Origin of the sequence: Bacillus cereus group sp. BfR-BA-01522, from assembly GCF_022662635.1 — a bacterium.
Classification (GTDB): Bacteria; Bacillota; Bacilli; order Bacillales; family Bacillaceae_G; genus Bacillus_A; species Bacillus_A cytotoxicus.
Window position 1 is genome coordinate 1 of the sequence record NZ_JAKUDY010000020.1, and the last position, 54,440, is coordinate 54,440.

A 54,440-nucleotide genomic window follows, 5' to 3' on the forward strand; every position below is an offset into this window, starting at 1 on the left:
GCATGTATTAGGCACGCCGCCAGCGTTCATCCTGAGCCAGGATCAAACTCTCCAATAAAGTTTGTCTAGCATCATAAATAAAAATTGACGTTTCACGTTGTTTGTTTCGTTCAGTTTTCAAAGAACTCGTTTGTCGCTTCATTTGCGACTTCCTTATGTTAGCATCTCTTCTTTTTGATGTCAACTAAGTTTTTTATTTCTTTTCTTTTTTCGCTCTCTGCATATTTCGCATCAGCGACGTGTATTAATATATCATGCGTTTCTTATCCGGTCAACACTTTTTACGAAAAATTTCACATCCTATTATTTCTACTCAATAAAGCTAGGGAATAAATAAACAATATTGTTTCGATAAAAAATTCTAAATTTTATGTTATATTTATAATAGGAGTGTGATATGAGAATGGGGATTAAGTATTCAAACAAGATCAATAAAATTCGTACGTTTGCATTAAGTTTAGTCTTTATCGGACTATTGATCGCATACTTAGGGGTCTTTTTCCGAGAAAACATTATTATTATGACTACCTTTATGATGCTTGGTTTCTTAGCCGTTCTAGCTAGCACCTTTGTCTATTTTTGGATTGGAATGTTATCTACAAAAACTGTACAAATTGTTTGTCCTAGCTGTAACAAACCAACTAAAATGCTTGGGCGTGTAGATGTATGTATGCATTGTAATCAACCTTTAACTCTTGATCCAAACTTAGAAGGAAAAGAATTTGATGAGAAATATAATAAAAAACTATAAAGCACACAAATATTTAATAAATAAAGAAAGAGACTAACGTAATCGTTAGTCTCTTTCTTTATTTATTGCGCCTTATGACATTCTGGACATACACCATAAATCTCTAAGCGATGACTATTAATAACGAAGCCCGTTGTTTTTGCAGCTTCATCTTCAAGCTTTTCCAAACCTTCATAAGGAAAATCAACAATCTTACCACATTTCTCGCAAATCACATGATAATGTTGACTTGTAACATAATCAAATCTACTTGAAGCGTCTCCGTAAGTTAATTCCTTTACAAGTCCTACTTCTTTAAATACACGTAAATTATTATAAACAGTTGCAACACTCATATTTGGAAACTTACCTTCTAATGCTTTATAAATTTCATCCGCCGTTGGGTGTGTCATAGATTCCACAAGGTACTCTAAAATAGCATGACGCTGTGGAGTAATTCGTACACCCGTATTTTTTAGCATTTCTAGCGCTTCTTTTAATTCTTCTTTGACCACCGCCATGCACCCCGATTCTATACGGATTATTATTTTATAATTCTTATAAAGAGTGTACTCCTTTTCTTATCAATCGTCAATATTTCTACTATAACTAGATGTTTTTTTATTTTTCATCTATCCTTATTTTTATGTATGCTTGACCCTTTTTTATACATATTCCATCGCAACAAAAGTCATCTGTTTATTTCAAATATAACAAAGCATAGAAAAAAGTGCGATATAATCGCACTTGGAATACTATCATCTGAAGAGGTATGCCCTACCCTTTTAATGTATGAAGGATATTGAAAAATGTATAGACATATGCCGGATAGGAAGCACTTCTTTCTTATTTTACAAAGTTTCCTCCTAGATGCTAAATAGAAACAAGGTAAACAGCAGGAAATACAATTGCTAACAGGAAACGCTATCCCACTATACGTTTCTCGTATAGAAAAGATATATTTACGCCTGCTTTTTTATACTTTCTAATACTTCTTCGACATGTCCCTTTACTCTCACTTTACGCCATTCTTGTACAAGTTCACCATTTTTATTAATAAGGAAAGTCGAACGTTCAATTCCCATATACTCTTTACCAAAGTTTTTCTTTAATTTCCAAACCCCATATTGTTCTGCTATCTTATGATCTTCATCCACTAATAGTAAAAATGGTAATTCGTGTTTTTCAATAAATTTCACATGTCTATTAGCTGGATCCGGGCTTACTCCAAGAATGACAGTATCATTTTCTTGAAATACTCCATATGCATCTCGAAAATCACACGCTTCTGTTGTACACCCTGGTGTCATATCTTTTGGATAGAAATATAAAACAACATGTTTTCCTCTAAAATCAGATAACTTAATTTGTTCTCCATTGCTTGCTTCCAGAGTAAAGTCTGGTGCCATTTCTCCTACTGTGATCATACTTATCACTCCTTTTGCCTTCTACTATAACAAACATTTCCTTATTTTTCATTTTCTATTACAGTACGAACAACAAATGCAAAGGGTAATGTATATCCAATTAAAGCCTCTACAATCGCTATCCATCGTCCTATGCCAATCGGCGTAATATCTCCATAGCCAACCGACAATAAAGTTACTGCACTAAAATATAAACATGTTTCGACAAGCTGGAATGAATGAACAGTTAACTTTTCACCCTCTTCTCTTAGTACTGTAAACCCACTTTCTTCTAAAACAACATAACTTAATCCAAACGCAATAAGTACTGTTGTATAAATTAAAAATAATGAAGTTAAATTATACAAAGAAAAAAATCGTTTCGAATCAGCACATCTCCATACCAGTTGAATACTTCTTAAAACTGCAATTGCTGCAATTAAGAGAATAAGTCCCCATAACATGTCCTCCACCTCATTTTATATGTATGAGGACTGTATAGAATTTATCCGTCGAAACAAACAAGCCTTTCTAATTAATTTCCAGCTCCGCGATATCTTTTTACTCCTTGATTCCAAAGTGTTATTGCAATCGCAAAACAAACGATACCAACAATTGGTGTTGCAAATGCATAACTGTTCCACTCTGCTTTTTTAAGGAAATAGGCTGCCGGATAGACACCCACAAAAGCAAAAGGTAGTACGAACGTTAAAACAAAACGAATGACACGGTTATAAATATTTACAGGATATCTTCCATAATTTCCGATGTTATACATAAGTGGCATAATAGAACTTTTCGCATCTGACCAAAAACCAAGGCTTGCAAGGGTTACAAATATCCCTCCATATACAAGGGCACCACCTCCTACCATCAGAATGAAGAAAAAGAAGTCATACCAATGGAAAGAAAGTCGGAGTTCTGCTGCGGCATATCCCATCACAATCATTCCGGTCAGCGCTCCAATTAATGATTCCAATTCCATTCTTTCTAATATAACTTGAAATAAGCTATGAATTGGTCTCGTTAATACACGATCCATTTCTCCTTTAATAATATATCGTTCATTAAAATCCCATATATTAAAGAATGCGGAAAAAATGGCAAATGGAACTAAGAAAAATCCGTAAATAAAGATTACCTCTTCCCGACTCCACCCTTTTAATGCTTGCGTATGCCCGAAAACGACAAGGATGAAGATTAAATTAACAGCTTGTAATAACAAGTCCGAAAGTAATCCGACGATAAAGTCACCACGATACTCCAATTTTGTTTTTATATATTGGCTTGCATATTGTAAAAATAATCGCATATATAGCATCTCATCATCCCCCTTGTACAATTAGACGTTTTCTCGCCGTTTTCCACATCAGCACAATTGGAATAATAAGCATTACTGCCCAAATCATTTGAAAGAATAGCGCTTCATATAATTTATTTCCGCTTATTCCTTCAGAAAAAATCATACTTGGAATATAACTGATTGCTTGAAATGGTAAAAACACCATTGCCTTTTGGGCCCATAAAGGATAGAAACTAATCGGTAATAACAAACCAGAAAATAAATCAATCACAACTCGTTTCGCATACATAATTCCACTGTTATTAAACAAGAAAAAGGTAAGCATTCCCGTCATTAAGTTAATTTGTGTATTAATAATGAAACTAAATATTAAGGATAAAAAGAAATAGAACCACGTTTGAACATTCATTTTAATTTGTAATGAGAATAATAAAGTTACAATAATCATTCCTGGTATTGAAAAAAATGCAAAGCGAAATATCCCTTCTCCAAGCCCTTGCATGACTTTCATTCCTAAATAATTATATGGACGAATTAATTCTACTGCTACACGTCCTTCTTGAATTTCCATCGCAATTTCTCGATCGATATTATTAAAATAAAAAGCACGAGCCATCCAAGCAATCGCAATATAAGTCGTCATCTGCGAAATAGATAAACTTTCAATATTCTCTTTCCTACTATAAATAGCTTTCCATAAAAAGTAATACGCACCAATATTAATTGTATAAATTAAGATACCGCTATAATAATTTGTGCGATAAGCAAGCATCATTAAAAAACGAATGCGAATCATTTCCATGTACTTACCCATGAGTCATACCTTCTTCATAAATGTTACGAATCATTTCTTCTGTAGACACTTCATTAATTTTTAAATCTTTAATTTGAAAAGTTTGTACTACTTTTGAAATCAGCATAGAAATAATGACTTCTTCATTCGGTATTTTCGCAATCCATGTATGCTCATCTTTTGCTTTAGACCAAGCAACTTGACTGTCTGGCATAATCATTGCTAATTGTTGAGGTGAAACAGGAGAAACAAACTGAAAATGAATTTCCTTTTCTGCCCCCCATTGCGACCGTAAATTTTCTAAAGATCCATCATATATAATATTCCCTTCATCAAGCATAATAACGCGCTCACATAATGCCTCAATATCAGTAATATCATGCGTTGTTAATAAAATCGTTGTTTTGTAACGCTCATTCATCTCTTTTAAAAATTTGCGTATCTTCAATTTCACAAGAACATCTAAGCCAATTGTCGGTTCATCTAAAAATAATAACGGCGGATTATGAATTAAAGCTGCTGCTAATTCACAACGCATCCTTTGCCCAAGTGATAGTTTTCGCACTGGCTTATTTAATAACGGGCCAATATCTAATGTTTCAATCACATGTTCCATATGCTCTTTATACTGTGCATCTGATACACTATACACTTTTTTCAATAAGCGAAATGATTCTTGTACAGCGATATCCCACCAAAGCTGAGATCGTTGACCAAATACAACACCGATTGTTCTTACGAATTCCTCTCTCTGTTTGTGCGGATTCATTCCGTTTACTATAATTTCTCCAGATGTTGGAGTCAAAATTCCCGTTAACATTTTAATAGTCGTTGATTTACCAGCACCATTTTCACCAATATAACCAACCATTTCACCTCGCTTGACAGTAAACGAAACATCATTTACTGCTGGTACTATTTTATAATTACGATTTAATAAATCACGGAATGCACCTTTTAAGCCAGAACGACTGGAGTAAGCTGTAAATTCTTTTCGTAATCCTTTTACTTCAATTACTGATTTCATAATTAGCCCCCTTCCTAAATATCACAACGAATAGTTTACCCGAGCTAATATCCTTATCACAAATAATACGTCTTTCTAAAAAACATGTTAGAATAATACATAGATTTTTGTAAGGAGATGAATGATAGTGAATTTCACAAAATCAGAAGCATTACATAAGGAAGCTTTAGAACATATTGTTGGCGGTGTGAATAGTCCTTCTCGTTCTTTTAAAGCAGTTGGCGGTGGTTCTCCCGTTGCAATGGAACGTGGAAAAGGTGCTTACTTTTGGGATGTAGATGGCAATAAATACATCGATTATTTAGCAGCATACGGTCCCATTATTACAGGACATGCTCACCCACATGTAACAAAGGCAATTAAAACAGCTGCTGAAAATGGTGTTTTATACGGAACACCAACAGCATTAGAAGTAAAGTTTGCAAAAATGTTAAAAGAAGCAATGCCAGCTTTAGATAAAGTGCGTTTCGTAAACTCTGGTACAGAAGCTGTTATGACTACAATCCGTGTGGCTCGTGCTTATACTGGGCGCACAAAAATTATGAAATTCGCCGGTTGTTACCATGGGCATTCAGATTTAGTACTTGTTGCAGCTGGCTCTGGCCCTTCTACTCTTGGAACTCCTGATTCAGCTGGCGTGCCACAAAGTATTGCTGAAGAAGTGATTACCGTACCATTTAACAATGTCGAAACTTTAAAAGAAGCACTCGACAAATGGGGACATGAAGTTGCAGCGATTCTTGTTGAACCAATCGTTGGAAACTTTGGGATTGTAGAACCGAAACCTGGATTCCTTGAACAAGTAAACGAACTTGCTCATGCAGCTGGTGCCTTAGTAATCTATGATGAAGTTATCACCGCTTTCCGCTTTATGTACGGGGGGGCTCAAGACCTTCTTGGCGTAACACCAGACTTAACAGCTCTTGGTAAGATTATTGGTGGCGGACTACCAATTGGAGCATATGGCGGTAAAAAAGAAATTATGGAACAAGTCGCTCCGCTTGGCCCCGCTTATCAAGCAGGTACAATGGCAGGAAATCCAGCTTCTATGTCAGCAGGTATCGCATGCTTAGAAGTATTAAAGCAAGAAGGCGTATACGAAAAATTAGATAAGCTTGGAGCAATGCTTGAAAAAGGTATTTTAGAACAAGCGAAAAAACATAATATCAATATTACAGTAAACCGCTTAAAAGGAGCACTCACTGTTTACTTCACTACAAATACAATTGAAGATTATGATGGTGCGCAAAATACAGATGGAGAAATGTTCGGTAAATTCTTCAAACTTATGCTGAAAGAAGGAATTAATTTAGCTCCATCCAAATATGAAGCTTGGTTCTTAACAACAGAGCATACTGCAGAAGACATTGAATATACAATTGAAGCTGTCGGTAGAGCATTTGCTGCTTTAGCAAAATAATAAAGAAAAAGAAAAAAATAGAGACCTTTCTCTATTTTTTCTTTTTCCTATTTCATAAATCACACACAAATAGTATAATTATTCATAATTATCAGTTTTATTCCTTTTGCACATTCATTGTATACAAAGTCTTTTAATAATAATTAGTTAGATTACTTAGTTTTTTATAAAAAGAGGGGGGATTGACGGATGCTCAATACACAAAAGACATGGACACCGTCTTTATTTCGAGATTATAAAAACGCTGAACACGATGCGTGTGGAATCGTTTCCGTGATAGAAAAGCAAAGAATTCCTACAAAAGAAAACATCGACCTTTGTATACAATCACTTATTAAAATGAATCACCGTGCTGGTTTCATTAATGGTGAAGGAGATGGGATCGGCATTCACATTGATTTACCAAAAGAACTTTGGAAAGAAAAATTAAAAAATAGCGGATATAATCCAGCGATTGTGGAACATCCTCACTTTATCATTGGACATTTTTTTCTAGACAAAAAAGCAAATGTAAACCATTTAAAAAATGATGTACGTCAAAAATTAGAGCAAAACAATCTCACCATTATATTTGAGAATGATAATGCGGTAAACTCCGATGCACTCGGTCCTCTTGGGAAACAAGAAGAACCCGTATTTTGGCAAATTGCCATGATTGCAGAGAAAGACGCTATAAATATTGATCAAATGCTATTCTCTTTAACAATTGCGATTGAAGAGAAAAGGCAGGTTCACGTTTCCTCACTTAGTCAACATCATGTCGTTTATAAAGTGCTCGGAGCTGGTGATACACTTGTCGCTTACTATAATGACTTGCAACATCCGCTTATTGCATCAACAATGACATTAGGACATAACCGTTACTCCACGAATACATTATCTAATTTTTTTCGTGTACAACCGTTTAGTATTCTCGGACATAATGGTGAGATTAATACGATTGCTACACTACGTGATCAAGCCAAAATGATTGGTGTACCACTTACTGCTGGTGGCAGTGACTCTCAAGATTTAAACCGCACCTTAGAAACACTTCTCATTCATTACAACTACAGTTTATTCGAAGCAATGGACATCTTATTTCCACCGATTATAAATGAAATAAAATTATATGAAACACACTTACAAGATTTATATACGTATATACGTGAAGCGTGGGGACATTTTGCCCAAGGGCCAGCCGGTATCATTTCGCGTTATAAAGATGAAGCCGTCTTTAGTGTCGATTCCCTTGGTTTACGACCAGTTTGGAAAGTGGAAACGGAAACTTCTTTTATTTTTTCTTCAGAGCCAGGAATCATCTCACCAAATGAATATGTAGCAGAACCAAAACCTCTTGCACCTGGAGAAAAAATCGGATTACATTGGCAGGAAGACACCCTTGTTCTCTATGAATATGAAAAGTATCAAGAAGAAGTATTCAATCGTTTCAAACAGCGAATTGATGTGACAGACTACCATCTGAATGTAACCATTCCAGCTATAGAGAACATCAATGGACGATCTAATCGTAATCAAGTAGCAACCGAGGAATATGTTGCGTTTGGATGGAATCGTGAGCATATTCAGCTTCTTGAACAAATGGCTGCAAAAGGAGTTGAACCAATTCGCTCTCTCGGACACGATGCTCCTCTCGCTGCACTTGATACAGATAGACGTAACATCTCTGATTTTATAAAAGAAAGCGTAGCAGTTGTTACAAATCCAGCGATTGACCGCGATAGAGAGATTGAACATTTCTCTACACGTATCGTACTCGGAGAACGCCCAAGTTTATCACATACGTCTCATCATCCATTTGTGTTTGAACTTTTATCGCCAATTATATTAGAAGGGAATTTAGCTCAGTCTATAACGAATGATTTAGAAACTATCACATATGAGCAACTCCTTCAATTATTCGTCACTCATAGCACAATTTATAAACTGTCCATGACTTTTACATCATCAGAAACATTATACGATGCGCTGAATCGAATCAATGAAGAAGCAATTATGGCTGTCCGAAAAGGAGCTACTCTATTAATTTTAGATGATGCGAAAGCGCACAAAGATGGTCAACTATGGATGGATCCACATTTAATCACAGCTAGTATCCATCAGGCATTAATGGAAAAACAACTGAGAAGAAACTGCTCTCTTCTTGTTAGATCTGGTGCTCTTCGTTCCTTACACGATCTTGTGACGCTATATGGATTCGGTGCAGATGTTATTAATCCTTACTTCATGTTTGCAACTGTAAATGATGGTACAACATCACCGATTATTAATTTATATACAGCATTAAACAAAGGGATTGAAAAAGTAATTTCCACGATCGGGATTCATGAGCTACGAGGTTATGGTCGTCTCTTTTCTTCCATCGGATTACACGAAGAGATTGCAAATATACTGCAAATTACAAATTTCTTTGGGGCTAATCATTTAGCATTCTCCCTTACATCACTTGTAGAAGACGCGAAATCTAGAGCAATGGATTATAACAATCCAAAGGTAAAAATGCGAAAAACGTTCCATATATTCCCGCGCATTTGGAAAGCGATTGGCGATGTGGCAAAAGGAAACCAGTATGATGATTTTCGTGAAAAATTAACAGAGCTAGAAGAAAAAAATCCAATCGCAATCCGTCATCTTATTCAATTAAAAGAAGCAGAACAAGCCGTACCACCTGAACAAGTTTCTATTGCCATCAAAAATCATAACTTACCATTTATTATTAGCTCCATGTCTTTTGGATCTCAAAATGAAACTGCCTTCCGCGCTTATGCGGAAGCTGCCGAGCGTTTAAATATGATTAGCCTAAATGGTGAAGGCGGAGAAATTAAGGATATGATTGGTAAATATCCACATACACGCGGCCAACAAATTGCATCTGGACGTTTTGGTGTAAATGCCGAACTACTTAACTCATCCAATTTAATTGAAATCAAAATCGGGCAGGGAGCAAAACCTGGTGAAGGCGGGCATTTACCAGGTTCAAAAGTAACTTTAAAAATCGCTGAAGCACGAAACGCAACAATTGGCTCAGACCTTATTTCGCCTTCTAACAATCATGATATTTACTCCATTGAAGACTTAGCTCAAATGATTACTGAAATTAAAACAGCGAATCAATTTGCAAAAGTGGCTGTGAAAGTTCCTGTTGTTCCTAATATTGGAACGATTGCCGTTGGGATTGCCAAAGCCGGGGCTAATTTTATTAATATAAGTGGATTCGATGGCGGAACCGGAGCTGCACGTATTCATGCCCTGCAACATGTCGGCCTTCCTGTAGAAATCGGAGTAAAAGCTGCTCATAACGCCCTTCTTGAAGCAAATATGAGACATCAAGTAGAAATATGGGCAGATGGCGGTATTCGCAGTGTTAATGATGCGCTTAAAATTATGCTTTTAGGTGCCAATCGCATCGGTTTCGGTACTTTATCCATGATTGCAATTGGCTGCACAACTTGTCGCGGCTGTCATTTAGATACATGTCATGTAGGAATTGCAACACAAATTGAGTCAGAAGCACAAGCAAAAGAGCACGGTCTCCGCCGCTTTATCCCGCGTCAATTCGAACATGCTGTAGAAGGATTACTAAACTTATTTACTGCTTTTGGAGAGGAACTGAAACGATTAACAGGAATACTTGGTTATACGAATTTACAAGAAATTGTTGGACGTTCAGATTTATTAGAGCAAACTCGCGGTATAGATTTATTAGATTTACACAGTTTATTACACACATTAAATATCTCATCTTCCACTTCAATCCAGTCTATACAAAACGAACAACCTATTGTAATGAATGCGGTCCGTTCTAAAGAATTAGTGGGTGTTAGTGTGAATCAACGCGTAATGGGAGGCTTAGAATCCTGTTATCGCGTTCGTAGTAAGCTGTATGAAAATAATCCTCTTGAACCGCTCACTCTCAAGTATACAAATGGATCTATTCCAGGTAACGGCCTAGGAGCTTATAATAGTGAGAATTTATTTATTCACGTCAATGGTGGTGCTCAAGATGGTATTGGAAAAACATCATTTGGCGGTGGCATTTATATTACAAAATCAAAAGGAAAAGATGGTGTATATTACAACGGCTCTGTCGGAAAGTGCTTTGGATATGGTGCTCAAAAAGGGGCCTTATATGTCCAAGGGAATGCTGATGCACGTGCAGGAATTCGTCTTTCAGGAGCAGACATGGTTATTGGCGGCAGAATTACCAAACCACTTCGCTCGAAGGAAAACGGTAACTTAGGTTCCTATGCAAATATAAAAGGATTCGCCTTTGAATATATGACAAATGGTCGCGCTCTTGTTTTAGGAGATCCTGGTCCATGGATTTGTGCTGGCATGACAGGTGGAATTGTCTATTTACGTCATCAACCAGAATTCGGTTTAACAGAGCACGCTTTAAAAAGACGAATTCCCAAAGGGGCAAATGTCACATTACAACCGCTTAGCAATCATGGCAAATTAGACGTTACCCAATTATTAACAGACTATATTCGAGTATTAAATGAACATGAGCAATTTGAAGAAGTTGCTCTCTTAACACCGTTACTAGATGATATACAAAAACATTTTTATGAAATCATCCCGAAAAAAGAACAAGCAGATCCATCTGTTTCAACTGAATAATTTTATCCTTATAAGAATTGACTAAGTCAATCACGCATAGTAATCTATAATAACAAATTGAAACCTGCTGACATTCAGCGGGTTTTTTCACTAAGCATGATGGATTCAAAAAAAGAGAACAATGAAAAATCCTTCACTAGTCTTTTTACATGAATTTGATTTGAAATGTCACTAAAATATCACTTGCTAACATATTGTAATGAATGTATAGTATCATGTTGTACATTCACTATGACAAGAAGAAAGGATATCAATAAGGGTATGAAACTTGGTGCTCGCATTTTAAAAACGGGTATTGCCATTACATTAGCACTGTTTGCTAGTACTTTGCTCCATCTGCCAAGTCCAGTATTTGCAGGGATTTCAGCCATTTTTGCTGTACAACCATCTGTATACCGCTCATACTTGACAGCACTCGAGCAAATTCAAGCAAATATAATTGGTGCGGTCTTTGCCATCGCATTCGCTTTTGCTTTTGGAAATAATCCATTTATTATTGGATTAACTTGTATACTAGTTATCGCTCTTACATTACAATTACGTTTAGAAAAAACAATATCAATCGCTTTAGTTACAGTCATTGCTATTATGGAATATCAAGGGGAAAATTTCTTTGATTTTGCATTACTACGCTTTGCAACGATTATGACCGGAATTATTGCTGCTTCACTTGTGAATTTAATATTCATGCCGCCAAAATACGAAACGAAACTATATTATCGTATCGTTGATAATACAGAAGAAATTGTAAAATGGATTCGCATGAATAGTAGGCAAGCCTCAGATTTCACAACATTAAAAACTGATATTGATCGCATGAAAGAAAAGATGATTAAGCTCAATCATTATTACTTGCTTTATAAAGAAGAACGAAGCTATACAAAGAAAATACGATTTGCAAAAATTCGTAAGCTTGTTTTATTTAGACAAATGCTTGCAACGACGAGCCGTGCTTTAAGTACGTTAAAATCACTTCATCGCACTGAGAATGAGCTGCGCCATATGCCAGAGTCATTCCAAGAATCCATTCAAAATGAACTGGATTCCTTAACAAATTACCACGAGCAAGTTTTATTAAAATTTATCGGCAAAGCGAAAAAGCAACAATCGGTAGAAATGTTAGATGAAGTTGAAACAGGTAAACAAGAATTGATTGATATTTTTATGGATTATCAAAATAAAGATGATGAAGAATCTTATAAAATATGGCTGCATCTCTTTCCTCTTATTTCCTCCATTATTAATTATAGTGAGGAAGTGGAGCATTTGGACTTACTGGTAGACAGTTTTTACACCTATCACAAACCAGAAAATGAGTTACAAATTAGTGAAAAACAAGCCGATGAATAAGAAACAACCCCATTAGCGTAAAGGGGTTGTTTCTTCTATATGCTGAAGTTGATACAAATTATAATACAATCCACGCTTCTCCATGAGTTGCTCATGAGAACCTTTTTCCTTGATTTCTCCATTTTCAATATAAACGATTGTATCAACATGCGTAATTGTTGCGAGTCTATGAGCAATGATAATTGTTGTACGATCAGCAGCTAATGTTTGAAGAGCCTCTTGAATATATCTTTCATTTTCTAAATCCAAAGCTGAAGTTGCTTCATCTAATATAAGCAAGGATGGATTTTTTAAGAACACACGAGCAATCGCAATACGCTGCCTTTGTCCGCCAGATAATTTTACTCCTCGTTCCCCAACTATCGTATGATACCCATCTGGTAAAGCAAGAATAAAATCATGAATCTGCGCAGCTCTTGCAGCTGCAATTACCTCTTCATCCGTAGCATTTGGATTTCCATATAAAATATTTGCTCGAATTGTATCACTAAATAATAAATTATCTTGCAGTACAATCCCGATGTGGCTGCGTAAATTTCTCATTTCATACTCTTTTACGTTTACATCATCTATATAAACAGCACCGCTAGATACATCATAAAAACGCGGAATTAAACTCGCGATGGATGATTTTCCTCCTCCACTTGCTCCAACAAGCGCTACTTTTTCCCCAGGAGCAATGGTAAATGAAAGATGACGTAATACGTCTGCTTCTTTTTCATTATAACGAAACGAAACATCATCAAATACAACTTTTCCATCTAATTTTTTCGTTTGAATTGCATGATCGACATTTACAATATCATATTTTTCATCTAATAATTCGAAAACACGATCCATAGAAGCAAATGATTGTGTCAATGTTGTAGAAGAATTCACAAGACGTCGCAGCGGACTATATAAACTATCCATATAGCCAACAAAAGCAACCATCGTCCCGAGAGTGAGTTTCCCATGAATAACCTCATATGCTGCAAATACAATAACGAGCAATGGACCTAAATCTGTTAATGTATTCACCGCTGAGAATGTTTTAGCAGTCCAACTTGTATGATTCAATGCTTTTGTTAAAAAATTATTATTTCTTTTTTCAAACTGTCTCTGTTCATATTCTTCAAGCGCGAAACTACGTGTCACTTGCATACCTTGAATCCGCTCATGTAAATAACCTTGCATCGTTGCAAGTGCTTGCGAACGCACTCTCGTTAATTTCCGAAGACGACTGAAAAAATATTTTACTGCAACTGCATAGATTGGCAAAATAAATAACGCGACGAGCGTCAATTTTATATTCATAGAAAACATCACTACCACAGCAATTAAAATGGTAGCCATATCAAGCCAAACGTTCATCAATCCCGTAATAACAAAGTCTTTCGTCTGCTCTACATCATGAATTACACGTGAAATGACTTCACCTGTTTTCGTATTTGAATAATACCTTAAACTTAATCGTTGCAGATGATCAAAAATATGTTTCCGTAAATCATAAAGCACTGTATTACCAATACGTTGTGCAAAATATTGACGATAATATTCAATTGGCGGCCTTAACACTGCAAAAATGAAAAAAGTAATCCCAACTGCTGTTATTAATTGCGATGTTTTTTCTTGAAGTGATCCCCCGCCTTGAATAACATCATCAATAATATACTTTAATAACCATGGCATAATAAGCGGAATACCAAATTTAATTACGCCAATAATGATGGTAATTACAATAAGCCATCTATATGGTTTTACAAACTGTAAATACCTTTTTATTCCTTGCATATAACTTCCCCCTCAATAGGACAAACCTGCTAGGGTATTCCCTGCAGGTTTGTTTTAATCTCTATACATTAAATAGCGCTCATACCACATATCTACAAAGTCCGGTGCAAACGGTCCTTTTCGCTGATGAATCCACTTTCTTAAATATTCTACGTTCCTCTTTAAAATTGTATCAATGACAGGTGGATACTTCATCATTTTGCTATGTTTCTCATACTCATCCTCATCTAAAAGAGTATATGTCATATCTGGATATACTTTAATATCCAAATCATAATCAATATACTTTAACGCTTCAAGATCATATGCAAATGGGGAACTTAAATTACAATAGTAGTATACACCATCTTCTCGCAACATCCCAATTACATTAAACCAATAATTTGCATGAAAATAACAAATTGCTGGTTCACGAGTAATCCATGTTCGCCCATCTGATTCCGTAACAAGTGTCCGATCATTCGCACCAATCACTAAACTTTGTGTTCCTTTTAAAATGGTCGTCTCTTCCCACATTCTATGAATGGAGCCATTATGTTTATAACTATGTATTTGTACTTTTTCTCCTTCTTTGGGAAATCCCATGCGTGCTCCCTTCTTTCATTGCAAATGCCCCTCTTAAGTTGTTAAAACTTCTATTGAACCGCATTTACTTTTTTTCTATTATAACTTTTTTGTCGAAATTTTAAAACTAAGCCGTTAGCACTCGCCTAAAAAATCAGTCTCCTGCATAAGATACAAAAAAACCCTTCTTCAATTCATTACGGAAGGGCACGTAACTATATGATGAACATGTTTCTAATCCTTAATTAGAAATGATCCTTTCCCTTTTAAAAGAATGAATGACCTCATTTGTCTGCTTCTCAAATTTTTCATGTAACAACTTTAATGCTAACTCGGTTTTGGATATTTCTTGACGAATAAAATATAAGTCCTTTTGATCATACTTCTCTTGCTCATTCCTTTCAATTTGTTGGTATCTCTCTAAATGCGCTTGTAGTTTTAAAAGTTCGTCCATTATTTGCAACTGCTCTCCTACCAACTTATCAAATGAATTCATCAGCTACCCCCTTTATTTATGCATCCTAAATTTATACAAGATACATCGTCTACTACATATTTTTTCTCATTTGATGTATCGTTCTCCTTTGACTACATTTGTTGACTTATTAGAAGTTATGTCGCTATCTACTGTATGACTCATTCCTTTATTTCAGTACAAAGAAAACACTTCCCTTAAAAAGAGAAGTGTTTTTCCTTTGTTACTGATTTGTACTAGAAGATTGTGATTTTTTTGCAGCTGATTGTGCGTTTTGCTTTTTCACTGCTTGTACATCCGTTTCAGTTGCAAACTCTGTACCATAGCTTGCATTTGCACTTTGAGTACCAGAAGCTTGTGCCTTTTTCGCCTCTGATTGTGCGTTTTGCTTTTTCACTGCTTGCACATCTGTTTCAGTTGCAAACTCTGTACCATAACTAGCATTTGTGCTTTGAATGCTAGCGCCAGAAGTTGCTTTGTTATACCCTTGTTGTTTTTTGTTCATCTTTCTCACCTCCACAACTAATAATGTCCCCAATCATATAAAAGATATCCCCCTATTTATTTTTTCACGAGTGTATATATCTATTAACGATCATTCAAACTACCTATGATGGAGGTGTAAGTATGTACGTTGGACGTGATATGGCGGAACTAACAATGATTTCAAAAAAAGAATGGAAAGAAGAAGAATTAGCTTATTTTCACCATTCTTTACAACAAATCATGCCGTATTTAAATGTAGAAGGCCAAACAATATATAAAGAAATTATAAAAGAGATTGAAGCTCGCGGTGGTTTTCATAAAAGCGAGGCCGATGGGACTCATGGTACTCGTGTTTCTTATGACTAAAAAACGTGTTCCCTAACTTGGGAACACGTTCTACCTCCATCCTTTCTTACCAGTTGTAAAAGACCAAATTGGAGAAGTTACTCGTCCACCATATCGGTCTTCGACTTTGATATACCAATGATATGTTGTATTTTCCTCTAAGTCTTTCAGTGTCACTTTTGCATTACGCCAATTTGCCACAAAATTATCTTTGCCAATCACTTCATCTGTGTAGACGTTTGCTTCTACATAATCTGTTGCAACTTATTTAATCGCAGGTTTTAAATCCATATCTAATGTAAATTCATCTTTCCCCGGATATTCTTCGGGTTTGTAGAAATTATATTCATTTAAATATGGAGAATATGTTTTTACATACATTTTATTTGCAGTTGTATCAAACTGTAAAAGGCGCATATATCCTTGGCCACCTTCTGGTCCATCTTGATAATCTGCTAACATTTGATATACTTTACGATCTGCAATTCCATCCCCATCATCATCCATTTCATCAATTAATGTCTCGCTATCATGATAATGTCCACATACTACTGCTAACACATTTTTATTTGGCTTTACAACTTCATTAAAAATTTTCTCTCCAATGGGGCTACGATTACCGGATACAAATAAAAACTTGCTGTTCCTCTTCTTCAGCCAAAGAAACTTACAGCGGTGCAGTTAACGTTTGAATGAAAAAGGCCGCCACAATTGCCGAACAAATTGTTTTTTTAACATCGTCGATCTCCCTTTCCTTTGCACTACAAATTCTATTTTATTTGTCATTTGTTAAGACAATATGAAATATTTGTAATTTATTGTTATGTTTATGTTGAAAAAACTCCAACCATCAAGGTTGGAGTCTTTCCACGCATTCTTCATAAATGGTGCGATGTGCTTTTGAAAAAGGTAACTGTTCAAAGGCTTCTTTCGTTACAACCTTCAAAGTATCTGTTTCTACAATTTCTCCTGTTACTTTTCCATAAAATACAAATATATCCCATGTCCGATGTGTAAAGGTATGCTGCACATTCATCGCATATTCATTAACTGATACAGAAAGATTGAATTGTTCTTTCACATAATCAATAAGTTGTTGTTTTTGATTCCGAATCCCTGCACGAATTTCAACATTTGGAAATTCCCACATATTTGCAAGTAATCCTTCGCTTGGACGTTTATGAATCACATAGCGACCATCTTCTGTTTGAAGTACACCAGCAACAAGCGGTACCATTTTAGGAGCTTTCGCTTTACTTTTAACCGGTAAATCTTTTTGAACACCTTCAGCGTATCCACGGCAATGCTCTCGTACAGGACAAAGTAAACAAGCTGGGTTTTTCGGGATACAAATTAATGCTCCTAGCTCCATTAGCCCTTGATTAAAGTATGATGGGTTTTCTATCGAAATAATTTCACGTACAATATCTTCGAATATTTTTCTTGTTTTCGGCTTTGCAATATCTTCCCAAACGGATAAAATGCGAGATAATACACGCATAACGTTTCCATCAACTGCCGGTTCAGGTATTCCATATGCAATACTTAAAATAGCACCTTTTGTATACGGGCCAATCCCTTTTAATTTTTCAATTTTTTTCACATCACTTGGAACTTCCCCGCCGTATACTTCTTTAACTTCCTTTACAGCCGCGTGTAAATTTCTTGCTCGTGAGTAATACCCAAGGCCTTCCCACGCTTTTAACACTTCTTCATCTTCAGCATCTGCTAATGCTTCTAGCGTCGGGAACTTTCCCATGAATTTTGCGTAATATGGTTTTACAGCTTCCACTCGTGTTTGTTGTAACATAATTTCAGACACCCAAACACGATATGGATCTTTATTTTTGCGCCATGGTAAGTCCCTTTGCTCTTTTTCAAACCAATCAATTAAATCTTCTTGAAATTGCTTTATATTAAAATCATCTAATATTTCAAGTGTCAAACCGTGTCCCCCTTATTTTTTGCATATACGTACTATTATAAAGATTTTAGGAAAAAATTTAAGTAAGATAATGCAGGAAATAGAAGGCAAATGACTTGAGGTGTTGAATAAAAAGAGTTACATTAATAAAAAATGGAGGTGTGTGTTTATGGACACAGCCACTCATCTTGTTATGGGGGTCACATTAGGTGGTTTAGCAACTTTAGATCCAACTATAGCTCAAAGTGATTTTGGACCTCAAGCCGTGATGTTTGCAACAATTGCAGGTTCCAATATCCCTGATATAGATACTGTTTTAAAGCTACGTAATAATGCAAAATATATACGAAATCATCGCGGAATTACCCATTCCATTCCTGCCGTTATTCTTTGGTCATTTCTTATAAGTGGAATTTCCTTCGCCTTCTTTGCAGAAGTTCCCTATCTTCACCTGTTACTTTGGTCATTTATTGCTGTCTTTCTTCATGTATTTGTTGATATTTTTAACGCTTATGGTACCCAAGCATTACGCCCTTTCACCAAAAAATGGATCGCGCTTGGTGTCATTAATACATTTGATGCCATTATTTTCTTTATCCATATCTTAGCGATTGCCTGTATGCTTGTTGGTGCTCATAAAGGTTATACTGCTTTAGCTGCGTATTTATTAATGGCCGTCTATTATATAGGTCGAATTATCATGCGACAAAATGTGAAAAACGTTGTGTACAAACGTTTTAAAAATGTGGAAAAAGTGATTATCTCTCCTTCTTATCGTTTTTATCATTATCATTTAGCTGTTGTCACAACAGAGCATTACTATGTTGCTCGTTGGCACCGCGGCAATATTATGGTATATGATAAATTTGATCGAGTTCCATTTCCAGAAAATGATATTATGCATGCTGCGAAACAAGATGAGAATATTGCTGCTTTTTTATCTTTCTCTCCTGTCTATCGCTGGGATATTTTTGACTACAATAACTACTATGAAGTACGCTTTATTGATTTACGTTACAGAAGCAAAGATTACTATCCGTTTGTTGCAATCGTTCAATTAGATCACAATTTAAATATTATTCGTTCCTATACAGGGTGGATTTTCAGCGAGGAAAAACTTCGTAAAAAATTAGAATTACTTCCACATTAAAAGAAGTGACCAAGAGCGGTCGCTTCTTTTAATGCTTTATATGCTCTTCTTGATTAATGAAATGACTATATTTAGGATTATTTGTACGTATTTCATGAAGTCTTCCACCATGATTCTCAATCCATGCTCTCACCACTTGCTCCGTCATTTTTGCTCCTTGATAGCGACCAGATTTTGCATATGTTGCTTGAAAATCTTCCCATAATAGCTCAACCCATGCACGAGCTTGCGCATAAGATAAAAAATTATTTTTCGCTAGTAGTTCTTTTGTTAATGTTTCATAAATATCATTCATATTACATTCTCCTTTTATTTCTTTCCTCAATTTCTAGAGGATATTTTCTTCTACTTTGCACATTCTATTAATGATACTTCTTAACAAGTATCAAATGATAATGAGGGGGCGTTCTTCTTGGGTAGACAAGCCGAATTTTGGTCTGAGTCAAAAAACAACAGCAAAATAGATGGTCAACCGAAAGCAAAAGCACGTTTTGCTTCCAAAAGACCTAACGGCACAATTAACACGCACCCACAGGAACGTATGCGTGCTGCAAATCAGCAGGAAGAGGAATAGTGTACATGACATCCATTTAACTTCCTACACGAGGTGATAAAGATGAGCTACCGCGATCACTTAGATAGTCGTTCTGAATTATTTAACCATACGTGGACACGTCCAAAACATGCAAAAGCGCAAGTGAATGGACAAACGCAACAAACCCAGTCTCTCATTATATTGGCGAATGAATGTAAAAAACGTCAATTTTAAAATCTCCTATCTCCTTTAACGCCTACCAAAGATGAAAACCAGAGAGATTTTTTTCCTCTCTGGTTTTTATCTTACTATTGATAGACTGCATCCCACCATAAAAACAGTATGTTTTTTCTTCGAGACGTTTAAGTCTACACATTTTGATATCGTATATGCTTCACTCGCTCCTTTCATCATGCGGCTTCTGATTTGGCTGGTTCATTCTGTCTAATCAAATTAGCTTTTAACATTATGCGAAAAAAGCAGTTTCATTCTTGATACCTTTATTTCTTCTTCAGTAATGAAATAGGAATACCCATTTCTTCACTGTCATTTTGTTTATGCCCCCAAGCAAATACCCCATTGAAATACGTAATTGTAAAGAATACACCTGGTTCTTCTACTAATTCATACGTTTCGCCAATTTGAAACTTGCTCATATCTGTCATATAAGCACGAGCCATTGCTATTTTTCTCATTAACACGTCGAATTCATTTACAATACCAAGTTGCTCCGCCTTTACAGCCCGCTCTTTTAACATTCCAATTTCTTCTCTTAGTTCATGTGTTGTCATTTCACTGTATCTCTTAGGCATATTCATTCTATTCCCTCATCCCTCTTCACATTTCATTTGTAAAAATCCCTCTATTTCATCAATCGAAAATCCTTTTCGATATAATGCTTGCTTCATCTTATTTTCAAACGTCCAACCATCATATTTCTTATACTTCTCATAATATTTGTTCCCATGATAGTATAACGCTTCTTGTTGTTTGGAATCATCTTTTTCTTCTTTCAATTCTTCTAAACAAATTTGAATCACATCACGCGAAAATCCTTTACGAATGAGCATATCCTCTAACTTTTGTTTCATTTGTAAAAAGGAATGCTTTTGATAAGATCTTTTCTTTTTTTCTATCAACATAAATGCATTATCAACTTGCTTCTCTTTTGGGTATTCTTGTAAACTGTGGGTAATAATAACTTCTTGAACACCTTTTCTTAAAAGTTCTTTTCTTATAACAGACGGCCCCTTTTGGTTTACATTACTTTGCGTTCGCACATACAAAACAGCGTACTCTTTATCATTAATATAGCGATCATGTAATAATTTTGAAATCACTTCAGAGATGATGGCTTGTCCCACTTCTTTTTTTCGTAAATATTCTTCTACTTCCTGTTTCGTTCTCATTTGATAAGATAAATAAGAAATAGCTTGCAAATATGCTTTTTGCACTTCCTCATTGTATAAAATATTAGCAATTTCTACTTCATCAATTTCTAAACCTTTTTGCAACCCATGCTTAATTAAAACAGCTTGATTTACACTAAATCCGTATTCCTCGCCTTGTCCCTTATCAATATAAATATTAAATCTTTCTTTTGTTCTCTTTTGTACTTCTATTTTCGTAATGACAGCCATATTTTTCACCTCGCTACTATTTTAACATAGTTATGTCGCAATTTTATTCTTGATGAACATATATAAGAAAGGATTCCTTTTAAAATCATACTTCCTGAAAGTACTGGTTTTATTGGAATACAACTAGCACCCTTTTAAAATTCCAAAGACATACCGCTTATGTTCTCATGCTTAAAAAATAAAGAACCTTCATTCTGACATTCAATCCTATCGCATACAATATAGTACTTCTAACATAGTAAAGATAATGGAAATGAGGTCCCTATGAAAATACTATTCAAGCAAGCCATTGTATACCCAATTACATCTCCAAAGTTGCAAGGGGATGTATTAGTCGTAGAAGACAAAATCGGCGAAGTGAAACCATATATTGAGGCAACCGAAGATATGACCGTCATCGATGCAAGAGCACTTCACCTTTTACCCGGATTTATCGACGTTCATACTCATCTTGGATTATATGACGAAGGAACTGGTTGGGCTGGAAATGATGCCAATGAAACCTCCGAAGTATCAACTCCACATATCCGTTCTTTAGATGGCATACATCCCTTTGATATCGCATTTCACGATGCTGTAAAGGGCGGCATTACAACCGTTCATGTCATGCCTGGGAGTCAAAATATTATTGGTGGCACTACATGCGTGATTAAAACGGCTGGCACTTGCATTGATCATATGGTTATACAAGAGCCAGCAGGATTAAAAATTGCTTTTGGGGAAAATCCAAAGCGTATTCATAGTAATGGTACAAAAGAATCCATTACCCGCATGGGTATTATGGGATTGCTGCGCGAATCTTTCTATGAAGCACAACATTATGACAATGATGCTGATTTTCGGATGCTCCCTATTTTAAAAGCATTGCGCCGGGAAATCCCCGTACGCATTCATGCACATCGCGCGGATGATATTCGTTCTGCTCTTCGTTTTGCGAATGAATTTCACCTCGACTTGCGCATCGAACATTGCACAGAAGGACATTTCATTGCTAATGAACTTGGACAACATCATTTAAAAGTTTCTGTCGGCCCAACACTTACACGTCGTTCAAAAATTGAACTCAAAAATAAATCTTGGGACACATATCACATTCTCGCTCAAAAAGGAGTGGAGGTTTCCATCACAACTGATCACCCTTATACCCCCATTCAATATTTGAATATTTGCGCAGCCCTTGCTGTTAGAGAAGGATTAGATGAGAAAACAGCCTTAGAAGGCATCACGATTTTACCAGCACGAAACTTACGTTTAGAAAATAAAATTGGGAGCATTGAGTCTGGAAAAGATGCCGATCTTGTTTTATGGACACACCATCCATTTCATTATTTAGCTAAACCTGTTCTGACTATGATTGATGGGAAAATTATTTACAAAAAAAATAAAAAAAACTAGTTTCTTTTTTTGGCTAGATACAGTATGATACGAATATAAATTGAATGAAACCATAATCAATTTGTGTCGTGATTGTTTTTCAAATTGATGAATGGGGAAGGCAAATGGTGCGCCACCAGCATTATAGACTGGTTCTAGTGGGTTCGATTCCCACCCCGAAATTTTTTAAAGTTTGATATAAAAATTTCGAGGGTGGGATGTTTTTTTCGTCATGCTACCCTCGCGTGAGGAGGAATTAGTATGTTAAAAAAACGCGACTTACACGACAGCCACGTTCTATATGAATTAATGGTGGATCCAGCTGTCTTCCCTTTTGTGCGTCAAAAGGCTTCTTCATATGAAGAATTTCTATTTTTAACAAAGCAAACAATTGAAGCGGAAGAGCGTGGGGAATTAATTTCACGAACGATTTTAGATGAATGGGGAAATCCTATCGGTACAATTACTCTATTTGATATTCAAGAAAAAGCTGGATTTCTTGGTACTTGGCTCGGAAAGCCATATCATGGTAAAGGATATAACAAACTTGCTAAAGATGCATTTTTCAGCGAGCTCTTCTATGAACTGGATATTGAAACAATTTTTATGCGCATTCGCAAAGAAAATATTCGCTCTATTAAGGCAGCTGAAAAACTAGAATATGTGAGCTTAGCAAATGAAACAAGAAAAGCTGTTTATGATCAAATTAATACACAAGAGGAAGTATATAATTTATATGAAATCTCGAAAGATCAATATACATTATCTACAATGCGTGATGCTACATTCCAAGATGCACATCATTTAAAAGAAGCATAGATTCATACTCATTTATGATGTATATCACCTCTTATCATTGGAAACGATAGATAATAACTTTATGATACGAGGTGAATGATAATGGATAAGAAAAAGCGTGAAAAAGCAAGAAATACATTATCTAGTACACAAGAGGTTCTTTATCAAAGAGAATTTAAAAGAGCTGATCGTGTAGCCGGTTATCGTCCAAAAGGCGTTTAATAATAAGAAAAGTTTCCTGATTTAACAGGAAGCTTTTTTTGTGGAAAACTTTATCCACAGAATGAATAGAATTGTGAATAAAGCGAAACTTTAATCAATGGGGTTTTCTTCATCTTCCACTAATTATGAGCCCTCACCAATCAGGATGTTACGCGAGCAGTAAGACTCCCCCCTATCTTTCTTGCTTCTCTCTAAATCTTGAGGTGGGAGTTTTACTGCCCTAAAATAGCAGAATCAATTAAGCGGTGATGGAAGCAAATATAGAAATTACTCACACAGAAACCATTTAATTTGTGGATATTTTTTCTGAAAATTGTGGATCATGTGGATATCATTGTTAATATTCTGATTAAACTTGATATTGAAATCGCATTCTTTTTGTGGATAACATAATTAAGAACCCCTCTTTCAAATAGAAAAGAGGGGTTCTTATTACGTGAAAGACTGGGCTAGAGCTGGTGATTTCATTGGCACATGATTCGTCTGTGCATGATTCTCTTCTAAAATTACATCTACAATATGAGCAGCTGGTTCTGGACGATAAATGCTTCCCATTGCTTCTTTCATTTGTAAAAGCTTCCTATCATCCTCTAATAAAGCTTTTGTTTTCTCAAAAATCTCAGCATCTTCACGTATTACAACTGCAGCTCCCTTGCTCTCAAAGTAAATTGCATTTTCGTTTTCTTGCCCCGGTACAGGTTTGTATAAAATGACAGGTACTTGTAAAGCAGCCGCTTCACTTAATGTAATGCCTCCCGGCTTTGTAATCATACAAGAAGTAACACGGAATAATTCGTCAATATTCTCTATATAGCCAAATACTTTTAATGCTTCAGAATTTTGTTCCTGTAGCTTCAATAATTCTTGCTTTAGAGCATCATTTTTCCCACAAACAACAGCTACTTGTAGATTAGGAACAGACATAAATGACGCGCACAAATCTTTCACGTTCCCTAATACACCATGAGCTCCTGCTACAATAAGTAAAATCTTTTTCTCACGAGATAACTGATATTTATTATATATAAGTTCTGAATTCATGGTTAACTCGAAATTTTTACGAATCGGAATCCCAGTTTCTACAATGCGCTCTGCGGGTACACCGATTTCAATCATTACTTGTTTTACATGATCTGTTGCAACAAAATAACGATCTACTTCACGATGAATCCATATTTTATGCAAACAGAAGTCTGTTAATACATTATAAACAGGAATTGAAAAACCCGTTTGTTTTTTCAGCTCTGGCACAGCAATAATCGGAAACGTATTAATGACTATATCTGGTTTCTCTGTATGCAAAAGTGCTTTCAGACGCTTTCTCCCAAAATTGGCATACCACGATGCAATTTTTTTATCGTAAATTTTCTCTACACCATAATAAAACAAACGATATAACTCTTTACCTATCGTATAGCTTTTTAAATATAGATATTTTGTAATATCCGTTATAACTGGATGTGACTCTCCAAATAAATCACAAACAATCACATCTTCGATTCCTTTTTGACGAAATGCTTGTTCTAATGTTTTTGCTACTTGCACATGACCATTGCCATAATGTGCTGTTAATATTAAAACCTTGGGGTTTTTTATCAAACAAATCCACTCCTAGCTTTTTCGCTTCTCCGTATTGCATATACGACAATAGGAAAAACATTTTCCTAAAAAATTACATATTTGGACCCTAACACTTTCATGTTAGCTATGTACCTGTCGTGGATATGCAAGGCATATAAGATTGACCCCTTAATCCTATTTATGCTCATATCTTTACATTATACTTTCCTATAAGAGCTTTCGCAATAATTTGAAGGTGTTCTACATTCCATAATACGCGCCTTAATACATCTTAATTCTTTTTACTATTTAGATTTCCCTTTACAATTATGTAAATTTCTCTTCTAATCCCTTTACAAAAATATGGATATTCTACTTTCAGTATACTCCTTTATCTATATATACTCTAGCGTTTATTAGAGGAAAAAGAAAAGTCTAATCCAAACTATGGATTAGACCGCTTTTAAAATTTCTTTTGCATGTAAAACACTTTGTTCTGTTGGAGGTTCAACACCTTGAAGGGGATACTTATGTCCAAGTGTTTCCCACTTATATACACCAAGTTTGTGATATGGTAGCACTTCAATCTTTTGTACATTAGACAAACTTTGAATAAACTGAGATAATCTTTGTAAATCTTTCTCGCTATCTGTAACGCCAGGAACTAATACATGTCTTACCCAAATGGATTTCTTTTTATCTGATAAATAACGAGCAAATTGTAAAATATGTTCATTTGGTTTTCCTGTTAATTTTCGATGCTTTTTGGAATCAATATGTTTTAAGTCCAGTAAAACCAAATCTGTGTAATCCATTAAGAGATCTAATTTTCTTTGGAATTCTGGTTCTTCTGAGTAACACCCTCCCGAAGAATCGATTGTTGTATGAATTCCAACTTCCTTACATTTTTTGAATAATTCAATTAGGAAATCTAATTGTAATAATGGTTCTCCACCACTAACTGTAATACCGCCTTCTGAAGCCTCAATAAAGGGAAGGTAACATGTAACATCCTGCATAATTTCATCAACTGTTATTTCTTTTCCTTTACCAATCTCCCATGTATCAGCATTATGACAATATTGGCAACGTAATAAACACCCTTGTGTAAATATGACATAACGAATTCCTGGGCCATCAACAGTACCACAAGACTCTACAGAATGAATTCTTCCTTTTACCATGTTACTTCCTCCTTTATTGAAACAATTTCCCCCGTGCTCTTATTAAGAGATAGGGGGAAATTTTTCTTTACATGCTTTCATGCATTGTACGATTAATTACATCAATTTGTTGTTCACGAGTTAATTTAATAAAGTTAACAGCATAACCAGATACACGAATTGTTAATTGTGGATATTTTTCAGGATGTTCCATTGCATCCAATAATGTTTCACGATTAAATACGTTAATATTTAAGTGATGTCCTTCTTTTACTGCATATCCATCTAACATAGATACTAAGTTACTAACTTGTACCTCTTCTTCTTTACCAAGCGCTTTCGGAATGATGGAGAATGTATTAGAAATACCATCTTGCGCATCTTCGTATGGTAATTTCGCAACAGATAATAGCGATGCTAGTGCACCTTTTGTATCACGTCCATGCATTGGATTTGCCCCTGGTGCGAATGGTTCTCCAGCACGGCGTCCATCTGGAGTATTACCAGTTTTCTTACCATATACCACATTAGATGTAATTGTTAAGATTGACATTGTATGAACAGAATTACGGTATGTTTTATGTTTACGAAGTTTGTTCATAAATGTTTTCACAAGATTTACTGCAATTTCATCAACGCGGTCATCATTGTTACCATATTTCGGGAAGTCACCTTCAATTTCAAAGTCAACCGCGATACCATTTTCATCGCGAATTGGTTTTACTTTTGCATATTTAATTGCACTTAAAGAGTCAGCTACGACAGATAGACCAGCGATTCCTGTTGCCATTGTGCGAAGAACTTCTGTATCATGAAGTGCCATTTCGATACGTTCATAGCTATATTTGTCGTGCATGTAATGAATTACATTTAATGTATTTAAGTAAAGACCCGCTAACCATTCCATTGTCATATCAAATTTATGCATAACTTCATCATAATCTAGTACGTCGGAAGTAATTGGTGCAAATTCTGGCCCTACTTGCACTTTTGATTTTTCGTCTTTCCCACCATTAATAGCGTATAATAAAGCCTTCGCTAAGTTTGCACGAGCTCCGAAGAATTGCATTTGTTTACCAATTTTCATTGCGGATACACAGCAAGCAATACCATAGTCATCGCCATATTCTGGACGCATAATGTCGTCATTTTCATATTGGATTGCAGATGTTTTAATAGACATTTTTGCACAGTAGTTTTTAAATTTCTGTGGTAATTGCTTAGACCAAAGAACTGTTAAGTTTGGCTCTGGCGCAGGTCCTAAATTGTCCAATGTATGCAAGAAACGGAATGAGTTTTTTGTTACTAATGGACGACCGTCAAGTGCAATACCACCGATAGATTCAGTTACCCAAGTTGGATCACCAGAGAATAATTCATTATAATCAGGAGTTCTTGCAAATTTTACAAGACGTAACTTCATAATGAAATGGTCAACAATCTCTTGGGCTTCCTCTTCAGTTAAAGTGCCATTTTCTAAATCTCTTTCAACATAAATATCTAAGAATGTTGAAGTACGTCCAAGACTCATTGCAGCCCCGTTTTGTTCTTTAATTGCTGCAAGATAAGCAAAGTATAACCATTGGAATGCTTCTCGTGCATTTGTCGCTGGTTTTGAAATATCAAAACCGTGAGAAGCTGCCATTTCTTTTAATTCTTGAAGTGCACGAATTTGTTCAGATACTTCTTCACGTAAACGGATAACCTCTTCACTCATTACACTTCCTGTTAGGTTTAAATCCTCTTCTTTCGCTTCAATTAAACGATCTACCCCATATAGTGCTACACGGCGATAATCACCAATAATACGTCCGCGTCCATATGCGTCTGGAAGACCAGTAATAACACCTGATTTACGAGCTGCTCTCATTTCTGGAGTGTAAGCATCAAATACACCTTGGTTATGAGTTTTGCGCCAATCTCTAAAGATACGACTTAATTCCTCATCCACTTTAAATCCATATGCTTCACAAGATTGCTCTGCCATACGAATACCACCAAATGGTTGTAAAGAACGTTTAAATGGCTGATCTGTTTGAACACCTACTACTTTTTCAAGCTCCTTATTTAAATACCCTGGACCATGTGATGTAATAGAAGAAACAATTTTTGTGTCCATATCAAGAACGCCACCATTTTCACGTTCTTGTTTAGTTAGATCCATTACTTGATCCCAAAGTTTTTTTGTTGCTTCTGTTGCTCCTGCTAAGAAGGATTCGTCCCCGTTGTAAACGTTTACATTATTTAGAATGAAATCGCGAACATCAATCTCAACTTTCCATTTTTCACCTTTAAATTTTTCCCATGCATTTTTTACAGTTTCTAATACTTGAGTCATCCTAATCTCCTCCATTTTTGATTAGTACAGGACTAAGATTTTTTATATAACAGCTTACACATTTAGAATACTACTTTTTTTAAAAAACGAACGAGATAGTTGTGACACATTTGTGAAACGTTGAGCAAACAAATATATAGATAGTGTTAATATTAGTTTAATACTCTTTAAAATTGGCTCTTTCCTTAATTATATTTTTTAGTATCCTTATAAACGAATGCTATTTTGCAGTATAAAAAGTCATCCCCCCTTATAAACTGTAATACCCTTATCTCTTATTCTGTTATATTATTTTTATGACAGAATAGACGAAGTGTACCAAATCGGTACACTTCTTGTTTATAATTTTAAACTTTAGGTCTGATGACAAACAGATATCATCACGAATCATCTTTTAATCATTCTCTATTTCACGAAACCACTGAATCGTCTCTTTTAATCCTTGCTCCCATGAAACATTAGGATGGAATTGGCACATTTCTTTTAGCTTTGTAACATCAGGCTTTCGATTCGGAATTTCTTCAAACCCATGTGGATACACCTTTTCAAATGGCACATGAACAATTTTGGAAGATGAATGCGTCAATTGATGAATATCTTGCGCTACTTCTTGAATGCTTTTTTCGTCTTCAGATCCTATATTAATAATTTCTCCATTTACTTTTTCATCCATTGCGGCAATTGTCGCTTCTACCGCATCACTTACATACGTAAAACAACGCGTTTGCTTTCCATCTCCATATACAAGAAGATCATCACCTTGAAGTGCTGCACGAATAAATCGCGGAATCACCCCAGCATATGGACCATCTTTTGCTCTAGGGCCATAAATATTAAAATAACGGACAATTGTTACTGGTAATCCTTGTAGCGCATATCCTAAACACAATGTCTCTTCTAATGTTTTACAAATTGCATAACTCCAACGAATTTTAGATGTTGCCCCATATAACCGATCATCATCTTCCGAAAAGGGTGGCGTTCCTTTTCCATACACTTCAGAAGTGGAGGCAAAAATCACTTTCTTCTTCCCCTTTAATGCTGCTTGTAAAATATTTCTTGTTCCATCAAAATTCGTTTCAATTAATTCAATGCTTTTTTCCATTGTAGTCTTTACACCTAAAATAGCAGCTAAATGAAAGACAACATCATGCTGATTTACCAATTCATGCATTGAATTTTTATCAAGAATACTAATTGGAATAATCGGAATATTTCCTGTTAACTCTTCATGATATTTACTTTTTCCTTTATAAAAATTATCAACAATCGTAACTGGATGACCTCGTTTCACGAGTTCTTCCGCTAAATGTGATCCAATAAATCCTGCTCCACCTGTAATCAAACAACGTTTCTTCATGCACTCACCTTCTTTAGTACACCTCGTGTATCTATTACATGCTTCATTCCTTTACATATATTCCAATCTATATTGGAATGATCTGTTACAATTAGTATGCAATCTGCTTTTTCTAATGTTTTCTTCTTAAGTGGGATAGAATCATATATTTTATCTCCAATTTTCGCAGATGAAATATATGGATCGTGATATTGTACTTTATATCCCTCGTTTACTAACAGCTCGATAATTGGTAATGCTGGAGATTCTCGTAAATCATTTACATCTTTCTTATACGCAATACCAATCAGAAAGACAGTTCCTGGGGGAGCACTTAATTCTTTCACCTGCGTTACAATTTGTTGCGGCATCTTTTCATTAATCATATGAGCTACTTCGATTAATTGACTTGATTGCCCTAGCTGTCTTGCTTTCCACTGAAAATATAAAGGATCAACTGGAATACAATGTCCTCCTATTCCTGGTCCCGGCCAATATGGTGTAAAACCAAATGGTTTTGTCGCCGCAGCTTCAAGAGCCTCCCGAAAATCAATCCCCAACTTTTCACAAAGTATATTTAACTCATTTACTAAGGAAATATTAACTAAACGCTGAATATTTTCAAATAACTTACACATCTCTGCTACTTTTGGGGAACTAACTGGAACGACTGTGTCAAATATCGTGCTATACAATTTTTGGACTTGTTGCTTACATCTTTCTGTTTGACCACTAATGACTTTTGGAATGGTTTGTACTGTATATTGCTGATTCGCTGGATCAATTCGCTCTGGTGAGTATCCAATATAATAATCTTTTCCAACTTCTTTACCTGATTGAGCAATAATCGGAATGATGACCTCTTCCAATGTACCCGGATATGTGGAACTTTCAAAAATGAAGGTTTGTCCTGCTTGAAGGTTTTGTTTTATATAATGAGAGGCTGCAATAAGAGCACTTAAATCAGGTTCTTTTTGTTTATTAATTGGCGTTGGTACCGTAACAATCACATACTCACTATTTTGAAATTCTTCTATCCCTGTATGAGGCGTATAAACTACCAACTGTTTGTTTTGAACCAAATCTTTTAAAACATTCGAGGAAACATCTGGTATATAGCTATCTCCTTTTTCAATTCGTTCTATTTTTCGTTTATCTTTATCTAATCCGACTACGTTATATCCTCTTTCCGCAAAATGTATCGCTAAAGGAAGACCAACATAGCCCAATCCAATGACAGTTATCTTCCTACTATCATTCATTTTTTCTTCTCCTTTCTCTTTTTCCATATTTACCTCGCCATTTATGAAATGAGCGTCGCGAAGTTTTTAAAAATATTATTTAAAAAATAATTTAATGGTCTATTCAAACTGTTTACTAGTTTTCTTCAGTGTTTATTCAATAGACGCATCCTTAACTTTTTTCATTTATATAAAATAATATGGATAATACATCTGTACATCTTAATGTATACAAGTATTACTGATTTTGTGATAGGTAAGTCATACATTTCCGAAAAAATTAGTAGTTTCGTACATAAAGTGCAGCTTTAATCAGCGAAAACTTTCTTCATTCCCGACTGATGAGCTCTCACCAATCGGACTGCCCTAAAATAGAAGGATAAACTCATTACATAGAAAAAAGCAGGTGATGTCTCATCTGCTTTTTTTATTACTTTCATGATGCTTCTGAATCCCCATATCCATATAATCCTTCTGAATATACAAAGAAATACCTCTCTAAACAAACAGAGACTATCTCAAAGATAGTCTCTTACACTTCAATATGCTGCAGCATTGTATACATATCATTATTTACTTTGCCAAATGATTTAATATTATTTTGAATGTTTGATAATAAAACAACATGTATATTTCCGCTTTTGCTAAAGCCATTTAAGCAATTCCAGCCAGGCATAACACCGTGATTCGAATAACTGCCTGGATTCACATACCATCCAAATCCATAATTTTTTCTCACAGGTGTGAACATTTCATTATAACTCTCTTCTGAAATGAGTTTTCCAGAAAATAGTCCTTCATTAAATAAATATAAATCATACGCACTTGTATATATATCACCGCATCCATATAATTGTGACATACTTGGAATAGCAGGTGTTGTCATATTATTATTTACAATCTTATATCCGGTGGAAGGATATCTTGTTTGCTCTAACGCTCTTCCAAATCCTGAGTTTTTCATTCCAATTACATCGAAAATATGTTGCTTAATATATTCTTCTAACGGTTGTCCACTCACTTTTTCAACAATATAAGCAAGGATAGAATAATTAGAGTCAGAATACTCCCATTTCCCCCCCGGATTTGCTAAACGTTTTTGTTCTCCAATTCTTTTCAACAATTCCTCGTGAGAAATATCTTCGCTACCTGCCTCATATTCTGGAATTCCTGACGTATGCGTCAATAGATGTGATAGCTTCAGTCCCTCACCGTGTGGAAAACCAGGAATATATTTCGTGACTATATCTTCTGTTTGCAGTTTGTTTTGATCCTTTAACTGCATAATCGCCGTTGCTACAAATGCTTTTGAAATTGAACCAATATAAAATGTCGTTTCTGAATTATTTGGTATTTTTTTCTCTTGATTCGCTAGGCCATATCCTTTATTCAAAAGTACTTTGCCATTCTTTACAACGACTGCCGTTCCACTAAACCCTTTACTTTGCAAATACTGATCTAACTCAGCATTTTCGTTAATATCTTGCGGAGGCCCTTCAACAGGCTGTTCTGCCGCTTTCACTGTTTGTTCTGGTTGCTTTGGTTGTTGCTCCGTTTTCTTCGATGCTTCTTCTTTCTTGTTCACCTTCGTTGCAACTTTTAACATATTCTCTTTTTTACTATGTGACATTATTTTTGTATATCCAAAATATACAATTAAAAATACTAGACTGAGAATCACGATTCCTCTTATGTACACCATTGGTCTCCGAACTTTCGGATTCACACTATCCTTTTCCTGTTCCATAACTGCTGTTTTCCCCTCATTTTATTCATTTTTTGAAAAAATTAGTCCCATTTTTTCAAAAGGAATGGAAAATCCATTTCATACCATACTTACTGTATCATGCACTACGCTGATTACCAACTGATATGTACAAAAAAGAAAAAGAAATTTTTCAAAAGTAAGATTCACATATAAGAAAGAGGATATCCTCTAAAAGATGAATTTTATCCATCTTTTCGGATATCCTCTTTTCTCTTCAATTTATACGTGTTTTTTCATATCTTCAGCAACTGATTCAACGTTTGTTCCAACGATAACTTGCACACTTGTGTTACTTAATTTCATAACACCTCTCGCACCAGCACGTTTTAACGCTGATTCATTTACTAAGTTTGCATCTTTTACTTGTAGACGGAGACGAGTCGCACAGTTATCAATCACTGTTAAGTTGTCTTTTCCGCCGAGTGCAGTTACATATGCTTCTCCAATCGAACCTGCAACTGGCGCTTCATCATCTGTTGCTAATTCCTCATCATCTTCACGCCCTGGAGTTTTCAAGTTAAATTTCTTAATTAAGAAGTAGAATACAACAAAGTAAATAGCTGCATAAATTAAGCCAATTCCTGCTAATAATAATGGTTTTGTTGCAATACCAAAGTTTAAGAAATAATCAATGGCACCAGCACTAAATGAAAAACCATCATGAATGCCAAGTGATGTTGTTACAAATAGTGAAATACCTGTTAATACAGCATGGATACCATATAATACTGGAGATAAGAACATGAACGAGAATTCAATTGGTTCTGTAATACCAGTTAAAAATGAAGTTAGTGCAAGACCCGCTAACATTCCTGTAACCATTTTACGTTTTTCTGGTTTCGCAGCTGCAATCATTGCGAAACATGCTGCTGGTAAACCAAACATCATAACTGGGAAGAAACCAGTCATAAACATACCTGCTGATGGATCTTTCGCAAAGAAACGAGCAATATCACCATGAACAATATCGCCTGCTGCATTTGTAAAGTCACCAAGCACAAACCAGAAGTATGTGTTCATTACATGGTGCAAGCCAATTGGAATCAATAAACGGTTCAATAAACCGAATAAACCAGATCCAATTGCACCTAAGTTGACAATACCATGAGCTACTGCATCAATGCCACTTTGAATTGTTGGCCAAATTTGACCAAATACTAATCCTAAAAGAAGCATAACGACGGATGTAATAATTGGAACAAAGCGTTTTCCTGCAAAGAAACCTAACCATTCTGGCAATTTGATCTTATGGAATTTGTTATATAATAACCCAGCAACAATCCCGGCAATAATCCCACCAAGGATCGCCATATTTATTTTAGGTGTTAACGCTGCTGCTTTTGAAACTTTTGTCATTGTATCCGCTAACTTACTTGGATCAACTGACCCCAATAAGTCTTGAACACTTTTTAATTTATCATTTAGTTCTGCTGTCGAATAACTAACACTTAAAGTATTAGTTGTATTCTTCATAACTAGATAACCAATCGCACCTGCAAGACCTGCAGCACCACTACCATCAACTGACAAACCGATTGCAACGCCAATTGCAAAAATAAGTGCTAAGTTATCAAAAATAGCTGCACCGGCTTGTGCCATAACAGGTATATCAAATACATCTGGTTGCCCTAAACGAAGCAATAATCCTGCTGCTGGCAATACTGCAATTGGAAGCATTAATGCTTTACCAATACGTTGTAAAAACTGTAACATTATGATTCCCCCTATCCAATTTCTGAAATCGTTACCATTATATACATATTTAAGAAAACGCTTTATCTTTTGAAACCATCATAACATACAGTTGTATAGATGTGTAGCTTTATTTTGAAAATTTTATGGACATATTATATCTTCCAAATGATTCTATAAAAAGCAAGTTAAACCACCTAACTTTTACAAATATCCCTATTCTTAGCTTATTTCTTTACTTTAAAGCTGCACAATCCATAAATAGCAAGAGAAAAGATAACTGATTGTATGAAAGTTTTATTTTATCATTCCACCTTTTCATGGTATTATTTATTTCCCACCACACACGGGAATAGTAAACTTAGTTCATTCAAAATAGGAGCGTTGGTATTATGCAGTGTGTTGAAACAAACAACTTAAAACAGTTGTTAGAACAAGTCAAACCATATACAAAAAAAGGGAAACTTGCTACTTATATCCCCGAATTAGGAAATGCAAATCCAGACGATTTAGGAATTGCAATTTACCATAAAGAAACCGAGTATGTTCATGCTGGGAGCTCCCAAATGCTTTTTACCCTTCAAAGTATTTCAAAAGTAATTACACTTGCTCTTGCCCTGTTAGACCGCGGTGAAGAATATGTATTTTCTAAAGTTGGAATGGAGCCAACGGGGGATCCATTCAATTCCATTATTAAATTAGAAACAACAAGCCCTTCTAAACCCCTTAATCCAATGATTAATGCAGGTGCACTAGCAATCACAAGTATGCTGAAAGGAGCGAATAACGAAGAAAAAATAGAACGAATTCTCAATTTCGTACGTGAAATCACGGATAATCCTACTATTCATTATTCTGCAAAAGTTGCTACTTCCGAGCTAGAAACGGCTTATTTAAATCGTTCGCTCTGTTACTACATGAAGCAAAATGGTATTATCGATAACGATATTGAAGAACTAATGGATTTATATACACGCCAATGTGCAATTGAAGTGAATTGTATTGATTTAGCACGCATCGGTTTAATTTTTGCAATGGATGGCTATGATCCCTATAAACAAAAACAAATTATCCCAAAACATATTACGAAAATTTGTAAAACATTTATGGTAACTTGCGGTATGTATAATGAATCTGGAGAGTTTGCCATCCGTGTTGGAATCCCCGCAAAAAGCGGTGTTGCTGGTGGCATTTTCGGCTGTGTCAAAGGAGAAATGGGCATTGGCATTTTCGGGCCAGCATTAGATGAAAACGGAAATAGCATCGCTGGATTTAAAATATTAGAACTGCTATCAGCTCAAGAAGGCTGGAGTATTTTTTAATGACAATGTTCAAAAGAGGTACCTTATTTCTAGTAAAATAAGGTAACCTCTTTTTATTATGCATATTTCACTCACTTCTGAATAATATAGTACAACCTAGTGCTATACTTGGTGGAGGTGTAAAAATGAAATTGATATTCCAAATGGCTAAGCAGCCTGTTTTGGAAAAAACAATCCTTCTCTTTATACTTAGTATTGTAGAAAGCTTAAAGCTAAAAGTTGTTTCCCTAGATGAAGCACATCGATACATATTTAATTTAGACGTCCTCGAGTTATTAATGGATCGTAATATTGATGATCAAGTATTAGAACTCATTCATTTCGGAATGAGCCTTGAGGACATTCTTCATGTCCTTCCAGAAGAGCTTGAACAAAGTGTTGAAGAGTTGAAATGGCGCTGTATTCAAGTTCTTAGTGAATACGAAATGTATGAAGAATCCCAACAATTAATCGAAGATATCCGCTAAAAAAGCACCTATATAGGTGCTTTAATGTTTCTTTAAACTATTTTTATACGTTTCAATATTAACAGGTAATTCTTCCTCTTCTAACGTATGCTCATTTACATCCTTATGAATGAATGCTCCTTTAGGCGGCTGATGATCATGCCCTTTTTTCTTATGGTCAAATGCTTTGCCACGTCCCATATCCATCCCCCTTTCTAGTTATGAAATCAATATTAGTATGAAGAAAAAGGTGTCGATATATGCAGTACTTTGGTGTATTCCCACGGAAATACTCGAATTTTATTTTTCTGTATCCTGTTTACATTAATTGATCAATTCCGATTAAAATCAATAAAATCCCAGCAATGATTGTCGCCCATTTTCCTAAGTATTCTGCAAAAAATCTTTTTCCGATATAAGAAAAAGCGCTAATACAAATAAAACTAAATGCTCCTGAAATAATAGCCGTCCACCAAAGATTTAAATTAGTTACTCCCGCATCAAATCCTCCGGCAATATTATTAATTGACAATGCAACACCTAACACAAGTGCTTCAGAAAAACAAATCGTTTTTGAGCCATCAAAATCAGCATTCTCTGGATTACGTAATATGCCTATCATACTCCTCTCTTTCTCTAATCCTTCTGCTGATTTATTTAATAAGGGCTGGCATAAAACAAAGATTCCAATGCTTCCAAGAACAAGCGCTCCAATTAAATTTGCCATAAAATCTGAAATAAATAATGAAATCCAATTTCCAAATAAACCAGCTAACAAAGTAAAAAGAAATCCGAAAAAAGCGATAATGAAGTTGTTAAACCAAGAAATACGAATATTACGAATCCCGTATGCAATTCCTACACCCGCATTATCTAAATTAGAAGCAATCCCTATTAATAAAATAGAAAATAATCCTGCCGAACTCATCAACATTCACTCCTTCATTGCTATTTTCCATGCATATTATGCAAATATTGAGCAATTGTGCCTGTCAGGTTCATATACTGATAATAAAAACTCAACATTTGTTCAACACTTTCGAAACAAGAAGGAGTGCTAAACTATGTCTACGGAAAATCCGAATGATAAGCTTGGCGCATTACTAAGAAAATTATTAAAAGAACGTAATCTATCTATGCGTCAATTAGGAACACTCACAAATATTGATCCATCAACGATTTCACGAATTATAAGTGGTAAACAACAAGCAAAGCAAAAACACTTACAAAAGTTCGCTGAATGTTTAAAAGTCCCACCACAACTGTTATATGGTGCCCTGCATTCAGCTTCTTCCCCTATCAAAAAAGAAAAAATCGATATGTATAACTCCATTGATACGATTCAAGATACCCTACAGTCATCGAACCTTTTTGATTATGATTACACAACAATACGCGTCAAACAAGAATTGGAAAACTATGAACGGTATGCGCAAACGACAGAAGGACAAATGCGTATTCATGAAAGCTTCTCAACAAAATTAAAGCAAATTGATAGCACAGGTCCCTTTATTGAGCAACTAACAGAAATGTATCAACAATTTTGCAAAGATACGATTTCTGAAACAGAACGTGCTGTAATCGGAAGCGCTTTATTGTATTTTGTTTTATCAACAGACATTATCCCAGATTATATATTTCCTATTGGTTATTTAGATGATGCAATCGCAGTTGAATTAGTCAAAGAAAAGCTAGCTCATTTGCGGAAAGAGCTGTAGAGAATATAATGGAACCTGTGCCAAACTATCATAAAACATGACAGTTTGGAGACAGTTTTTCCATGCTATATCGACCAGACAACAAAATTCGTCACCTTACCTCTATAAACAAGCCTGCAAAAAAAGAGACTGTTTACAATTTTACAGTCTCTTTCACCATTTAAAAATCAACCTTTTCTAAATACAATCCATTCGCATCCGCAAGGCAATTAATCTGATTCCTTTGTTTTGCTTCTAAAATTTGCGGAATTGCTTCAGCATCAAGCTGTCCTAATCCGACTTCAATTAATGCTCCAACAATTTTTCTTACCATATTGTGAAGAAAACCATTTCCGCTCACTCGAATTTGAATAAACCCTTCGCTTTCAAAAACATCGAGCACGTATATTTCCCGAACCATTGATTTCTTTTTTGATTTCGCATTTGAAAAAGCAGTAAAATCATGTGAACCAATGAAATAGTGAGCTGCTTGTTTCATGTTTTCAACATTTAACTTTTTAGGAACATGCATACTGTATTTACGCATAAATGGATTCGTATGTTCCTCATTCCAAATTTTATATAAATATGTTTTTGTCTTTGAGTTGTAGCGAGCGTGAAAACGTTCAGGAACCTGCTCCACCTCCGTGATGCTAATATCGTTTGGTAAGTATTGATTTAAATATTTTTTCACTTTCGTTTCCACTAATTTTTCATCGACCTTAAAGTTCGCTACTTGGTTTAGAGCGTGTACCCCAGCATCTGTTCTGCTACAGCCGATAATTTCAATTTCTTGTCCAATCATTTCTGACAGTACACTTTCAATTTTTCCCTGGATTGTATTATCGTTATTACCAAGACGCTGCCAGCCTTTAAAGCGTCCGCCGTCATATTGAATTGTGAGTTTGTAGTTGTTCATTTTATTCTCCTTATTTTCTAACAAGCCTAACCACATTCTCCACATGTGTGGTCACTAGCAAGTGAACACATTTTACTATCCTCGTCACTTGCTTGTGAACACAAATCTGGATTCGTAATGTCTACGTCTTTTGACTTCTTCGTATTCTTTCTTTTGGGTTTAAACTTACCGCCATCTTGGCTGTCTGTCAACCCTGTCTTATAAATGAATACGAGCTTGTGGGGGTCAATCGTACCGTCTTCTTCGACACCACCCACAATTACTTTTTCTACAATACTTTCAAAAACATAGCGGTCAAATTCATCAAGAACTTGGTTGTTTTGCAACGTCTTTCTAAATTCAGCCCATCTACTACTACCACGCTTTGTCTTATATCCAAGATTTTCAAGCTCTCTACCAATGACACTTCCGCCTGCTCCCTCAATATATCTATTGAAAATATATTTTACGATTACAGCTTCTTCATTGACAGAGATACTTTTATCCTCTGGGTGATAATCATATCCAAGGCAACCTTGAAACCCAACCAGCTCTCCACGGCTCATCTTCATTTTTAAACCCTTTTTAACATTGGCAGATATATTTTCTACTTCTTGTTGTGCCACTGAACTTAGAACTACAAGTAACAATTCACCGTCCATAGTTAAGGTATTGATTTTTTCATCTTCAAAATAAACCGCAATATTCTTTTCTTTCAGCATACGAACGTATTTCAAAGTATCAAGCGTATTCCTAGCAAACCTTGAAATAGACTTGGTTATCACCATATCCAGTTCGCCATTCATACAATCGTTAATTAGCCGTTGAAAATCTGTCCGCTTATCAACTTGTGTTCCTGTGATAGCCTCATCAGCATAAATATCAGCAAATACCCAATCCTTATTCTTCTTGATTAGATTTATATAATAGGTAACTTGTGACTTATAACTGTTTAGCTGGTCTTCGGAATCGGTACTAACACGACAATACGCTCCTACTCTTAATGATTGAAGACTATGGGTTTTGTTTCTGTCTGTTATTGTACGATTCGCTTTAATAATTTCTATTTCTGTCATATACCATCACCTCTCTTTTGTATTCCTTTTATAGTGTTAATCATAATGCGAATAAAGATCCAATTAAAGCAGTAATATTTGCAACAATCCCATAGTCCTTTTTTAGTCGCTGTTCCATCTTCTGATATTCCTTATCGCTTATTAAACCTTTATTGTAAAGCTGTTTTAACATAGCTAATTGCATACTATATTCTAACAACTGCATTTTCATAAATCAGCTCCTTTCATTTCGGTAGTCTTCATACACAGCCAGATGGTCTAGGAAAACCCACAGGAATTTCACCTCTGCTCAAACTCGGAGTAGCTACCCAATGCGGTGAAGCGTTCAAGGTAGGAGTATCATTATGGCAATCTATAAATCATGGCTACTTCAATTTCCAAGATTGAAGATTGTAGGTCAAATAGGTATCGCTCGTTCAAATGAAGTCATGGCGTATTTGCTTACACAGCTTATTACAGATTGAATGTGTCTGGCTATGCTATTCAGTTGTCAAAGAACGAATCGGCGTTTATTTGCCTATCAAGGATCACAATGGCTTGGTGAACTTGATAGAGAAATAATTTTCAAGAGTTCCCCATGCACCAACGCATTTTCTCGATACATGGGTCGGGGATAATTATTAGATCAGCTCAAAATTGAGAATCGCCATAATCAGCTTTGTTTCTAATACTCATTTGATTTCTGGCTCTACATGAATGTAGGGATTGCCAAATTCATCAAACAACGTTTTCTGCGAGAGCTTAATCATGTAATGTTCAAAGTGCTTTAAAATCTGGTTCATAGCCATAACATCACCCTGAACCGCCAACACAATGATTGGGAATGGTAATACGTTCTGCTTATTCTTCATTTGTGTGTTCCTCCATAAATTTCCGTAATTCGTCCAGAGCATTTTCTTTGTGATAATGCACGGTACTTTGAGCAAGATTCATCATTGAATCAATGTCCATTTCTTTCATATCTAGAAAGTACGAAAGCAGGATAATGTCTTGCCGTCTTTTTGAAAGTGATTCAATTGCCTGTGCAATCAGAATATTTTCAATCGGTATCTCGTAATCAAACGCTGTAAAGAAGATACATTCGGCTTCGTAGTTATCGAAGCTACACAACTTCGCTAAATCGTCTGGTGTCAGTGCTTCTAAAGAAACGAAACGGTTTTGCCAGCGTCGATTATCTTCATAAATGGTTCTTGCTTGATTCCGCAGGACTGTTTTACAGAAGCTATCAAATTGATGTTCGATAGTCTTTTCATAATCAGAAGTATTCGCCATAAGATTCACCCCCTTTCCGCTTTGCAAAGGCGAGCTATCCTTTGCTCACTCCTGTCACTGATGGGAAGGGGGAATAATCGAAAAATCCAAAAAATTTCAAAAAAGTACACACTTAAACCTTGTGGTAAAAATGTGTACTTTTTTCTTATATTCAGTTGTATATCTTTTATCTTTAAATTCCACTTGCATAGTAGCCCTCCAACAGCCACTACACATAAGAGAAATTTATACTATTTTGTCCAATCAAAAAAGCCGACAACTTGGAGTATGTTTTAACTTCAAAGTTATCGGCTCTGCTTCTTGGCGTCTGGCTCTTTTATGATTGACATATTAAATTTTTCTATATTGATTAAGCTTTCTTGCTTACATTTCGGGCAGTATAAGGGGAGGTATCTAATCATTGTGTTTTCCCGTATTTTAATACGAGTTTTATTGTGACAAAGTGGACAGAAAATCCATTGTGATTTTTCCATTACATTACCTCGAATTTATATGTTTTTTGTTAAAGCTTTTAGCTTGTTTAACTTTTCTTAGATTTTTAACATCTACAGCCTTTGTTATTCTAATTGCAGTAGAAGTAATTGATAAAATGGCAACTATCGATAAAGTAAGATTCAATATATCAGAATAATTTGTGGGAAATATTCTATGAACTATCACGCCTATGATAGGAAGTATATAGAATATTACAGCGACTAACTTGCCTAGTTTATCAAAGCTGAATACAGCAGTCGCTTGACTTTGTATGCTTATTACATAAGAGGTGATTAAAAACTCAATAAATTTTGAAGTAATTAAAAATATTGACCATAAAGAAAATACTTTTAAAAATATCAAAGTAGAATAAGAGGTTATCATAAAGAAAAAGTCGCACATGACATCTAATTTGGCCCCATAGCTTGTTTCCAAATTATATTTTCTTGCTAGCTTTCCATCAAAATAATCCGAAAATGCAATTATGGTAAACATCAAGATGATTTTCCTAATAGAATACTTATCGTGTAATAAAACACTACACAAAATTATAGAAATAGGAATACGAATTAGTGTTAAGGAATTTATTATCCATTTATTTTTCATATATCTCCTTTTTAACCTAATTGTTGGTCTTTTAAAATTTACACTTTTCATTTCAATTCATACATTTGTTTTAAAAATTCTTCTTGTGAATCACAAATAATAAATTGTTTATCTAAGCGTCCCACAAATTTATCAGTCAGTTCAGGACAGCTTCTGGAGCATTTTCCTATACAACCTACTTTAACTTTATAATTTAGTTCTTTCCCATAAATTTTAATTTTATCTACATCTAAATTAGAACATCTTTTACATACTTTGATTTTTTTCATAAATATTCTCCTTAATTATTAATAATTTGCATTTTTCTATTTCGCAAGTGAATGAACAAAACAAAGTATTCATTCACTTTTGGTAAAAAAAATTAGGGAAGCAAATATACTTTCCCATTTTTATTGTAATAAACCTTTTATGAAGTACCTTACCATTATCTTTAAAGATTCTGCGTAATTTACGAAGTCATTATTAGTGATATTACAATCAATAAAATATATCAATTCATAAACGTTTAACATATTATCTATTGTTTGGGTGTCATAGTCATCTTTCAATCGTTCTTTTATTGTTTTAAGTAAAAATTGATGAAAAGTATTGTCAAGTTTCCCCTTTTTTGATGAATAGTAATTATGTAATGTATTTGAGATATCTGGATTATTCCATTCTGCAAGAATTTTATTTGATAAGATTATCTCTATAGAATAATCAAATATTTTATCGACTATATTTGTAGGTTCATCATTCCAATTAACTGTTTCGATTAGTTGATTTCTAATTTTTTCATTTTCAATTATATAGATTTGTAAAAAAAGTTCTTCTTTTGATTGATAATACTTATAAAAAGAACCAACTGCAATACCAGCATGTTGAGCAACTTCACTTATATTTGTTTTCTTGTATCCATTTTTTTGAAAAATCTCATAAGCAGCTTTATCTATTTGTTCCTTCTTATTTTTCAAGACAATACCACCTCCCGATATGAATGAATAATATTTTCTGTTCATTCAAATTATAGGTGTTGCTCTTTGAATTGTCAAGAGTAGCGTAGACTATCGTTGTTAGCTTAATAAAATAATCACCAATTTAAAACTTATAATTATTATTTTAGAATCTTCCAATTTTCATCTTTCTCTAAAACTAATTCAAATTGTGAGAACTGAGTTACTTTGGTTTCTATCCAGTAGTAATCGTCAAGGTAAAGACCTTGTACGGTAGCTTTTCCGTCTTTGATAGTGACTTCTTTCATCACTTTATCATCAGAAACACGGCGTAATTCATAAACCGCACCATCTAACTTCGCACCGCCCTGTGGCTTTGAACCTGCTTTGGAATCCTCTTTGATTAAAGTGGAATTTCCTTTTTGTTCCTGTTCTTCTTGTGCAATAGTGGCAGACGTGATTTCCACGGTTTGAACAGCATACTTCAATTCAAATGGAATCTTATTCTTGTTTAGCAGATAACCGCTAGGAGCTTTGAATTCCAAAGCATAGTATTTGCCTAATTTCAATGGAGAAGAAGTCGCTTTTCCATATACATCAGTTGTCATAGAGGTTACTTTTGTGCCATCTTCTTTATAGATGTCATAAACCGCACCCTGTAAAGAGTAATATTTGTTTAACATGGTAGAACCAAACTCTTTACCAGTCTTAGTCAATAACACCTGTCCAAGCTGTTCCTTGTTGTTTAGCGTTACATACACGGTAGTATTTGGTTTGATAACAACTTTCTTGATTTCGCCTTTGTTGAAATAGCAGTTCGGAGCAGTCACTTCGGTTACAGTAATAGTCGTTCCCTCTGGAATATCATTGATAGTTGCCAACCCATTTGAATCTGTTACTATCTCTTTAGACGTGCCGTTATATTCAAACTTCAATTTGGCACTAGGTAAAGGCTTGCCAGTTTCTTCATCAATCTTTATAGCTTGGATATTTCCCAGCTTGATAACGTCAACGTTGACCGTAGCTTGTTTTGAGCTTTCCAAATGGAACTCAACCATCGACTGTTCACGAGATTTCTTGTAAACAATCGAAGTACCGACTTCATTTTGAGGTACTTTACGGAATGTGATTGCACCGTCATTGGAATTGGCACTTGATGTAATCTTTAGTGAATTTCCGTTATGTGTAGCAGAAGCATTGGTATTGTTGGATTCCATAGTCATGTCACGTAGGACACCATTTGAATCTGTCAATGTGATACTATCCCCAACTGTTACCGCTACAGACTGACCGTTAAATGATGGTAAGGTATCATGTTTATTTACCAATGCCATAATTTCAGCTTTTCGCTGATGGTAATTAGGAATCGTAGATGATTGGTATTGGTCGCCTAATTGTTCCCATATCATGACTTGGGTTACAGCGTAATCATAGTGGGTTTTACCAGTAGCAGTATAACCGTAGTAGGCAATCTTAGATAATAAATCTTTTTTTGCACTGACATAGGCTTCTGGAACGAATCCCTCGCCACTATTGGCAGGCACACCTGATTCAATACAGAATACTTTTTTGCCGTCCATTTTTAGTACATATACGTTATGGGTAATTGTATAACCAGTGTTAGGGCTAACACTAGTATAGGAGTAGCCTGTCTGTTCATCTAAAGCCATAGAACTGGCTTGAACAGGTAATGCATTTGAGAATAATGTTCCGCATAGGATCACTAAGACCATGACGAAACTTAATACTTTTTGTGGTACTCTTGATTTTGTTTTCATACTCATTTCCTTTCATTGTTTTTCTCTTTTAATTTTGGGTACAAAAAAAGACGCTTCCTTTTACAGAAACGCCTTATTCCAGCGAGTAAATAGATACTATCTACTCTAATATTTAGTTTTCATTTGTTTTGTTCCCACTTACTAGGTCTATGACTACCGACACATTGATGTAGTCTCGAATCTCCTTATTTCGTATTTTATCCCCCTCACCAGTGAAGACGATATGCTTGTAAAACTGCCTAAAATTAAGGATTTCTAGCCTTAGCGTCGTTGTAGCAACACTATTGTCTCGACGTGGCTTGAGAGGACAGAATGAATGTCATTCGAACCTGCCCGTTCTCGGAAACATATCTACTGCGTTTTTGGGGCTATCGGTAGACGGGAACATATCCATTACACTTCACAATAAAGTATAGCGTATCTAATTCTATAATCATGATTGAGTAGAGTTGTCAAAAGAATAAATATAACGTATTTCAGTAAGTTGTTTTCCTGCAATTTCACAAATGCATTCATCATCTTCATTGAATCGCCACTTATTCTTTTCGTAAAAATATCTTGCACGTTGGTTTTGTTTTAGCACCCATAAGTAATTGTTTTGAAAGCCGGATTGTTTTAAATCCAGTAGAGCACTTTCTAATAGCTTATTACCATATCCTTTGCCAAAATACTCGGGTAACAGATAAATGGAGACAATTTCACCCCAACTAAACAGTGATTTATCCCGGGCTTTTCCATAAGCAACACAACCAATTATGCTACCGTTCTCCATCATAACCTGAGCAGTTAAAACTTTATCATTTAACCAGGTTTCAAAAGCAGATACCCAGAAATCTTCTTTAAGCTCATCTAAGTAAGTTTGTGGAATAATTCCTTTATAGGCCGACTTCCAGCTTAAAGCATGAATACGACTAATATCTTTAATATCATCAATTGTAGCTTTTCTAATTTCCAAATAAAACACCTCCCCAAATTACTTACAGTTTTGTTACTTAGAAGCCACTCTTAACATTTTCATAATTTAAGTATTAGCCCAATTTGTCACCGTTTTTAACGCGTTGCTCTGGCTGAATCAATACTACCCCCTGAGTAGAATATGTTCCTAGCACTAATACCTCTGACATAAAATCTGCAATTTGTCTCGGTGGAAAGTTTACCACACCTAAAACTTGCTTACCGATAAGTTCCTCTATTTTATAACATTCAGTAATTTGGGCACTTGATTTCTTTACACCAATTTCATCACCAAAATCAATCCAAAGTTTATAGGCAGGCTTTTTTGCTTTTTCAAAAAACTCCACTTGAATTATTTCTCCAACTCTAATATCTAATTTCATAAAATCCTGAAAAGTAGCCATATATACATCTCCATTTTTTTCATTAATTCTAACTTATTACTTAAATAAATTAAATATCATTACAAGAACACTTCTTATTATTGATTAGAAGCAAGAAAAATGAACTCCTATAATTAACAGTCTAAATTGTTGGATTTTCGCACCCTTCAATTGAATAACTAATTGATATCCATCTTAAAAGCAATAAGTTTTTTCTGTAATCATATCCAAAACGTTGGGTATTGCCTACTACTTCGTAAATTATTAAGAATCAATGCAAAGAAAACAACAATTAGTGATCCGATTAATACAGGCATTAATAAATAACTCCAACTGTATTCCCCTAACATAACAACAATCGGATCTGCCCCTGCAGGTGGATGGGTAGTTTTTGTCATCATCATCATCGCTATTGCTAATCCAACAGCTAAACCAATCGCCCAAGGATCATTGCCAAATAAATGATAAATCACTAAACCCACAAAACTAGAAACAAGATGACCGCCAATAATATTTCTTGGTTGTGATAGAGGTGCATTCCAAATGCCAAATGCCAACACACAACTTGCACCAAATGGAGCCATTAACCATTCGGCTGATGTCAAATTTGTCATTATTGCCAGAGTAAAAATAGTTATAAATCCGCCAACCAATCCTGTTATTATATCCTTCCCATTTACTTTCAACGGACTCTTCCCTCTGCCCACCATTTTAGAAAAATAGGGAACATGTAACACCTTTGATGTTTCTTGTACTTTTACTCTTTCCATGTCCATCACTCCTCGTTAATTTGATTCTATTTTATAGAGAACAAACTAACCTGTCAATATCTATTTTAGGGGTTAGATGATTATTGCAAAAAAAAGACCAACCATCGAAAGTTGGCTCTTCATCTATTTTCATTTTTTCGGCGTTGAAATCGTTCCACTTTTTTTCTGTTCCCACAAATCTTCATTGAACACCATTTACGTCGACCAGTTTCGTCGATGAACAGTAGAACACAATCTGGATTAGCACAATGTTTTAGAAATGCTAAATTTTTATTTCCAATTAAATTCAATGCATCAAAAGCAATATAAGAAAGAACAATATCTTCTACTTCGCCAACAGGTCTAGGTATCATTATTTGATCAATCAATTTAAAAGTAAATGGGGCCTTTTCAATTTTCTCTTCCAAAAAAGTAATAAATCCTTTTTGAACTGGTTGCCCATTAGCTATTGCTTCAAATTCATTTCGTAATACAGTACGCATTTTCAAAATACCTGATAAGACTTCTTGCACCCTAAGTTTTATGGAAAAAAGAAGTTGTTCATCAATAAATAAAAATTCTTTCATTACTTGAAACCACTCAAACATATCTTCTTCAGAAACTAATAAATCATGACGTTCACCACGTCTTACTACTTCAGTGTTTACTATGTCAATTGAAGGATTACCAGAAATAAGTGGGAATCTATTTGTTTCTGTCATATGAAAACTCCTATCTCTATACCCTTTAACCTTAAAATCTAAATGATAAGGTTAGATACATTATAACCGATTTTCCTTTGAGAAATAGAATAAATAATTTCCTCTTACATACGTCGCTCGAAAACACTATTCAGGATAAGTGTCTTAACCAAAGGCTGTTTTCTCAAAGATTGTTGTTTTACGAAAACAGCCTAACCAAAAGAAAAAGCATACGTCTTGTTGCTTAAGAATTGCACCGTTTACTTTAAGTGTATTTCTTCACAATATTTTCAAATAAATACTTTCTAAACTAATGTTGAATTATTTATCGTTGTATTTTCATTGCTTAACATTTCTGTAAAAACCCTCAAAGATGATGAAATATATTTATCTTTACGATAGACGAAAATGGTTTTGATTTTCCCGAATCTATTTGGAATGGTATGTTGGATAAGTTGATCGTCTTTCATATGTTTGTCAACCACACTTCGAGGGAGTAAACTTATACCCAGTCCCGCAGAGACACAGCCAATAATTCCATCAAGTGTTCCAAACTCCATTATCTTTTCTGGAATCACTCCTTCATGATGTAACCATTCTTCAAACCTTGCCCGATACGAACATCCATTACGAAAAACCAATATCGTTCGATTCTGTATTTCTTTTATGGAAGATAAAGAATGATGTAACGTGTCCGTTACAAGCACTAACTCTTCTTCTATAACCGTTTTATAAATGAGGTCAGGGTGCTCAATAGGACCGGCAACAAATGCTCCATCTAATTCATACTGTAGAACACCTTGAACATTTTGTTCAGTTGGCCCTGTTTTTAAGGTAAGGTCAACAGCAGGGTATTCATGATGGAATTTTGAAAGTAATTTAGGTAAACGAACTGCAACAGTTGTTTCCATCGAACCTATCAATAAAGGGCCTTGTGGTGTTTGATTATCACTCATCACGTTTTGAACCTCGTCTAAAAGTTGAAATATTTCATCTGTATATGAAAGTAATACTTTACCTTTATCTGTTAAAGTAGTACCTCGATTATGCCGGTAAAATAACTGGGTTTGCAGATCCGATTCCAATTGTTGAATTCTTGCTGTGAGATTGGATTGTGCGTAGTTCATTTCTCTAGCTGCCTTTGAAATACTTCCTAACTTTGCGACTGCTTGAAAAAATCTCAATGCTTGCAAATCCATAGTTACCACCTTCTCTTTTTTGATATATAAAAAAATGATGCCCATACATCGCTTTTTAGTATTATACCATATATCAAAAAGCAGATAAGATAAAAATGCAAGAATATTTTTAATTGGAGGTGAAAGGTTGAACAATAATCCTTTTTCATTTTTGATTGGGGGAATTTTTTCATTAATGATTGCAATGGGAATTGGAAGATTTGCCTATACTCCAATCTTACCGCTCATGCAAGAAGCTCTTACCTTTACTGATTCAGTTGCAGGTTACCTTGCTTCCAGTAATTACGCTGGATATTTCGTTGGAGCAATTTTAACAGGAGTTCTCCCTTTGAAAAAGCATAAAACGTTTTATTTAAGAGTCAGTCTTGTGGCAAGTATTATTACCACATGTATGATGGGGCTTACTCAAGCCTATATACTGATGTTAATCATTCGCTTTATTTCCGGAGTGGCAAGTGCATTCATTTTTGTTTTAGCCTCTAGTATTGTCTTAGATAAACTGGCTTCTGCTGGTAAAACAAATTGGTCAGGCTATTTTTATTCAGGGGTAGGTTTTGGAATATTTTTTTCGACCCTGTTTATTCCAAGTTTTAACGATTTATATATGTGGGAAGGTGTATGGGTTGGATTAGCCATTGTAAGCAGTATCCTTACTATCTTCGTGTGGTTTTGGCTCAAAGATTCCCCAAACTCGAATGTAAAAAAGGATGTACAAATAGTTATTACACAAGCACCACCTCTCAAATGGCTTACTTGGTTAATTATTGCCTATGGACTAGAAGGATTAGGGTATATTGTAACAGGGACATTTATAGTGTCAATTGCTGAAAAGACCCCAATCTTTAGCATTGACTCTGCCATTGTTTGGATGGTTGTTGGATTAGGTGCAATTCCATCATGTATCATCTGGTCAACCCTCGCAAAAAAATGGGGCTATGTAAAATCATTAGTATTTTCGATGATCTTACAATCCATTGGTATTGCACTACCTGCCTTCTGGTTGAGCCAATCTAGTTTACTGATAAGTGCATTATTATTTGGAGCAACTTTTATGGGTATCACTACACTCGCCACAACATTGGCACGCCAAATGAGTCCATCAAATAGCAGTCGAATTATTGGCTATCTAACGGCCATTTATGCTGCTGGTCAAATGATTGGACCAACAATTGCTGGAATTCTATTATCATATACGCAAAGTTTTAATTTAGCTTTGATTGGAGCAGCTAGTGTAGTATTCATAGGTTCTATGTTGCTTGTAAGCGGTATTCGATTTGATCGAATACCAAACTTAGAAACATCGCTTCTAAAATCAAATGAAAAGAGGGAATTTTAATGCCATATGTAAATATTAAAATTACAAATGAAAATGTTACACCTGAGAAAAAAGCTGAGCTAATAAAGGGAGCAACACAATTACTAGTTGATATATTAGGTAAAAACCCGAACACAACTGTTGTCGTTATTGATGAGGTAGATACTGATAATTGGGGCGTCGCTGGAGAATCAATAACTGTTCGAAGAAAAAATGGTCAATAATATAAGTTCTTACCTTCATAACTTTGTAAATATTAAGTGTTATTAAAGAAAAACCGCCGATTAGAAGTTACTTCTCCTGAATCGGCGGTCAAATTTATTTTATATTTCTACATCTATTTCAACACCAGACTTGAATTCAACGGCGAGCTTTTCATCAAATATCGTTACCTTTTCAATAAGCCGTCTTACTAATTGCTCATCATACTCCTCTAACTCGCAGGATTGTTCATTCAAGAAATTAGTCATTTCTGTGATTCGTTGCCTTTTCCCTTCTCGCTCTGCAATTTCAACAAGTGCATTTTGCTTCAATTCTCGAAGGCGGTAAATTTCATCAGCCACATCTTCATAGTCATTCTTGGATTTTGCTTGAATAAGAAGCTGTTGTTGTAATTCTTCCAATTTACTATCAATGTCATCGGTGGCATTATCGTTTTCTTCATTAAATACAGTAGCTATGTTTTTCTGTAGTGACTGGAGGAAGGGTTCTTTGTTAGCCAAAAGTTCGTTAATAGCCTTGACCACTGCTGTCTGTAATATTTCCTCGTTTATGGTAGGGGCCGTACATTCAGACCCTTTTTCCTCCAAACGGCTGACGCATCTCCAAACAATAGATTTGTAACCTCGGTTATTCCAATGTACCCGTCGGTAAATATCACCGCACTGTCCGCAGTAAACAATACTCGATAAAGCATACTTACTACTATAGACCCTCTTTTTACCACCCTTGCCGCTGCGAAGATTTGCTCTTCGAACCATCTCTTCTTGAACTTGCATAAAAAGGTCTCGTGGAATGATAGGCTCGTGGCTATTTTCTACATAATATTGGGGAACGATGCCGTTATTCTTGACTCGCTTTTTAGAAAGGAAATCAACCGTATATGTTTTTTGTAGAAGGGCATCACCGATGTACTTTTCATTCTGCAATATCTTTTTCAGTGTTTCCGGTCTCCATTTGGCTTTGCCTGCCGCTGTAAGGATACCGTCAGCTTCTAGTCCTCTTGCTATCTGTAAAAGACTAGCACCTTCAAGGTACTCTCTGTAAATCCGTTTAACAACCTCAGCACCCTCTGGGTCAATCACCAGTTGCTTGTTTTCATCCTTGGTGTATCCAAGGAAACGCTTATGGTTGACCTGGACTTCGCCTTGCTGATATCGATACTGAATTCCCAGCTTAACGTTCTGACTTAAGGATTGACTTTCCTGTTGGGCAAGGGATGCCATGATGGTCAGCAATACTTCACCCTTAGAATCCATAGTGTTGATATTCTCTTTTTCAAAGAATACAGCGATGTTTTTATCCTTTAACTGACGGATGTATTTAAGGCAGTCTAACGTGTTTCTTGCAAATCGGCTAATGGACTTTGTGATGATCATGTCTATTTTTCCAGCCATGCACTCTTCAATCATGCGATTGAATTCATCGCGCTTTTTGGTATTTGTGCCTGTGATACCGTCATCCGCAAAAATCCCTGCCAATTCCCATTCCTTGTTCTTCTTAATATAGTTTGTATAATGCTCAATCTGAATGTCATAGCTTGAAGCCTGCTCTTCACTATCCGTTGAAACACGGCAGTAAGCAGCGACTCTTATTTTAGGTTTACTTTCACTACTTTTATTATTTCCAATCCGTTTAATGGCAGGAATCACCGTTACATTCCTACTTACCACCACTTGTCATACCTCACTTTCTATCAAACTGTAGGCATATTCCGCCTGCTTGTATGGATCTTCATATTTTTGCACCAGAGGTTTTGCTTTGAACTTCACAGGATAATCCCTTTTCGGCTCATCTTTAAGCTCCCATATCCTTCCTAGCCTTTCTGCTCGTTTTCGTTTTTCTACTCTGGCTTTTTCAAAGGTCTCCTCATCAATAATCGGAGGGTAGAATTCATCACCAAGGTAGTGCTTGTTCTGCAACATCTTACTTGCTGTGGCATGGTAGCAGTCTATCCCAGCTTGTTTAGCAGCATCCTTCAAAGAAAGTCCTGCCAAATATCCTGAGAATAGTTCTTTTACTTGCTCCGATGCTATTTCATCCACAACAGCTTTTCCATCTTCAATTCTATATCCATAGGGTGTGTGACCCATCTAATTCACCAACCTTTCCTTCAATGTGATTCCACATTTTAATTCAAATCCGACTTCCTCTCGTGAAAAAACAATAATCTTCTCTACGTAATTTTCAAACACCTCTTCCTCATAGGCTGTAAGCATTTTGGACTTAGTGGCAAACTTGAGCAGTCGATCAACTTCCTCCACTTTTGCAAAATTGCCATTGACGGAACGAGTAAGTAGATCCTTTTCAGCAAGAAGTCTTTCTCTTTCTGCTTCCAGTGAATTCTTCTCTTTATTAAACAGAGCTGGTTCCAGATACCCTTTGGCCATTAACCCCGTCAGCATCTGATTCTGCTCCATGTTGCTTTCAATCTTAGTTTCCAATTCTTCAATTCTGCGAAAACTTGCTGCATTGTTCTGGTTACGTAACCCATTCAAAAGTGGTCTTAATATGAACTTCTGACCGTAAATGAGTTTATTCATCATCTTAACAAATGCAGTCTTTATATCTTCATCTCGAATGAACTGCATAGAACATTCCGTTATATTGCTTATATGCTTACTGCAGCACCAAGCAATGTATTTTCTTGGACCAGATGAATGAACCCGTCTTTTAAAAGTACTGCCACACTCCGAGCAGATAATTTTGCTAGAGAAAGCATATCGGTTTAGATATTTGCTGTTGCGCTTTTCGATGCTTTTTTCCTTTGCTCTCTGATTGAGAACGGCATCTACAGCTTTAAAATCTTCATGGCTGATAATTGCCTCATGATGGTTTTCTACTAGATACATATCTTTCTCACCATAATTGGTGTGCCTATTAAAATGGCTGTCCGTATAAGTCTTTTGCAAAATAACATCACCAGTATATTTTTCATTAGTCAGAATCCCTCTAATCGTAGTAGCTGTCCAACGACCACCTCTTTTTGATGGGATACCCTTTTGATTAAGATCATTTGCAACTTTCTGTGTGCCTTTGCCCGATAATACCTCTGCAAAAATATACTTCACAACTTCAGCCTGCTTGGGGTTTACTATCATCTGACCGTCAATGTTTTGATAGCCGTAGGGTGGGTAGGAAATTTTAAAGGTTCCGTTTTGAAATCGTCTTTGAATTGCCCACTTAGTATTTTCTGAAATGGAAATTGACTCACTTTCTGCAAGCCCACTTAAAATGGAGAGCATCAATTCACTTTCCATTGAACCCGTATTGATGTTTTCCTTCTCAAAATAGATATGAACCCCAAGGTCTATCAGTTTTCGAACCATCTCCAAGCAGTCTGTAGTATTTCTCGCAAATCGGCTGATGGACTTTGTAAT

At 35.4% G+C, this 54,440-nt stretch carries 60 protein-coding genes; 16 read left to right on the forward strand and 44 right to left on the reverse strand.

Going from position 1 to position 54,440, the window contains the following annotated elements; genetic code table 11:
- Positions 1–7: 7 nt before the first annotated feature.
- Positions 8–142: a hypothetical protein gene (locus MR059_RS22520; protein WP_420950785.1), complete on the reverse strand. Its 135-nt coding sequence runs from the start codon at positions 140–142 to the stop codon at positions 8–10.
- Positions 143–403: 261 nt separating this feature from the next.
- Here MR059_RS22520 and MR059_RS19550 point away from each other — a divergent pair, with 261 nt between their 5' ends.
- The gene (locus MR059_RS19550; RefSeq protein ID WP_242161949.1) at positions 404–751 is read left to right on the forward strand and encodes a YgzB family protein; all 348 of its coding nucleotides are present in this window, start codon (positions 404–406) and stop codon (positions 749–751) included.
- A gap of 62 nt (positions 752–813) precedes the next feature.
- On the opposite strand, the gene perR is transcribed toward MR059_RS19550, so the two are convergent.
- The 6 genes from perR to MR059_RS19580 form a co-directional block, all read right to left on the reverse strand.
- Positions 814–1,245, reverse strand: coding sequence for a peroxide-responsive transcriptional repressor PerR (gene perR, locus MR059_RS19555; RefSeq protein ID WP_011983570.1), 432 nt, complete (start codon positions 1,243–1,245; stop codon positions 814–816).
- Positions 1,246–1,692: 447 nt separating this feature from the next.
- Complete coding sequence (gene bcp, locus MR059_RS19560) at positions 1,693–2,157, reverse strand: thioredoxin-dependent thiol peroxidase (protein WP_242161950.1); 465 nt, start codon at positions 2,155–2,157, stop codon at positions 1,693–1,695.
- 41 nt (positions 2,158–2,198) lie between these two features.
- The gene (locus tag MR059_RS19565; protein WP_011983568.1) at positions 2,199–2,600 is read right to left on the reverse strand and encodes a potassium channel family protein; all 402 of its coding nucleotides are present in this window, start codon (positions 2,598–2,600) and stop codon (positions 2,199–2,201) included.
- A gap of 71 nt (positions 2,601–2,671) precedes the next feature.
- Positions 2,672–3,457, reverse strand: coding sequence for an ABC transporter permease (locus MR059_RS19570; protein WP_011983567.1), 786 nt, complete (start codon positions 3,455–3,457; stop codon positions 2,672–2,674).
- Positions 3,458–3,461: 4 nt separating this feature from the next.
- The gene (locus MR059_RS19575) at positions 3,462–4,253 is read right to left on the reverse strand and encodes an ABC transporter permease (protein ID WP_242161951.1); all 792 of its coding nucleotides are present in this window, start codon (positions 4,251–4,253) and stop codon (positions 3,462–3,464) included.
- A complete protein-coding gene (locus tag MR059_RS19580; RefSeq protein ID WP_011983565.1) occupies positions 4,246–5,259 on the reverse strand; it encodes an ABC transporter ATP-binding protein in 1,014 nt (337 codons plus the stop codon). The genes MR059_RS19575 and MR059_RS19580 overlap by 8 nt, the downstream gene beginning before the upstream one ends.
- Before the next feature lie 121 nt (positions 5,260–5,380).
- On the opposite strand from MR059_RS19580, the gene hemL reads away from it, so the two are divergent.
- The 3 genes from hemL to MR059_RS19595 all read left to right on the forward strand — a co-directional run bounded on the left by hemL (position 5,381) and on the right by MR059_RS19595 (position 12,652).
- Entirely contained in the window at positions 5,381–6,679 is a 1,299-nt protein-coding gene (gene hemL, locus MR059_RS19585) for a glutamate-1-semialdehyde-2,1-aminomutase (protein WP_087094435.1), read from the forward strand.
- A gap of 189 nt (positions 6,680–6,868) precedes the next feature.
- A complete protein-coding gene (locus tag MR059_RS19590) occupies positions 6,869–11,302 on the forward strand; it encodes a glutamate synthase-related protein (RefSeq protein WP_242161952.1) in 4,434 nt (1,477 codons plus the stop codon).
- A gap of 261 nt (positions 11,303–11,563) precedes the next feature.
- The gene (locus tag MR059_RS19595; RefSeq protein ID WP_041809420.1) at positions 11,564–12,652 is read left to right on the forward strand and encodes an aromatic acid exporter family protein; all 1,089 of its coding nucleotides are present in this window, start codon (positions 11,564–11,566) and stop codon (positions 12,650–12,652) included.
- Positions 12,653–12,664: 12 nt separating this feature from the next.
- Here the strand turns inward: MR059_RS19595 and MR059_RS19600 are convergent, their stop codons facing one another.
- From MR059_RS19600 to MR059_RS19615, 4 genes are all read right to left on the reverse strand, one after another.
- On the reverse strand, positions 12,665–14,425 hold the full coding sequence (locus tag MR059_RS19600; protein WP_087094433.1) for an ABC transporter ATP-binding protein: 1,761 nt from the start codon (positions 14,423–14,425) through the stop codon (positions 12,665–12,667).
- A gap of 54 nt (positions 14,426–14,479) precedes the next feature.
- Entirely contained in the window at positions 14,480–15,010 is a 531-nt protein-coding gene (gene ntdP / locus MR059_RS19605) for a nucleoside tri-diphosphate phosphatase (RefSeq protein ID WP_011983560.1), read from the reverse strand.
- 220 nt (positions 15,011–15,230) lie between these two features.
- On the reverse strand, positions 15,231–15,485 hold the full coding sequence (locus tag MR059_RS19610) for a YgaB family protein (RefSeq protein ID WP_011983559.1): 255 nt from the start codon (positions 15,483–15,485) through the stop codon (positions 15,231–15,233).
- Positions 15,486–15,687: 202 nt separating this feature from the next.
- Positions 15,688–15,984, reverse strand: coding sequence for a gamma-type small acid-soluble spore protein (locus MR059_RS19615; RefSeq protein ID WP_081428424.1), 297 nt, complete (start codon positions 15,982–15,984; stop codon positions 15,688–15,690).
- 107 nt (positions 15,985–16,091) lie between these two features.
- On the opposite strand from MR059_RS19615, the gene MR059_RS19620 reads away from it, so the two are divergent.
- The gene (locus MR059_RS19620) at positions 16,092–16,316 is read left to right on the forward strand and encodes a hypothetical protein (RefSeq protein ID WP_011983557.1); all 225 of its coding nucleotides are present in this window, start codon (positions 16,092–16,094) and stop codon (positions 16,314–16,316) included.
- Between the two features lie 30 nt (positions 16,317–16,346).
- Here MR059_RS19620 and MR059_RS22370 read toward each other — a convergent pair whose 3' ends face one another.
- From MR059_RS22370 to mutY, 3 genes are all read right to left on the reverse strand, one after another.
- Positions 16,347–16,496, reverse strand: a complete 150-nt coding sequence (locus MR059_RS22370; protein ID WP_237701316.1) for a hypothetical protein — start codon at positions 16,494–16,496, stop codon at positions 16,347–16,349.
- Positions 16,497–16,559: 63 nt separating this feature from the next.
- Complete coding sequence (locus MR059_RS22375; protein ID WP_011983555.1) at positions 16,560–16,856, reverse strand: metallophosphoesterase family protein; 297 nt, start codon at positions 16,854–16,856, stop codon at positions 16,560–16,562.
- Between the two features lie 289 nt (positions 16,857–17,145).
- Positions 17,146–18,240, reverse strand: a complete 1,095-nt coding sequence (gene mutY / locus MR059_RS19635; protein WP_087094432.1) for an A/G-specific adenine glycosylase — start codon at positions 18,238–18,240, stop codon at positions 17,146–17,148.
- 148 nt (positions 18,241–18,388) lie between these two features.
- Between mutY and MR059_RS19640 the strand changes: the two genes are divergently transcribed.
- Positions 18,389–19,369 carry a metal-dependent hydrolase gene (locus tag MR059_RS19640; protein ID WP_011983553.1) on the forward strand — a complete coding sequence of 327 codons (981 nt, stop codon included), beginning with the start codon at positions 18,389–18,391 and terminating at the stop codon, positions 19,367–19,369.
- 28 nt (positions 19,370–19,397) lie between these two features.
- On the opposite strand, the gene MR059_RS19645 is transcribed toward MR059_RS19640, so the two are convergent.
- The gene (locus MR059_RS19645; protein WP_011983552.1) at positions 19,398–19,664 is read right to left on the reverse strand and encodes a YfhJ family protein; all 267 of its coding nucleotides are present in this window, start codon (positions 19,662–19,664) and stop codon (positions 19,398–19,400) included.
- A gap of 117 nt (positions 19,665–19,781) precedes the next feature.
- On the opposite strand from MR059_RS19645, the gene MR059_RS19650 reads away from it, so the two are divergent.
- Both MR059_RS19650 and MR059_RS19655 read left to right on the forward strand, forming a co-directional pair.
- Complete coding sequence (locus MR059_RS19650) at positions 19,782–19,943, forward strand: small, acid-soluble spore protein K (protein ID WP_011983551.1); 162 nt, start codon at positions 19,782–19,784, stop codon at positions 19,941–19,943.
- A 42-nt stretch (positions 19,944–19,985) separates the two neighbouring features.
- Entirely contained in the window at positions 19,986–20,138 is a 153-nt protein-coding gene (locus MR059_RS19655; RefSeq protein WP_002174744.1) for a YpzG family protein, read from the forward strand.
- Positions 20,139–20,404: 266 nt separating this feature from the next.
- On the opposite strand, the gene MR059_RS19660 is transcribed toward MR059_RS19655, so the two are convergent.
- Together MR059_RS19660 and recX are read right to left on the reverse strand one after the other, a co-directional pair.
- Positions 20,405–20,722 carry a YfhH family protein gene (locus MR059_RS19660; protein ID WP_048724232.1) on the reverse strand — a complete coding sequence of 106 codons (318 nt, stop codon included), beginning with the start codon at positions 20,720–20,722 and terminating at the stop codon, positions 20,405–20,407.
- A 9-nt stretch (positions 20,723–20,731) separates the two neighbouring features.
- The gene (recX, locus tag MR059_RS19665) at positions 20,732–21,544 is read right to left on the reverse strand and encodes a recombination regulator RecX (RefSeq protein WP_011983549.1); all 813 of its coding nucleotides are present in this window, start codon (positions 21,542–21,544) and stop codon (positions 20,732–20,734) included.
- Between the two features lie 264 nt (positions 21,545–21,808).
- Here recX and MR059_RS19670 point away from each other — a divergent pair, with 264 nt between their 5' ends.
- The 3 genes from MR059_RS19670 (at position 21,809) to MR059_RS19680 (ending at position 23,938) form a co-directional block, all read left to right on the forward strand.
- On the forward strand, positions 21,809–22,939 hold the full coding sequence (locus tag MR059_RS19670) for an amidohydrolase (protein ID WP_048724234.1): 1,131 nt from the start codon (positions 21,809–21,811) through the stop codon (positions 22,937–22,939).
- A 240-nt stretch (positions 22,940–23,179) separates the two neighbouring features.
- Positions 23,180–23,737 carry a GNAT family N-acetyltransferase gene (locus MR059_RS19675; protein WP_048724236.1) on the forward strand — a complete coding sequence of 186 codons (558 nt, stop codon included), beginning with the start codon at positions 23,180–23,182 and terminating at the stop codon, positions 23,735–23,737.
- A gap of 81 nt (positions 23,738–23,818) precedes the next feature.
- Positions 23,819–23,938: a YfhE family protein gene (locus MR059_RS19680; RefSeq protein ID WP_011983546.1), complete on the forward strand. Its 120-nt coding sequence runs from the start codon at positions 23,819–23,821 to the stop codon at positions 23,936–23,938.
- A gap of 432 nt (positions 23,939–24,370) precedes the next feature.
- Here the strand turns inward: MR059_RS19680 and MR059_RS19685 are convergent, their stop codons facing one another.
- The 7 genes from MR059_RS19685 to nagE form a co-directional block, all read right to left on the reverse strand.
- Positions 24,371–25,537, reverse strand: coding sequence for a diglucosyl diacylglycerol synthase (locus MR059_RS19685; RefSeq protein WP_048724237.1), 1,167 nt, complete (start codon positions 25,535–25,537; stop codon positions 24,371–24,373).
- Between the two features lie 413 nt (positions 25,538–25,950).
- Complete coding sequence (pflA, locus tag MR059_RS19690) at positions 25,951–26,682, reverse strand: pyruvate formate-lyase-activating protein (protein ID WP_011983544.1); 732 nt, start codon at positions 26,680–26,682, stop codon at positions 25,951–25,953.
- 67 nt (positions 26,683–26,749) lie between these two features.
- Entirely contained in the window at positions 26,750–28,999 is a 2,250-nt protein-coding gene (gene pflB / locus MR059_RS19695) for a formate C-acetyltransferase (protein WP_011983543.1), read from the reverse strand.
- A gap of 394 nt (positions 29,000–29,393) precedes the next feature.
- Positions 29,394–30,359 (reverse strand): NAD-dependent epimerase/dehydratase family protein, encoded by a 966-nt coding sequence (locus tag MR059_RS19700; RefSeq protein WP_011983542.1) that lies wholly within the window; start codon positions 30,357–30,359, stop codon positions 29,394–29,396.
- Complete coding sequence (locus MR059_RS19705) at positions 30,356–31,600, reverse strand: nucleotide sugar dehydrogenase (RefSeq protein WP_041810209.1); 1,245 nt, start codon at positions 31,598–31,600, stop codon at positions 30,356–30,358. The genes MR059_RS19700 and MR059_RS19705 overlap by 4 nt, the downstream gene beginning before the upstream one ends.
- 511 nt (positions 31,601–32,111) lie before the next feature.
- Complete coding sequence (locus tag MR059_RS19710) at positions 32,112–33,326, reverse strand: serine hydrolase domain-containing protein (RefSeq protein WP_048724242.1); 1,215 nt, start codon at positions 33,324–33,326, stop codon at positions 32,112–32,114.
- A gap of 240 nt (positions 33,327–33,566) precedes the next feature.
- Positions 33,567–35,060, reverse strand: a complete 1,494-nt coding sequence (gene nagE / locus MR059_RS19715; protein WP_048724245.1) for an N-acetylglucosamine-specific PTS transporter subunit IIBC — start codon at positions 35,058–35,060, stop codon at positions 33,567–33,569.
- Positions 35,061–35,431: 371 nt separating this feature from the next.
- Here nagE and glsA point away from each other — a divergent pair, with 371 nt between their 5' ends.
- Together glsA and MR059_RS19725 are read left to right on the forward strand one after the other, a co-directional pair.
- Complete coding sequence (gene glsA, locus MR059_RS19720) at positions 35,432–36,361, forward strand: glutaminase A (protein ID WP_011983538.1); 930 nt, start codon at positions 35,432–35,434, stop codon at positions 36,359–36,361.
- A gap of 125 nt (positions 36,362–36,486) precedes the next feature.
- Entirely contained in the window at positions 36,487–36,828 is a 342-nt protein-coding gene (locus MR059_RS19725; RefSeq protein WP_011983537.1) for a DUF3969 family protein, read from the forward strand.
- 21 nt (positions 36,829–36,849) lie between these two features.
- Here MR059_RS19725 and MR059_RS19730 read toward each other — a convergent pair whose 3' ends face one another.
- Both MR059_RS19730 and MR059_RS19735 read right to left on the reverse strand, forming a co-directional pair.
- Positions 36,850–37,008: a hypothetical protein gene (locus tag MR059_RS19730; protein WP_000532411.1), complete on the reverse strand. Its 159-nt coding sequence runs from the start codon at positions 37,006–37,008 to the stop codon at positions 36,850–36,852.
- A gap of 118 nt (positions 37,009–37,126) precedes the next feature.
- On the reverse strand, positions 37,127–37,735 hold the full coding sequence (locus tag MR059_RS19735; protein WP_011983536.1) for a manganese efflux pump: 609 nt from the start codon (positions 37,733–37,735) through the stop codon (positions 37,127–37,129).
- Positions 37,736–37,871: 136 nt separating this feature from the next.
- On the opposite strand from MR059_RS19735, the gene MR059_RS19740 reads away from it, so the two are divergent.
- Positions 37,872–38,525 (forward strand): helix-turn-helix domain-containing protein, encoded by a 654-nt coding sequence (locus tag MR059_RS19740; RefSeq protein WP_048724249.1) that lies wholly within the window; start codon positions 37,872–37,874, stop codon positions 38,523–38,525.
- 160 nt (positions 38,526–38,685) lie between these two features.
- On the opposite strand, the gene truA is transcribed toward MR059_RS19740, so the two are convergent.
- From truA to MR059_RS19815, 15 genes are all read right to left on the reverse strand, one after another.
- Positions 38,686–39,423, reverse strand: coding sequence for a tRNA pseudouridine(38-40) synthase TruA (truA, locus tag MR059_RS19745; protein ID WP_041809417.1), 738 nt, complete (start codon positions 39,421–39,423; stop codon positions 38,686–38,688).
- A gap of 26 nt (positions 39,424–39,449) precedes the next feature.
- Positions 39,450–40,478: a recombinase family protein gene (locus tag MR059_RS19750; protein WP_210351917.1), complete on the reverse strand. Its 1,029-nt coding sequence runs from the start codon at positions 40,476–40,478 to the stop codon at positions 39,450–39,452.
- Positions 40,479–40,518: 40 nt separating this feature from the next.
- Positions 40,519–40,689, reverse strand: coding sequence for an SHOCT domain-containing protein (locus MR059_RS19755; protein WP_041809414.1), 171 nt, complete (start codon positions 40,687–40,689; stop codon positions 40,519–40,521).
- 460 nt (positions 40,690–41,149) lie between these two features.
- Positions 41,150–41,329, reverse strand: coding sequence for a helix-turn-helix domain-containing protein (locus MR059_RS19760; protein WP_011983532.1), 180 nt, complete (start codon positions 41,327–41,329; stop codon positions 41,150–41,152).
- Positions 41,319–41,750 carry a sigma factor-like helix-turn-helix DNA-binding protein gene (locus MR059_RS19765; RefSeq protein WP_011983531.1) on the reverse strand — a complete coding sequence of 144 codons (432 nt, stop codon included), beginning with the start codon at positions 41,748–41,750 and terminating at the stop codon, positions 41,319–41,321. The genes MR059_RS19760 and MR059_RS19765 overlap by 11 nt, the downstream gene beginning before the upstream one ends.
- Before the next feature lie 284 nt (positions 41,751–42,034).
- Positions 42,035–42,223, reverse strand: a complete 189-nt coding sequence (locus tag MR059_RS19770; protein ID WP_081428343.1) for a cysteine-rich KTR domain-containing protein — start codon at positions 42,221–42,223, stop codon at positions 42,035–42,037.
- 4 nt (positions 42,224–42,227) lie between these two features.
- The gene (locus MR059_RS19775; RefSeq protein WP_041809412.1) at positions 42,228–42,830 is read right to left on the reverse strand and encodes a CDP-alcohol phosphatidyltransferase family protein; all 603 of its coding nucleotides are present in this window, start codon (positions 42,828–42,830) and stop codon (positions 42,228–42,230) included.
- A gap of 47 nt (positions 42,831–42,877) precedes the next feature.
- Entirely contained in the window at positions 42,878–43,099 is a 222-nt protein-coding gene (locus MR059_RS19780; protein ID WP_011983529.1) for a hypothetical protein, read from the reverse strand.
- 120 nt (positions 43,100–43,219) lie between these two features.
- Positions 43,220–43,783, reverse strand: a complete 564-nt coding sequence (locus tag MR059_RS19785; RefSeq protein ID WP_242161953.1) for a TetR/AcrR family transcriptional regulator — start codon at positions 43,781–43,783, stop codon at positions 43,220–43,222.
- Between the two features lie 140 nt (positions 43,784–43,923).
- Entirely contained in the window at positions 43,924–45,540 is a 1,617-nt protein-coding gene (locus MR059_RS19790; protein ID WP_011983527.1) for a thioester domain-containing protein, read from the reverse strand.
- Positions 45,541–45,973: 433 nt separating this feature from the next.
- Complete coding sequence (locus MR059_RS19795; RefSeq protein ID WP_035197466.1) at positions 45,974–46,495, reverse strand: GNAT family N-acetyltransferase; 522 nt, start codon at positions 46,493–46,495, stop codon at positions 45,974–45,976.
- A gap of 73 nt (positions 46,496–46,568) precedes the next feature.
- Positions 46,569–46,898, reverse strand: coding sequence for a tRNA-binding protein (locus tag MR059_RS19800; RefSeq protein ID WP_035197467.1), 330 nt, complete (start codon positions 46,896–46,898; stop codon positions 46,569–46,571).
- Between the two features lie 200 nt (positions 46,899–47,098).
- Complete coding sequence (locus MR059_RS19805; protein WP_035197468.1) at positions 47,099–47,653, reverse strand: HPP family protein; 555 nt, start codon at positions 47,651–47,653, stop codon at positions 47,099–47,101.
- Positions 47,654–47,766: 113 nt separating this feature from the next.
- Positions 47,767–48,348 (reverse strand): CGNR zinc finger domain-containing protein, encoded by a 582-nt coding sequence (locus MR059_RS19810; RefSeq protein WP_035197469.1) that lies wholly within the window; start codon positions 48,346–48,348, stop codon positions 47,767–47,769.
- A 284-nt stretch (positions 48,349–48,632) separates the two neighbouring features.
- A complete protein-coding gene (locus MR059_RS19815; RefSeq protein ID WP_242161954.1) occupies positions 48,633–49,526 on the reverse strand; it encodes a LysR family transcriptional regulator in 894 nt (297 codons plus the stop codon).
- A gap of 127 nt (positions 49,527–49,653) precedes the next feature.
- On the opposite strand from MR059_RS19815, the gene MR059_RS19820 reads away from it, so the two are divergent.
- Positions 49,654–50,862 (forward strand): YbfB/YjiJ family MFS transporter, encoded by a 1,209-nt coding sequence (locus tag MR059_RS19820; RefSeq protein WP_035197471.1) that lies wholly within the window; start codon positions 49,654–49,656, stop codon positions 50,860–50,862.
- Entirely contained in the window at positions 50,862–51,065 is a 204-nt protein-coding gene (locus tag MR059_RS19825) for a tautomerase family protein (RefSeq protein ID WP_035197472.1), read from the forward strand. The genes MR059_RS19820 and MR059_RS19825 overlap by 1 nt, the downstream gene beginning before the upstream one ends.
- Before the next feature lie 99 nt (positions 51,066–51,164).
- Here the strand turns inward: MR059_RS19825 and MR059_RS19830 are convergent, their stop codons facing one another.
- The 3 genes from MR059_RS19830 to MR059_RS19840 form a co-directional block, all read right to left on the reverse strand.
- Entirely contained in the window at positions 51,165–52,712 is a 1,548-nt protein-coding gene (locus MR059_RS19830; RefSeq protein ID WP_432447150.1) for a recombinase family protein, read from the reverse strand.
- 27 nt (positions 52,713–52,739) lie between these two features.
- Positions 52,740–53,153 (reverse strand): recombinase family protein, encoded by a 414-nt coding sequence (locus tag MR059_RS19835; protein WP_242161955.1) that lies wholly within the window; start codon positions 53,151–53,153, stop codon positions 52,740–52,742.
- A partial coding sequence (locus MR059_RS19840) for a recombinase family protein (protein WP_242161956.1) occupies positions 53,154–54,440 on the reverse strand: 1,287 nt, incomplete at its 5' end.

Excerpts from the sequence above, each read along its gene's own strand:
- MR059_RS22520 (WP_420950785.1), bottom strand. The coding sequence starts at position 142 with ATGAAGCGACAAACGAGTTCTTTGAAAACTGAACGAAACAAACAACGT.
- MR059_RS19550 (WP_242161949.1), top strand. The coding sequence starts at position 404 with ATGGGGATTAAGTATTCAAACAAGATCAATAAAATTCGTACGTTTGCA.
- bcp (WP_242161950.1), bottom strand. The coding sequence starts at position 2,157 with ATGATCACAGTAGGAGAAATGGCACCAGACTTTACTCTGGAAGCAAGC.
- MR059_RS19565 (WP_011983568.1), bottom strand. The coding sequence starts at position 2,600 with ATGTTATGGGGACTTATTCTCTTAATTGCAGCAATTGCAGTTTTAAGA.
- MR059_RS19570 (WP_011983567.1), bottom strand. The coding sequence starts at position 3,457 with ATGCTATATATGCGATTATTTTTACAATATGCAAGCCAATATATAAAA.
- MR059_RS19575 (WP_242161951.1), bottom strand. The coding sequence starts at position 4,253 with ATGGGTAAGTACATGGAAATGATTCGCATTCGTTTTTTAATGATGCTT.
- MR059_RS19580 (WP_011983565.1), bottom strand. The coding sequence starts at position 5,259 with ATGAAATCAGTAATTGAAGTAAAAGGATTACGAAAAGAATTTACAGCT.
- hemL (WP_087094435.1), top strand. The coding sequence starts at position 5,381 with ATGATAGTGAATTTCACAAAATCAGAAGCATTACATAAGGAAGCTTTA.
- MR059_RS19590 (WP_242161952.1), top strand. The coding sequence starts at position 6,869 with ATGCTCAATACACAAAAGACATGGACACCGTCTTTATTTCGAGATTAT.
- MR059_RS19595 (WP_041809420.1), top strand. The coding sequence starts at position 11,564 with ATGAAACTTGGTGCTCGCATTTTAAAAACGGGTATTGCCATTACATTA.
- MR059_RS19600 (WP_087094433.1), bottom strand. The coding sequence starts at position 14,425 with ATGCAAGGAATAAAAAGGTATTTACAGTTTGTAAAACCATATAGATGG.
- ntdP (WP_011983560.1), bottom strand. The coding sequence starts at position 15,010 with ATGGGATTTCCCAAAGAAGGAGAAAAAGTACAAATACATAGTTATAAA.
- MR059_RS19610 (WP_011983559.1), bottom strand. The coding sequence starts at position 15,485 with ATGAATTCATTTGATAAGTTGGTAGGAGAGCAGTTGCAAATAATGGAC.
- MR059_RS19620 (WP_011983557.1), top strand. The coding sequence starts at position 16,092 with ATGTACGTTGGACGTGATATGGCGGAACTAACAATGATTTCAAAAAAA.
- MR059_RS19640 (WP_011983553.1), top strand. The coding sequence starts at position 18,389 with ATGGACACAGCCACTCATCTTGTTATGGGGGTCACATTAGGTGGTTTA.
- MR059_RS19645 (WP_011983552.1), bottom strand. The coding sequence starts at position 19,664 with ATGAATGATATTTATGAAACATTAACAAAAGAACTACTAGCGAAAAAT.
- MR059_RS19655 (WP_002174744.1), top strand. The coding sequence starts at position 19,986 with ATGAGCTACCGCGATCACTTAGATAGTCGTTCTGAATTATTTAACCAT.
- MR059_RS19660 (WP_048724232.1), bottom strand. The coding sequence starts at position 20,722 with ATGAATATGCCTAAGAGATACAGTGAAATGACAACACATGAACTAAGA.
- recX (WP_011983549.1), bottom strand. The coding sequence starts at position 21,544 with ATGGCTGTCATTACGAAAATAGAAGTACAAAAGAGAACAAAAGAAAGA.
- MR059_RS19670 (WP_048724234.1), top strand. The coding sequence starts at position 21,809 with ATGAAAATACTATTCAAGCAAGCCATTGTATACCCAATTACATCTCCA.
- MR059_RS19675 (WP_048724236.1), top strand. The coding sequence starts at position 23,180 with ATGTTAAAAAAACGCGACTTACACGACAGCCACGTTCTATATGAATTA.
- MR059_RS19680 (WP_011983546.1), top strand. The coding sequence starts at position 23,819 with ATGGATAAGAAAAAGCGTGAAAAAGCAAGAAATACATTATCTAGTACA.
- pflA (WP_011983544.1), bottom strand. The coding sequence starts at position 26,682 with ATGGTAAAAGGAAGAATTCATTCTGTAGAGTCTTGTGGTACTGTTGAT.
- pflB (WP_011983543.1), bottom strand. The coding sequence starts at position 28,999 with ATGACTCAAGTATTAGAAACTGTAAAAAATGCATGGGAAAAATTTAAA.
- MR059_RS19700 (WP_011983542.1), bottom strand. The coding sequence starts at position 30,359 with ATGAAGAAACGTTGTTTGATTACAGGTGGAGCAGGATTTATTGGATCA.
- MR059_RS19705 (WP_041810209.1), bottom strand. The coding sequence starts at position 31,600 with ATGAATGATAGTAGGAAGATAACTGTCATTGGATTGGGCTATGTTGGT.
- MR059_RS19710 (WP_048724242.1), bottom strand. The coding sequence starts at position 33,326 with ATGGAACAGGAAAAGGATAGTGTGAATCCGAAAGTTCGGAGACCAATG.
- nagE (WP_048724245.1), bottom strand. The coding sequence starts at position 35,060 with ATGTTACAGTTTTTACAACGTATTGGTAAAGCATTAATGCTTCCAATT.
- glsA (WP_011983538.1), top strand. The coding sequence starts at position 35,432 with ATGCAGTGTGTTGAAACAAACAACTTAAAACAGTTGTTAGAACAAGTC.
- MR059_RS19725 (WP_011983537.1), top strand. The coding sequence starts at position 36,487 with ATGAAATTGATATTCCAAATGGCTAAGCAGCCTGTTTTGGAAAAAACA.
- MR059_RS19730 (WP_000532411.1), bottom strand. The coding sequence starts at position 37,008 with ATGGGACGTGGCAAAGCATTTGACCATAAGAAAAAAGGGCATGATCAT.
- MR059_RS19735 (WP_011983536.1), bottom strand. The coding sequence starts at position 37,735 with ATGAGTTCGGCAGGATTATTTTCTATTTTATTAATAGGGATTGCTTCT.
- MR059_RS19740 (WP_048724249.1), top strand. The coding sequence starts at position 37,872 with ATGTCTACGGAAAATCCGAATGATAAGCTTGGCGCATTACTAAGAAAA.
- truA (WP_041809417.1), bottom strand. The coding sequence starts at position 39,423 with ATGAACAACTACAAACTCACAATTCAATATGACGGCGGACGCTTTAAA.
- MR059_RS19750 (WP_210351917.1), bottom strand. The coding sequence starts at position 40,478 with ATGACAGAAATAGAAATTATTAAAGCGAATCGTACAATAACAGACAGA.
- MR059_RS19755 (WP_041809414.1), bottom strand. The coding sequence starts at position 40,689 with ATGAAAATGCAGTTGTTAGAATATAGTATGCAATTAGCTATGTTAAAA.
- MR059_RS19760 (WP_011983532.1), bottom strand. The coding sequence starts at position 41,329 with ATGAAGAATAAGCAGAACGTATTACCATTCCCAATCATTGTGTTGGCG.
- MR059_RS19765 (WP_011983531.1), bottom strand. The coding sequence starts at position 41,750 with ATGGCGAATACTTCTGATTATGAAAAGACTATCGAACATCAATTTGAT.
- MR059_RS19770 (WP_081428343.1), bottom strand. The coding sequence starts at position 42,223 with ATGGAAAAATCACAATGGATTTTCTGTCCACTTTGTCACAATAAAACT.
- MR059_RS19775 (WP_041809412.1), bottom strand. The coding sequence starts at position 42,830 with ATGAAAAATAAATGGATAATAAATTCCTTAACACTAATTCGTATTCCT.
- MR059_RS19780 (WP_011983529.1), bottom strand. The coding sequence starts at position 43,099 with ATGAAAAAAATCAAAGTATGTAAAAGATGTTCTAATTTAGATGTAGAT.
- MR059_RS19790 (WP_011983527.1), bottom strand. The coding sequence starts at position 45,540 with ATGAAAACAAAATCAAGAGTACCACAAAAAGTATTAAGTTTCGTCATG.
- MR059_RS19800 (WP_035197467.1), bottom strand. The coding sequence starts at position 46,898 with ATGGCTACTTTTCAGGATTTTATGAAATTAGATATTAGAGTTGGAGAA.
- MR059_RS19805 (WP_035197468.1), bottom strand. The coding sequence starts at position 47,653 with ATGGACATGGAAAGAGTAAAAGTACAAGAAACATCAAAGGTGTTACAT.
- MR059_RS19810 (WP_035197469.1), bottom strand. The coding sequence starts at position 48,348 with ATGACAGAAACAAATAGATTCCCACTTATTTCTGGTAATCCTTCAATT.
- MR059_RS19815 (WP_242161954.1), bottom strand. The coding sequence starts at position 49,526 with ATGGATTTGCAAGCATTGAGATTTTTTCAAGCAGTCGCAAAGTTAGGA.
- MR059_RS19825 (WP_035197472.1), top strand. The coding sequence starts at position 50,862 with ATGCCATATGTAAATATTAAAATTACAAATGAAAATGTTACACCTGAG.
- MR059_RS19835 (WP_242161955.1), bottom strand. The coding sequence starts at position 53,153 with ATGGGTCACACACCCTATGGATATAGAATTGAAGATGGAAAAGCTGTT.